This is a genomic window from Aerococcus sp. NPDC058936 (genome assembly GCF_042741995.1).
Classification (GTDB): domain Bacteria; phylum Bacillota; class Bacilli; order Lactobacillales; family Aerococcaceae; genus Aerococcus.
In genome coordinates, this window is sequence record NZ_JBHYKZ010000004.1 from 57,672 (window position 1) to 115,342 (window position 57,671).

A 57,671-nucleotide genomic window follows, 5' to 3' on the forward strand; every position below is an offset into this window, starting at 1 on the left:
TTGTTGTCGCCCCTGCTTCAGCTGTTAACTCAAAAGGTGATAAGGTGAAGGTTTGTAGGTGTTGTAATTCTACTACCTGGTCTTTTGGTACAGCTTGGGAAACAACCAATTCTTTTGATTGTAATTGGGCGAATTCTGTCAAAACAGCATTAAAGTCGTCAAGCGTGGTCACTTTTAATTCCCCAGTACCCACATCTGAAAAGGCTAAAACGTATTGGCCGTTAACGTAATCTAGGGCAGAAAGGTAATTGTTTTCAACTATGCCAATACTGTCATTCATATAGGTCCCTGGTGTCAAGACTTTCACAACACCACGTTTGACCATCCCCTTGGTTAATTTGGGGTCTTCCAATTGTTCAGCAATCGCTACCTTATGGCCTTGGCTGACCAAGGTCTTAATATATTCGCTGGCTGAATGGTAAGGAATCCCACACATAGGGATTGGATCTTCCGCATTTTTATTGCGCGAGGTTAAGGTAATTTCTAAAATTTGAGCCGCTTTTAAGGCATCATCATTAAACATTTCATAAAAGTCACCTAGACGAAAAAACAGGAAGGCATCCGGATATTGGCCCTTCATTTCATTATATTGTTCCATCATAGGCGTTTGTTTGGTTTTTTGAGGCATCTTAGATTCACTCACTTCATCTTTTTTACATTTTCTTTTTTCATCTATTTTATGTATAAGGGCATGACAAAAAGGTCTCCCCTTCACTTTTCCTAATCTCTGTCATTTTACCACAAATCTAATGTCTTGTACGAGTCTGGCCTTTGTCTATATAGGCCAAGAAAGTTTAGCTAACCAAGTCATCACCGAACCATTTGTGGCTTTCTTATGTATTTGTTTTAGGTTTCCCTTATTTTTATATTTACCTTTACCTTTTATAGGCGTATACTCTATTTGCAAAAGAAATTTCCAAAGGAGACGGTAGCCCATGACAGAAGAATCGAGTATAGAGCATAAAAGAAAAATTAGCGATCTTTCATTAAGTGAAATAAATGGAACAGTTGAAGTCCCAACCGGTAAAGGATTTTGGCGAACACTATTAGCCTATTCCGGACCAGGTGCTTTAGTTGCCGTCGGTTATATGGATCCAGGTAACTGGTCAACTTCCATTACTGGCGGGCAAAATTTCCAATACAAGCTGATGCCTGTGATTTTAGCATCATCGCTTGTGGCCATGCTACTCCAATATATGGCAGCCAAACTAGGGATTGTCACCCAAGAAGATTTGGCCCAAGCCATCCGCTTACGGACCGGTAAGAAACTAGCTTTTATCTTATGGATCATTACTGAATTGGCGATTATGGCAACTGATATTGCAGAAGTTATTGGGGCTGCCATTGCCTTGTACCTCCTATTCAATATACCTTTACTCATTGCTGTTCTGATTACGGTCTTCGATGTTCTGCTCCTATTATTACTCGCTCGTATCGGATTTCGGAAGATTGAAGCCATTGTCGTTTGTTTAATTTTTGTTATCCTATTCGTATTTGTCTACCAAGTGGCCTTATCAAATCCCACTTGGTCAGCCATTATCGCATCCTTTGTACCAACCAGCGATGTCCTCCAAACCAGTCCAGCAGTGAACGGGATGACTCCCTTAGCCGGTTCACTAGGCATTATTGGTGCGACAGTCATGCCCCACAACTTGTACCTGCATTCCGCTATCTCACAAAGTCGGAAAATAGACCACGCTAACCAAGACCAAGTGGCGGCTGCAGTACGTTTTACCATGTGGGACTCTAACATTCAATTAGGGCTCGCCTTTGTCGTTAATGCCTTATTACTTGTCATGGGGGCTGCTGTGTTCAAAACTGGCGTCGTTCAAGACCCGTCATTTTTTGGTTTATATGAAGCCTTGTCTAATCCAAACTTTATGGCCAATTCTGTCTTAGCAGATTTAGCATCAAAAGGCGTATTAGCCACATTATTTGCCGTCGCCCTACTTGCTTCTGGTCAAAATTCAACCATTACTGGCACCCTAACCGGCCAAGTGATTATGGAAGGTTTTATTGAAATGAAATTGCCACTTTGGGCCCGTCGGTTAATGACTCGTTTAATCGCCATTATCCCAGTCGTCCTAAGTGTCATCTATACCAGCCAAAAAGGGACTGTCGAAGAGCATATCGCCTTGAATAACTTGATGAACAATTCCCAAGTCTTCTTAGCCCTTGCCCTACCATTTTCAATCATTCCTTTACTCATGATTACCGACTCTGAAAAAGATATGGGTCACCGCTTTAAAAATACCCTTATTGTCAAAGTTTTGGGTTGGCTATCTGTCATTGTTTTAACTGTTTTAAACATGCTTGGTTTACCGGATGAAATCTTGTCCTTCTTCGGTGACAACCCGACAGCTGGGCAAATTTCCCTAGCCCATGTCCTAGTTATTTTAACTATGATCTTTATCCTATCCTTACTCGTTTGGACTATCATTACTTTATATAAAGGCAATAAGTCCTTTGCAAAATAAACACTTATATAAATAAAATCGCGGCCAGTCTTGAATGATGCTGGTCGCGATTTTGCTTACAGTTCTGTATATTTACTGTTGTTGTCACGGCTTTTTTCAACCGGGTATTTCTCATTGTTTTTAATCAGCTTTCGTTCGATAATGTCATCGATATCCAAATTTAAATTATCGGCCAACATATAAGCATAAATCAGCACATCCGCTAACTCGTCTTTAATAGCGTCCAAATCCTCAACACCCTCGGCTGCCGTTTTCCACTGGAAGATTTCCAGTAATTCCGACGCTTCCAAGGTGATTGAAAGGGCTAAATCCTTCTCATTGTGAAATTGTCGCCAGTTCCGGTCATCCCGGAATTGATTGACCTTATCCATACTAGATGCCATTCTTCATTGCCTCCACTCTCATGTCCTGTAATTTCCGCTTCAAATTGTCATTAACCGCATAGATGGCTAAGCCGTATATTCCCCGCTTCATCAGGACGTTGATTGAATTCAAGATGATTTGCTCTTTAGCAGCCATTGCCTCCTTGTGACTGGCAAAACGATTCGCACCGCTGTAACCACCCGTATCTTGATACTTGCTTGGATCGATGGTTAATCTTTCGGTCTCAAAATCGTAATCAATCGACGGTCCAAGGACAATCCCCACATAGTTTAAATCAAAGCCCTGGACAGTGTAAATGGATCCGACTTCATTGATGGTTTCTGGCCGCTCTGACCAGGTCACCTTACTATCGGTAGTATTCCAGGGTAGGTTGATGCCGGCTTCGTCCACTAGGTAGACGTCGCCATTCTTCTTATGGGCGAAATCAAAGGTGGACACAATTCGTGACAGTCCCTTATCCGCATTCTTTTGATAGATATAATCTTTGAAGGCAGTTGGATCGTTGAAGACCTTGAATTCAAAGTGGTCGTCAGAAGGCGGAAGTGGCGTCACTTTTTGCCCAACAAAATCATTCACCCAATTCATGATTGCTGGTGAGGCGTTCATACGGAATTGGTCGGTCAGATGGAATTCGTCGGCGTCGTATTTCTTCAAAATCGTCTTTAAATCTTCCGATTGCCACTTACTCTTGACCTTCAAATATTGCTTTTCATCAAAAATTAGCACTGCAATCTTGGCCTTGTCCATGATGGCATCTAATTGGTTTTCCCCGCGAAAATTGTTATAGGCATCTGGCTGGCTCAACAACAAATGACCTTCATCAATCAAGACAATATCCGCTTGCTTGATTTTTTGATTATTGATAAAGGGCGTCGGTTTATCGAAATCCTTCTTCTTTAGATAAGGCAGTGATTTCGAGATTTGCTGGTAAGTTTTCAACATTTCCGAATGGTTAACCAATAAGAAGTTTTTAGTCCCCGCCAATACGGAATGACTTTGCCGAGCCTCTTCTTGCAAGGTATTGAATAGGGATGACAAAATGACACTCTTACCCGTTCCAGCTTCACCGTGAATAACATAGACCTTCTTTTTGACGGCTTTTTCTTGGTGAATAGCTTGCATCACCCGCTTGCAATAATCGAGGATATTCTCTTTTAAAGCACGCTGTGGTTCAGACAAGGTTTTAAAGGGTGATAATTTATAGATATCTCGATTTTTAAGGTTATCAGTTGTCTCCTTAGCCAAACCCTCACGTCGTAAAGATTCCCAGATATCTTCAAATAGGTCATCGTCATATAAGGACTTTTGAAAATAGTTATGCATAGACAAGTTGGCTGTCTGACTCACATTTTGCAAGGAAAATTGGTTGTCCGCAATAAAATAGTTAATTAAATTAGTTTCAATATTAAAGGTCGCCGACTGGTTAAAGGCCTGGTGGCCAATAAACAGAGCGTCTGTTAAGTCTTTTCGTGCCTTATTTTTTAAATGGTCCCGCATCCGGTTGTGGACATGAACTGTTTGGCCGATATAGGCTTTAGGCCGAGAATTCGTCTCTTTATTTTCATGCAGGATATAGACAATTGGGTAATCTTCAATATATAAGGTATGCATCTCCCGGATGTCATCGAGATCAAACTTTTGACGCTCGAAAACAATCGGTTTTAAGCTGTCTTGCTTCTCCATCTGCTTCCCCTCACTCATCATATTCTTACCTCCATCATGCGCCAAGGTAAATTGAAATGCAACCCAAAATAATAGACAGAAAAGCTGACAAAGTGCACATCCAATTTGACATGACTTAGTCAGCTTTTATCTTCGTTAGCATTTTTTAAACGAGTATTCATGCAAATTCCGCTATTAATGCTTCTTGCTGGTTTTTTAATCCTGGTATATCTTGGCCGATTAATTTATCCCACATGGATATTTGGCTACCCGTGCGGCTGATCATGGATTCTTTAGCTGTATTGGCTAAGTCAGCCCGTTTGATGGTTTCGTATTTTGCCCAAGCATTAGCGAGAAATTGGTCATCCTTGTCACTTGAAATGCCTGTTTCCATTCTAAAATGGTTGCCCTTTTGCAAGAGGTTTAACTGGTTCATCTGACTTGGAAACATGTCTAAATAGCCATTGGCTACAATATAAGCGGCGATTTCTTCGTCAATTTGTTTGAAATTAAATTGAAAGGGAATATTCAGTTGTTTAAAGGTGGCATAGGGAATATCTTTTACCATTGGGGCGTAGTCACCCATTTGCGCCTTTACCAAGGCTTTCTTGATTTTGATGGTATCCATTTGAACCTCCTAGATATGGTCACTGTCTTGGTAACTGATTGGGGCGTTATTATGGTGATGCAAGATATGTCGGTTATATCGCTCGTCCGCTTTCAGATATAAAACTTTTCCGCCACCATCTGTAGAAAGAGGCGAGGGATCGCCCACTTCTGTTTCAGTCAGTACCCAATACATATTGGTAAAACCATAACGTTCAAAGTCGTCGTCTCCATAGCCGTCTGTGAAATAAGCAGCTACCGTATTTTCATCGGTGAATCCTTGTTCATGTAGCCACTGGTAGGCCGGTGCGAAAGAAGTCCCCCCGCGACCCGCAAATGCCATATCTTTCAAAGACTGGAAGGATAAGGGTTTCGCGTATTGGACTGTCGTATCCACATGAACAACCCACACTTCTGCATGCAAGGTCTTTTGAATATTGGCCAATTCACCTAAGGAATAAGCTAAAGCCTCCTCATTTTGTGAGGCTGAGGTATCAAAGAAGGCCACCAAGCGGCTGGCTGTATCTAAAATACGGCCTGGTAAATCTATCCGGTGCGGTTGCCGGCGGTTCATCCGGTTTTTAGACATTTTATAAGGCACTAATGACGTCCCCATGCCTCGTTTAATCACATCCCGCCAGTTTAAGGCCCGCTGTTTGGTGATTTGATCAATGTGGACCTTGACTTCACTGGATAATTTTAACCTTAATTCTTCAGTCATCTGACTATAAGAATCTTTGATCAGCCCATTCATCAATTTCCGGTATAGATCCGCGTGCTGGCTGTTTGGGGTTATCGGTTGCATGGTCCGGTTGTTTTTCATTTCCTCTTTCAATTGTTTGGCCGAGTCAATCCGCAATTCTTCCGCCTTATTAGGATCGAAATTGCCGGCTAATTGGCTGTATAATTCGTCCATTTGCCCAGACCCAAGCATCTTATTGAAGGTCGATTCTGTCTGGTTGTGCCCCTGTTTTTTCGGGTCGTTTTTGACCGCTTTTAACTCATTATAATAGTACAAGGTCCCTGCTTTAGGCAAAATGTGTCTATTTTCTGTGATATGCTTGACCCATTTCAAAGTTACTACCGTATCAGGTAGGTTATCCACATACTGGTTGACCTCAGCTTCCATAGCAACAGTCATGACTTTAGCTGATTCCTCATCTTTAAAAGCCCAATCATACTCAACGATATGGCCAAATAAAACGTGGTAACACATCTGTCTAATGGCCGCTAGCATCCCCTCAGGCGTTTCATAATAAAGGTAGAATAGGATTGGATTAATGGTCATGACCAAGTCTAAGCCCCGGAAACCAATGGTAATGGGCTTTGCTAGTGATCCATTCATCTCCCGGTCGGTATGGAAGAGAATCCCCGCAAAAAGTATATCTCTTGCCCCCTTTTGAGAGTCTTGGTTGTTCATAAGGGTGGCCGTCAAAATCCCCAACAGTTGATTTTGGGCGTCAGCAAATTTCTCATAGTCCTCGTATTGACCATGGTTTAGAAAGGTTATATAAGCGATAGTCATTTTGCGAAAGGTCGACTCGATATTTTCAAATTCAAAGGTGGAAAATAACGCCTGCTCACTCACTTAGGCACCCCCTTTCTTCCTGATTATTGGCTATTGGTTGGCGTTCACAGCCATAGTGATGTCAAACGTTTTCTCCACAAAGTCAGGATTTTGGTTCAAAGCTTTGAAGAAGTTCGCAATAGCCGAATCATCCGGCCCTTCATGCATTCGTTTGATTAAAATATAAATTTCATCCGGTTCAGAAGCGACGAAAATATCTGTATAACGGCTGATTAGATGCTTGTCTTCAATTAAATTCGGTTGGTTAACGATATAATCCGTTAAATCTTCAATTACCCGTTTACGACGCACGATTGGCATCGCTTGGTAGCGGTCAAGGATGGCTTGGTCTAAGTCCGGGCCTTGCGTTTGGATGATCTCTGTTGGTTTAATAAAATCTGTTTGTTGCTGTCTCAAGAAAGTCACAAAAACTTGACCCGCTTCGTCCCCAATATTCCCCTCGATTCCTTCAATCAAGAATTCAAGGTAGTCATCCGTTAGGTGATAAATATCATGACCCGCATCTTCAAAAGCGTACAGGAGGTTAGATAATCGTTCATAGGCACGTGGCGTTGGGTTTTTATCCCTTGTTTCATCAATGACAATGAAATATTGACGGCCATCAGCCTGCAAGAATTCAGTGATCAAGGGATGAATCATGGTCCGACTTGGATTACTTGTGCGTGTCTTTTGGGCAAAAGAGGTAAGCCAATCTTCTAAGTTGGCACCCATTCGAATCCGCATGGTCCGGTCGTTAATAGCCATGTCACGGGCGTTTGTAGCATATGAAGTGTTCTCAAAACCTTCCACATCACTAGACGGGTTTTCTGCGGTAATAATCACCACATTGTCCGGTAAGGCATGGCCCATCAAGTTACGTTGTAAGACCAGGTTCATCAATTCCCCTTGCACCATGGCGATTGGCCGGTTAAATTCATCCAAAAAAAGAATGACTTTGCGGTCAGGATTAGCTTCTGCTTCTGTAATGGCTCCTTGAATTTGGGGATTTAAATAGTACTGGATATGGTCTTCTTTAGGAACTGGCATGGTCATATCACCTGGTTGCAGTAATGAACAGGTAATTTCAAAGTAACCAAAACCGTTATGTTTGGCTAAGTCACGCACCATTTGGGACTTCCCAATTCCACCGTGGCCGACAATGTTTGGCACAATATCCGTATCTTGCTGCAGGATTAAATTTAGCCCCTTATATACAGCAGTATAAGGTAAACCAGCAACTCTATCTGTCATAATCTGTTCACACCTTCTGTATTCATCGTTTCTTTTCATTATACGAGATTCCGCTGGTAAATCTACCTATTTCCAAATATTTTTATCTATTGTAATCTTTATAAATACATGATTGTATTCAAAAAAACTGTATTATAGTCCTTTTCAAAGAATCTTATTTTATTGTCAGAAACTGTTAAAAGATAATTTTTCTAGTAGATTTATCCTTAATATACTTAGTTTTATTGGCCATTACCGAAAAAAATTGACCAACTAAAAAGGAGCATTTGCATGCTCCTTTGATAAACTATTTTGCGTAATCAACCGCTCTTTTTTCGCGTATCACGATTACTTTAATTTGTCCTGGGTAATCCAGTTCATTTTCAATGCGTTTTGAAATGTCATGTGCTAATTCAATTGCTTTTAAATCATCTACTTCATCTGGTTTAACCATTACACGGATTTCTCGTCCGGCTTGAATTGCGTAGGCATTATGAACGCCGTCATAATCTTTGGCAATAGCTTCAAGGCTACGTAATCGTTGGATGTAGTTTTCTAATGATTCACTGCGTGCACCTGGCCGAGCTGACGAAAGGGCATCGGCAATGGCAACTAAGCTAGCGATAACACTTGTTGCTTCAACGTCACCATGATGGCTAGCAATGGCGTTAATAACAGTTTCAGGTTCTTGGTATTTGATAGCAAATTCCGTACCAATTTGTACGTGAGACCCTTCTACTTCATGATCAACGGCTTTACCGATATCATGCATTAGACCGGCGCGTTTAGCTAACTGTACGTCTTCTCCAAGTTCTGCTGCCATCACACCAGCTAATTTAGCAACTTCAATGCTGTGATTCAAAACATTTTGGCCGTAACTTGTTCGGTAGTATAAGCGACCCAAAGTTTTCACTAAGTCAGGGTGAAGAGAATGAATACCTAAATCAAAAATCGTTTCTTCACCGATTTCTCTTATTTTACTATCCATTTGTTTACGAGCTTTTTCAACTGCCTCTTCAATTTTGGCTGGATGGATTCGTCCATCTCCAATCAATTTATCTAAAGCGATTTTTGCAATTTCACGACGTATTGGATCAAATCCACTTAATACTACAGCTTCAGGTGTATCATCCACAATCAAGTCAATTCCGGTTAAGGATTCTAATGTCTTGATGTTTCGTCCTTCTTTACCAATGATACGTCCTTTCATATCATCATTTGGTAAGTGAACAACTGTAACTGTAGATTCTGTAACTGTATCCGCTCCAGAGCGTTCAATAGCTTGAAGTACAATTTGTTTTGCAACTCGATCTGCCGTGTCATTAGCTTCTTGCTCTGCCTTCTTGATTAATAAGGCTTTCTCATGGGCTAATGTATCTTCCATCTCTTTTAGTAATAAATTTTTGGCATCTTCACGAGACATAGCTGCCACACTAACTAAAACTTCATTTCGTTTTTCAATTAATGCGTCTGCTGCTTTTTCAGTCTCCGCAACCTTTTTCTTACGGTCACGTAAAGACTGTTCTTCATTACTTAATTTATTTTCTTTGTCAGAAATAGATGCATCACGTCTATCCAATTTTTCTTCTTTTTGGTTTAAACGGTCTTCTTGTTTCTTAACTTCACTACGGCGATCTCTAACTTCACTATCTACTTCATTTCTATACCGCTGCAATTCTTCTTTTGCGTTTAAGATAATTTCTTTCCGCTCAGATTCTGCGCTACGTTTAGCATTTTCAATGATTCCTTGTGCGGTTATGTGTGCTTCATCTTTTTCACGTTCTTGTTCTTGTAATAAAGACTTCTTACCTACATAAACGCCACCCAATAGACCAACAATTAAAGCAATGATAGCGAAGGCAATTTCAGTAAATCCCATAGTTTCACCTCCGTATCTATTTAATTGTGTTCTTTTTTCGTAAATATTAAGATATTATAAAACATGCATTACATGCACATAAGTTCATTTTATATTTAAGTGGAATGAATGTCAATCAAGTCGGCAATCAAAAGCATGATAGCCTTTTCAAAAAAGATGGCAAAAAATGCCTTTCCCATAGTGGTTCAATGGGAAAGGCATGGTGGTTATCTATTTAAAAATAAATTTTATTCTGTTGCTTCTTCCAACAATTCCCCTTGCGCTTCATCATTTGCTTCTAAGGCCGCTAGTTCTTCTTCGCTTAATTTACCATTTTGGCCAAAACCAAAGTGTTGACGAACCTGTCCATCGATCGTTTCACGAATTTCTGGGTTTTCGCGTAAGAATTGTTTTGCATTCTCACGACCTTGACCGATACGGTCTTCACCATATGAATACCAAGAACCGGACTTGTTAATAATGTCTAATTCAGCTGCCAGGTCAACTAGTTCACCCTCTTGAGAAATTCCTTCCCCATACATGATGTCAACTTCTGCCACTTTGAATGGTGGTGCTACCTTATTTTTAACAATCTTAATTTTAGTACGGTTACCGATTGCGCTACCGCTCTCTTTAATTTGTTCACCACGACGTACTTCTAAACGTACAGTAGAGTAGAATTTTAAGGCTCTACCACCTGGTGTTGTTTCAGGACTACCAAACATTACCCCAACTTTTTCACGAATTTGGTTGATAAAGATAGCGATTGTTTTCGTTTTGTTGATGGTACCTGATAATTTACGTAATGCTTGAGACATTAACCGGGCTTGAAGACCGATATGAGAGTCACCCATTTCACCTTCAATTTCGGCACGTGGTACTAAGGCTGCAACTGAATCGACAACAATGATATCAATGGCACCTGAAGATACTAAAGCGTCAGCGATCTCCAAACCTTGTTCACCAGTGTCTGGTTGAGAAAGGAGTAACTCATCAACGTTTACACCTAATTTAGCTGCATATTCAGGATCTAGCGCATTCTCAGCATCGATAAAGGCTGCAATACCACCGCGTTTTTGTACTTCTGCAATTGCATGTAATGAAACAGTCGTTTTACCGGATGATTCTGGTCCGTATACTTCAATAATACGACCACGTGGGTAGCCACCAACTCCTAAAGAAATATCCAATGTTAATGAACCTGTTGGAACAGTAGAGATTCTAGCGTCTCCGCGTTCACCCATTTTCATGATTGAGCCTTTACCAAAGTTACGCTCAATTTTTTTCATTGCATCGTCTAGTGCTTTTTGACGGTTGCTATCGTTTTTATCCATAGTCATGCGTAAATCCTCCTAAATGTTCTCTTGCGTTTCTTTTATTTTATAATTCTTTTGACGAATAAGCAAGAGAAAAGCGAACGAATGTTCTATTATTTTTTAATGATATCAAAGTAAGCTGAATAGACTGAACGATATTGAATATTTTGACGGCTGCCCCTTAATGCCGGTGTTAAAACCTTAGTTTCTTGGCCAGCTTGGGCGATACCAATATAGACAGTCCCCACTTCTTTCCCTTCCATGGCGTCTGGTCCAGCGACACCTGTAAAGGATATCCCAAAGTCAGATTGATATAGATCTCGGACATTTTCTGCCATTTCAGTGGCTGTTTCTGCACTCACCATACCGTAAGTTTGCAGTGTGTCCTCTTTCACATTCAAGACATTGGCTTTGGCTGTTTCTGTATAAGTAACGGCTGACCCTTGTAAGACTTTTGAAGCCCCTGGGACATCGACAACTTTCTTAGCTGCTAGTCCCCCAGTGAAACTTTCAGCAAAGGCAATCGTTTGGTCGCGCTCAGTCAATTTCTCTACCAACACTTCATTGATACCTAAGTTTTCTCCTTCGCCTACATAATAGTCAGCTAACCGATCATTGATAGCTGTAGCCAGGTTTTCTAATAAAGGCTTGGTTTCTGCTTCATTTTTGCCCGCTGCAGTCAGTCTGACGGTTACCATGAAATTACCAAAGTAAATGGCAACAGTTGGATTTTCTTGACTCATAATCAAGTCATCAATAGTGTCAGCTAATTGCGATTCACCGATCCCAAAATAGTGCAGATATTTAGATGTTAGTACGATGTCATTTTGGTATTGGTCTAGCAAATAATCAACTACATAATGGTTGAACATATGCTTCATTTCAGATGGTGGTCCTGGCAGTAGAATATAGGTATGGTTATCATGTTCAATCGCTGTACCAAGCGCTTGCCCTACATCATTGGGGAAAGTATGTCCTGCTTCAAAAGTCAGTCCCATAGCCAGATTGTTTTCAGTCATAACTCTGCTTTTAAAGGCTGCTTTGATGGTTTTCATCCCCTCTTCATCGTGAATGAGTGGTTGATTTAAGTATGCTGAAATAGTTTGTTTAGTTAAATCATCCCGGGTAGGGCCTAAACCACCTGTATAAATGATGATATCCGACCTTTGTTCAGCCTGAGCAGTCACTTTCTTTAACCGTTCAGGGTTATCGCCAATGACCGTTTGTATGTAATGGTCAAAGCCTAATTCATTCAATTTTCGTGCAATAAATTGTGCATTTGTATTCGCGATTTGTCCCATTAACAATTCAGTTCCAACAGCTATAATTTCTACTTTCATTCTTTTCCCACCTATTAGTATATACGTTTTATTTATGCGTTTGCGCATAGTGATACCTGTATATTATAGAACAAAAAAGAGCCCGGTAAAAACCGAAGCCCTTAAAAATTGTGCTTATAGTCCGTCTGAAAATACGGAAATATTTTTAACGAAGTAGTCTACACCTGAATAGATGGTGAAGATTAATGCTAGATATAGTAGAATTTGTCCGATTGAAAACGGCAAGAATCCTAAGGGGAAATCCCCGATTAACAAGAAGGTAATGGATAGCATCTGGGTGAACGTTTTCAATTTCCCAGCACTCCCAGCTGCCATGACTGTCCCTTTTTCCACTAGTAATAGACGGAGTCCGGTGACAGCTAATTCGCGCATGATAATGATTGAGACTAACCATGCTGGGGCTAAATCGATACCAACTAAGGCGATAAAGGCAGTTGCAACGAGCATCTTGTCGGCTAATGGATCGGCAAATTTACCGAAATTAGTGACAAGGTTGTCGCGACGTGCGATGTAACCGTCTAGCCAGTCGGTGAGTGATGCGACTGCGAAAATGATAGCTGCCACCACGTATTGCCAGTACCACTGACTGCCGAGTACTTGTGTACCATCTCCACTGGCTGGAATAGATACGAAAATCATGAAGATTGGAATCATGATAATCCGAATGATGGTTAATTTATTTGGTAAATTCAAATAATCCCTCCTAGTTGACTGTCTGCCATGTTAAATATAGTATAACATTTTTTGACTTGGCAAATGTATGTATCGGCCTATTACATAACCTATTCGGTTGGTTCATCGCCGTTTTCTTGGAAGATGTTGACCGTACGAGGTTTAGACCCTTCTTGTGGCCCGACAATTCCGCGTTGTTCCATATCATCTACTAGACGGGCGGCCCGGTTGTAACCGACTCTAAATTGACGTTGTAACATAGAAATTGAGACGGTTTCACGAGTTTTAACAAATTCTAGGACAGTATCCCACATTTCATCTAAATCTTCGCCTGGGGCTGATTCTTTGGTCTCAGTTGGCATCATAGATTCAACATAATTTGGTTCTTGTTGGTCTTTTACAAAAGAAACCACACGTTCCACTTCGTCATCTGTGATAAAGGCCCCTTGAACACGAATTGATTTCGACTCACCCATAGGTAGGTAGAGCATATCTCCTCGACCCAATAATTTCTCAGCGCCATTTTGGTCGATGATGGTTCTTGAGTCAGTTCCTGAAGATACCGCAAAGGCAATTCTTGATGGTACGTTAGCCTTGATGATCCCTGTAATAACGTCAACAGATGGTCTTTGTGTCGCCAGAATCATATGTATACCAGCTGCACGCGCCATTTGCGCTAGCCGGGTAATTGCGGCCTCTACTTCTTTAGAAGCGACCATCATCAAGTCGGCTAACTCATCTACAATCACAACGATGTAAGGTAGAGTTGGATGCGCAGTACCTTCATTAAGGTTTTCTTCATGAACGAAGTCATTGTAACCGTCAATATTCCGTTGGCCCGAAGCAGCAAACAATTCATAACGACGTTCCATCTCTTGAACGACTTTTTGTAAGGCTTGAGCCGCTTTTCTTGGATTGGTTACAACTGGTGTTAACAAGTGTGGAATACCGTTATAAATCGATAGTTCCACTTTTTTAGGGTCGATCATCATCAATTTTACTTCATTAGGCTTGGCCTTCATCAAAATGGATACGATAATCCCGTTGATAGCGACTGATTTACCAGATCCGGTAGACCCAGCAACCAGTAAATGAGGCATCTTGGTCAGGTCTGCTGAACGAATATTGCCTGAAATATCTTTTCCTAATGGGACTTCCAAGACTTTACCCGATTGCAGTTGATGCTCGAAAGAATCACGGAAGGAAACTAAGGATACATCTTGATTGGGCACTTCAATCCCAATAAATGATTTACCTGGTATTGGCGCCTCAATCCGGATATCTTTAGCAGCTAGTGATAAGGCGATATCGTCGGCTAAACCAACAATCTTACTTACTTTTACCCCAATCGCTGGCTGAATTTCATATTTTGTTACAGCTGGTCCCAAGTTAGCCTTAGTGACTTTAGCATCCACATTAAAGCTCTTGAAAGTCGCTTCGAGTTTACGGACATTTTCTTTAATAACAGCGTATTCGCCACTTTGGTCTGTCGCTTTAATTGGCGTCAACAAGTGGGCTGGTGGTAATTTATACTCTGGATTATCTGGCTCTGCAGCCATATCCATGACAATGTCTTTACCGTCATCTGGTTCAGTATCAACATCTTGGTCGTCAGTCTCTGGACTAGCTTGCGCATTTGCTTGTTCAGCCTTGCGGAATTCATCAGCCTGCGTGCCAATTTCAAGAGAAGTTTGTTGGATTTCGGCTGTTTGGTTGCTATTACTTGCACTAGCGCTTGGCCCGACAATGACTAAATCTTCGTCGTCTATATCCTCTTGTTTTGGTTTAATGCGGTTGTTGTTTTCCGAACTCTCTTGGTTTTCATTAGACAGCTTGCCTTTTTTAGCAGCTTTACTTCGGCTAGCTTTTTGTTTAGATTGGTCTGCCTTATATTTTTCCCGGTCCTCACGGTAACTTGAGAATTGTTGTTTCGTTGTGTCCCAGAATTCACCTAACCAATTAAAGACCACACTGGTAATGGACTGAATCCCTTCGACTAGATCTAACCAGGTAATACTGAACAAGTAGCACAATAGGATCATTAAAGCGATGCCCACGAAAATATAGGTCCCCAATTGACTTACTGTGTAGAAGGTAAAGGTGTATAATAAACCACCTAAAAGCCCACCACCCAAGGGTTGACCGGCACCTTCAGCGGTAAAATTGGCGATAGCCCGTTGCCATGTCACCTCTAATACAGATGTATCACTGGATAAGGCAATGGCTAAATAATCCCAAGCATGCATTAATATAGCTAGGATAGGTACTGCCCAAATCACCGTGTTCATGATTCTACCTAAAACTAATGGGCCATGCCCCGTCACAAGAATCCAGCCTGTGAAGATAATTTCAATAATAAATACAGGAATGGCTAGTCCCCCAACAAAAAATTCCATCAGATGCATGAATAATCGACCCAATGCACCAAGCTCTAACACACCAATAATGGCGAAAAATAATGAAATCCCTGAAAATAATTGCATGCGGAATAGTTCTTGTTGTTTTTTAGTCCGTCTTTTCTTTTTTCTTGCCACGCTAACCCTCCTCTTTTAAATGATTTTTACCGCTCGAACGGTGATTGATATTGTCTAAAATACTGGTTAATTCTTTGACACGTGTTTCACTTAAAGCTTGTTGGTTCTCATAAAGGACTAGACTATGGTAGACTTGTTCATCATTTGCACAAGGTTCACACCAATCCGTTTCACCCGGTTGCCAGAAAGCGCGCATACCTTCTACTCGACTACGCGTCTTCGGGAACAAGCCCTGCAATTTTAATAATTCACTTTCAAAAATAAGTGCTGCATCTTCTAAGCTGTCAGCCGTTTGAACAGAGACGACATGCTCATGCCAGTCATCTTCAAACCACCATGGCTCGTCAAATCCATCTATTTGATATACTTGGAAACTCATCTTCTTCACTCTCCAATCAACACCCTATTATACCAAACTTATGGTCGATTTTCATCTTGGTGACGTTTTGACATCACGTAAACAGAGGACTTCATTTTAATAAAAAATCTATCCAAAATCAGTACTTAGGCTGATGTTAATCGTCATCATATCTAGTATAATTAAATAATCATAATGAAAGAAGGGATATTCATGAAAACAAGTCGAATTGTTGTAACCGGACGTGTGCAAGGTGTAGGCTTTCGTTATTTTACCGAAAGAATCGCCAAGAGGATGAAAGTTGCAGGAACCGTTGAGAATAAGAACGATGGATCAGTAGAAATTCTTGCCCAAGCAGATGATGCCACCTTGCGTGCTTTTGTTGAAGAAGTCAAAGAAATGCCGGAAAACCCATCTGCCCATGTCGACAATATCCAAGTGGTTGAAACCTTCAATAGTGAGGAAATGGTGAAATTTCGCACGGTTTATTGAAATAGCCCCCTAAATTAGCTACAATAGTAACGTTAGTCAAGACACTAAAACAAGAATAAAATATCTATATAAATTAAAGGACGTGAAGTATTGTCAAGCCGTTTAAAAAATAAACGCCTATCGCTAATGTTGTTAGTGATGTCACTCGTGGTATTTTTGGGTGGATGCGCCAATCCAAATAATCCAGATGGTCTTATGTATCGCTTAACAGTAGAACCGATTGGTCAACTTATCGCATGGATTGCTGATCAGTTTGCTGGTAACTACGGCATTGCTATTATCATTATTACCATTGCCATTCGTATTATTCTATTGCCACTTACCCTGAACCAGCTGAAAAGCTCAACGCGTCAACAAATTAAGATGGCTGCTTTCCAACCATACTTAAAAGAAATTCAAGAACGTCAAAAAAATGCCACAACGCAAGAAGAAAAAATGGCATTAGCGACTGAACAACAAGAATTCATGCGCGAAAATAATGTTTCTATGTTTGGTGGTATGGGTTGTTTACCATTATTACTACAATTACCCATCATCTCCGGTTTATATACTGCTATTCGCGTGAGTGAACCAATTGCTAGCTCCGAATTCTTCGGTATCTCGCTTGGAGAATCTCATATGGTATTAGCCATTATCACCATTGTAATGTACTTGATTCAATCATTCATTACCTTGCAAGGTGTGCCAGAAGAGCAAAAAGCGCAAATGCGTTCTACCCTATTCATGACACCAATTATGATGGGATTCATCGTATTTACAACACCCGCCGGATTAACACTTTACTTCTTAGCAGGTGCCATTTGGTCCATTCTTCAATCATTATTTACAACTTTCTACTTCAAGCCAAGAATCCAGGCAGAAGTAGATAAAGAGATGGCTGAGAATCCAATCAAAGTGAAGAAACCTTCTAGCGGCCGTAAAGATGTGACTGATTCTGTCAAGAAAGAATCTACAAACAAACGCTTAACAAATAATGACAGCAAAACAAACCGTAATGCTGGCAAACAACGTAAATAACAACTGATTGCACAGTAAAAGCCCTCTGACTTGTCGTTCAATACGCTAGCCAGAGGGCTTTTCTTACGCTATTAAAAATATATAAAAGGGTTTGTGGAAACTCTGCCACAAACCCTTTTTAGCTCTTTTATTCTCCGTAGAAGTGTTTAGAAGCGATTGCTGCACCTTCTACAAGGGCTTCTAATTTAGCCCAAGCGATTTGCTCGTGTAAACGTCCACCTAAACCACAATCAGTTGAAGCAACGACGTTTTCTGGCCCAACGATTTCACCGAAACGGATTAAGCGTTCTGCGATTAATTCTGGATGTTCAATTGCATTTGTTGAATGTGATACTAAGCCAGGAATGATGTATTGGCCTTCTTTTAAGCGGCCTGCTTTTTCCCATACTTTCCATTCATGGGCATGACGTGGACTTGATGCTTCAAAAGTAAATCCTGCTGCATTAACTTCTAAACATTGGTCAACGATGTACTCTAATGGAATATCGGTTGTATGTGGTCCATGCCATGAACCCCAGCAAATATGTAAGCGAACTAAAGCTGGATCGATACCTTTTAAGGCACGGTTAATGGCGTCAATACGTAATTGTAACCATCTTTGGAAGTCTTCAATTGATGGCTCTGGGTTAATTTGGTCCCAAGCTTCAGCCAAGTCTGGCGCATCAATTTGAACGATGAATCCAGCATCTGTGATCGCTTTATATTCTTCATGTAATGCGTCTGCCAAATCATTTAATAAGGCTTCTTCATCCCCATTGTAGTAGTTATCTTGTAGCCGAGCTGCTGAACCTGGAGATACAGCTGCGATAAAACCTTTATCTAAGTTGTTTTTAGCTAGTGAAGCTTTTAAGAAATCTACGTCACGTTGCACTTGGTCTTGACCAACGTAAGTCACTTTATCAGCGAAAACTGGGTTTCCAACAGCTTTACGTTTACCTAAAACACCAGAATCTGGATCTTCATAGGCTGCTGAGAAAATTGCACGGTCACGACGGTCAGGGAATGATGTTAATTTAATATTTCCTGGTGTTGAACGAATCTTTTCAGGGTTTGCCCAACGGTCTTGGTCAGTCATTTCTAAACCACCTAAACGGTAGAATGAGTAGTTCCACCAGGCACCAAAGTCTACTGGACCAGATGTAATATGACCATATTCACCGTCATTTACAATGTCGATACCAATTTCTTTTTGTTTTGCAACAACTTGATCCACTGAATCTTGGATGATTTTATTATATTCTTCGTCTGAAATTTCATTTTTTGCACGTCGATCATTTGCCTCTAATAATGCTTTTGGACGTGGTAATGAACCTACATGTGTGGTTAAAATTTTCTTGTTTGTCATAGCTAAAACCTCCATCTTGTTTAGCTAAATTGTAACACATCTACAAAACTATTATGTCTTGATTAAAGTATAGAAAAACTATCAAGCTTGATTAGTATATCTTGAATACGGTGGTTGATCATTTGGTCGAAATAACTATTTTTTGCAAGAATTCTATATAAGCAAAAACAGGCTGGGAAAAGCCCCAACCTGTTCTTATCTCGTCTGAATATTATAAATCTAGGTTACTAATCTAAGGTTATCAAATGATTATTTGATGTATTTAGATTCTAAGCCTTCAGCTTCTAAGTACTCTCTGAATGGTACTAAGTTAGCAGCTTCGTAACGTTCTTTGTAAGCTTTGATTTCGTCTTCGCTGTATAGTTTTGAATCTAATTTCAATGTTTCTACAGGGATTGGACGGTCTTGAGTAATCTTACAGTCGATAACTACAGTATTACCTTCTTTGTAAGCTGCAACAGCTTCAGCCATTACACGGTCCATATCTTCGATACGGCTTACAGTAAATCCTTTAGCACCTTGTGCTTCAGCGATTTTAGCGTAGTCAACATCTGTAAAGTCTACACCGAATAAGTTTTTGTTAGTGTCTTCATATTTATTTTTGATGAAGGCATATTCAGTGTTAGAGAATACAACGTTGATTACAGGCATGTTGTAACGTACGTTAGTTACTACATCTGGGTAAGTCATAGAGAAGGCACCATCACCGATGATGTTCCAAACTTGACGATCTGGGTAAGTGTTTTTAGCACCTAAACCACCAGGGATAGCGATACCCATTGTCGCGAATAATGGAGAAGTTCTCCACATGTTTTTAGGTGTCATATGTAAATGACGGATAGAAGTTTGAGTTGAGTTACCAACATCAATAGAGTAGATTGCATCTTCGTCAGCGTGGTTGTTGATTGCATTGTACACTTGGTAGAATTGCAAGTCGCCTTCTTCTTTAGTTTCTAACATGTTGATGTATTCACGCCAGTTAGCGATGTTTTTCAAGTTAGCTGTCCACCATGCTGATTCTTCAACAGCATCTACTTTATTTAAGATTTCGTCGATTGCTAAACCAGCATCACCTAAGATAGCAACATCAGCGTGGTGACGTTTACCTAACATAGCTGGGTCGATATCGATTTGGATGAAGTTATCCACGTTGCGGAAAGTACCTTCAACCTCTGAGAATGGGAAGTTTGAACCAGCAAATAATACTGTGTCAGCTTCTAAGATTGTTTCGTTAGCTGGTTTCCAACCTACACGGTAAGTAGAACCTGTTAACGCTTCGAAGTCCCACTCGAAAGTTTCAAAGTTTTTACCAGTAGTGATAACTGGCGCTTTGATTTTACGAGCTAATTCTTGAACTGCAGGACCGTGGCCCATAGTACCAATACCAGCGTAGATTACTGGACGTTTAGAGTTGTTTAATAATTCAACTGCTGCGTCGATATCTTGTGCTGCTGGAGCGATTGGTGCATATTTGCGTAAGCTGTTTGCAGATGAGTACCATTGGTCGTTGTCGATTTCAACTTTAGCGAAATCACCAGGTACTTCTAGAACTGCTACACCACGTTTAGCGATAGCCATACGAGCTGCTTCGTCAACTAATTTTGGTAATTGCTCAGCATAAGCTACACGACGGTTGTAAACTGCAATGTGGTCGTACATTGGGTTTTGGTTTAATTCTTGGAAAGCGTCCATGTTTAATTCGCGTTGAGGACGAGAACCTAAGATCGCAACTACTGGAATGTTGTCCATTGCTGCATCGTATAAACCGTTGATCAAGTGAGATGCACCTGGACCACCAGAACCAACAGTAACACCTAAGTTACCGCCGAATTTGCTTTGCATTACAGCAGCCATAGCACCTACTTCTTCGTGTTTCACTTGTAGGAATTTGACGTTGTTTTCTTCTTCACCCATAGCATCCATTAATGAACTTAAAGTACCTGAAGGAATACCATAAATAGTATCTGCTCCCCAAGACTCTAAAATTTTCATAACTGCTAAACCGATGTTAATTTTGTTATCTGACATTTAGATTACCCTCCATTTGATTTAAAAATATCACAATTGAAATAATAGCACTTAAAACAGTTCAATCCAATGAATTGCCACAAATATCCTTTGTGATGGCCATAATTAGCCAAAAATACCCCATTTCCAGTACAATGTTGTATTTTTTCAAGAAGAGTGGTACAAGAGGCGAAATTGTACTAGTACAGTAAAAAGGCTAGAAACCCTTATAAATCAAGAACTTTTAAAAAGTAACTACTTATAACACTACTACACAAGTTTACTGTTGCAAAATTAAAGAAATTTCCTACTTATTCTCACCATTAAAGTCCATAAACTTTATACATTAGAAAGTTAGTGAAGAATATCTTAAATATAATCGAACGGTATAAACAACTACTGATGGCTATTGTAAGAAGTTATACAACATCATTTGGAATTTCTTTTAACAATTTGGCAGGTACCCCACCAACTAATGAATTATCAGCTACATCCTTAGTCACAACCGCACCAGCCGCCACAACAACATTGTTACCAATCGTCACACCAGGTAAAATAGTTACATTTCCACCAAGCCATACATCATTCCCAATTGTTACTGAGCTTGCCAGAGCTAGATGGTCTCGTCGTCCTTGAGGTGTTATGGGATGATTTACCGTAGAAATCAATGTATTTGGCCCTATCATCACATCATTCCCGATTTTCACTTTAGCAATATCCAAAATTGTTACATTATAATTTGCTAGAAAATTATCTCCGACCTCAATATTTTCTCCACTATCACAATTAAAGACCGGTGCTACAAAGGGATTTTTGCCAACTTTTCCAAATAAATTTCTTATTGCCGCTTCCAATGCTACATTATCTGAAGTATCTACACTGTTTAATTTTTTACAACCGGAGATTGCTTGAAGTTTTTGACTATTTACTTCTTTATCTCGCATAGAGTATGGTAATCCTGCTTGCAGTTTTTCCATTTCAGTCATATTTTGAATGTTTTCTGTCATCATAAACTCCTCTCTTATTCAGGTTATCTTTCTTCTATATATTAAAATAAGAACCTTACGCTTACTAGCATAAGGCCCTGTTATAGTTTATTTAATTAAATTATTATCATCATCATTTGCTGCTTCTTCCAACAACTGATCAATTCTTTCACGGTCAGCTGCTGAAATTTCATCTAAGGTATTCAAGATTGGGAAACGAACATGGAAAATCGACCCATTGCCCAGCTCACTCTCTACAAAGATAGAACCCTTGTACCCTTTGATTAATTCTTTAGCGATAGATAAACCTAGACCATTTCCCCCACGTTCGCGCGACCGCGCTTTATCCACCCGATAGAAGCGGTTGAAGATACGGTTTTGGTCTTCTTGAGACATCCCCTCACCAAAGTCTTGGATGGCAATTTCAATATAATCAACGGCATTGGTCGCAACAGAAATATGGATTTCTTGGCGGTCAGTTGAATATTTAACAGCATTATCCAATAAAATAATTAGGATTTGTTCAAGATGGTTACGGTAAATCTGAATCTCATAATTACGACGCAAGTCATTTTCCAAGAAGAATTGGAAGTCTGGGTAAAGGACCTTGAAGTTTTGGAAAACTTGATTGATCACTTCATTGATTAACGTCGTCTTGTCAAAATATTGCGTATCCACTTGCCCCGCTCGAGATAAATCTAACATCTCTTGCACGAGGACCTTCATCCGTTCTAACTCATTTACAGAGGCTGATAGGGACTCTTCAAGAATTTCTGGATCATCCTTACCCCATCGGTTTAACATGTTTAAATGCCCTTCGATGATGGCTACGGGTGTTCGTAACTCATGAGAAACATCTTCCACAAAGTGAATTTGTTGGTCAATATACTCACTCGTTTGATCTAGCATCTGGTTGATACTTTCAGAAATTTCAGTAATTTCACCTCGGTATTCTGATACGTTCAAACGACGGTCAGCAATATTATCCGCAGTGATGTTCTTTAAGAACCGTTTCATCTTTTGAATCGGTTGAATAAAGAAATAAGCTACACCAAGTCCAGCGATAACGGCGATAATTAAATTAACGCCCGCTATGATGATTAATTCAGTTCGTTTTTCAGATAGCTGATCGGCGACTGATTGGTAATCGAACGTCGCAAAATAATACCCAATTTGTTCAGAACCATCATATAGTAATTGATAAGTCAGGAAGTCACCAGTTTCGTTGGATCTAGTTCGACCTGTCGTTCTACTAGTTGAGTAACTATCTACAGTTGTCCCTGAATTATAAACCAGGTTACCATTTGCATTATAAACTTGGATTTTCACGTTATGTTCATTCAAGTAATCTTCTAATGAAATATTCTCAATGGCAATCCGTGATTGGAATCCTTCACGCACTTCAGAAGCTGGGCGCGATGCTAAGGAATTTAGATAGGTTTGTAAATACGTGTCAATTTGTGTAACCTCAGCCACATAGTCTTCTTCTAGCGCTTGTTGTTCTTGAATATTTGAAATGATGGGGCTCACACTCAAGGCCAACCAAAACATGCTAGATAAAACTAAGCCCCACTTCCAAATTAATGAAAATGGGTGCTGCAGTTTTGTTTTAAAATCATTTAAAACGCTATTAAACATTATTCTGGGGTCCTCATTACATAGCCCGTACCACGGACAGTTTGAATGTAACCTGGTTGACCATCCACGTCGATTTTATTTCGTAAGTAACGAATATAAACATCTACAACGTTGGTTTCAACTTCAGTTGTATAGCCCCATACTTTATTTAATAATTCTGTACGAGGTAATACAACATTAACGTTCTCCATTAACATCACCAATAACTCGTACTCACGTTTTGTTAAATCGATAATCTCTTCGCCACGGCGAACGATACGATTTTCTTTTTCAACAGAAAGGTCACGGAAAGTTACTTTCGTTTGTTTTCTGTGTTGTTGTTCTTCTTCGATATCAATGCGACGAAGTAATGCACGAATACGTGCCAATAATTCTTCAATCGCAAACGGCTTAACGATATAGTCATCGGCACCGTGGTCAAAACCTGATACACGGTCAATAACTGAATCTCTAGCCGTCATGATGATAATCGGCACATCTGAAGTTGGTCGTAAACGACGACACACTTCAATCCCGTTAATTTCTGGCAACATTAAATCTAACAAGATTAAGTCCCAGTTGCCTTCTTGGGCTTTTTCAAGCCCAATACGACCATCCTTAGCAAGTTCTGTTTCGTAACCCTCATGTTTAAGTTCTAATTCAACAAAGCGCGCTAAGTTTTTTTCATCTTCAACGATTAAGATGCGTTTTGCTTTTTCTTCACTCATAATTTCACCCTATTTCCTGCACAAATTCATGGGCAAACCCAAAATTAAGCATCGATTTGTTCTTCTTTATCCCATAATAAGTGGTAAGAACCTTCAGCATCAACACGTTCATAAGTATGCGCACCAAAGTAGTCACGTTGAGCTTGAATGATGTTCGCTGGTAAAGTTTCTGAACGGTAGCTATCGTAGTATGACAAGGCAGATGTGAAACCAGGTACTGGAATACCAGATTTAATTGCTTCTGCTGCTACTTCACGAGTTGCTTGTTGATATTCTTTAGCAATATCCATAAAGTATTCATCCAATAAGATGTTTTCTAAGTCAGCATTGTTTTCGTAAGCGTCCATGATTTTTTCTAGGAAGCCTGCACGGATGATACATCCAGCACGGAAAATAGCTGCGATTTCTTTATAGTTCAAGTTCCAATCATATTCTTCTGACGCTGTACGGTATTGGTAGAAACCTTGCGCATAAGACATGATTTTAGAGAAATATAAAGCTTTACGGATTTTTTCAACGAAGTCGTTTTTGTCGCCTTCGAATGCTGTATCTTCTGGTCCAGCTAACACTTTAGAAGCGCGAACACGTTGGTCTTTCAATGCTGAAATGTAACGTGCATAAACTGATTCAGTAATTGTTTGTAATGGTACACCAACATCTAATGCTGATTGAGAAGTCCATTTACCAGTACCTTTGTTACCTGCACGGTCCAAGATCACGTCAACCATTGGTTTACCTGTTTCTGGATCATGTTTTGTCAAGATATCAGCAGTAATTTCGATTAGGAAACTGTCTAATTCACCAGTGTTCCAATCTGCAAAATGATCAGCGATTTCTGTTACAGGTAAGTCTAAATGACGACGTAATAAATCGTATGTTTCAGCGATTAATTGCATGTCACCGTATTCGATACCGTTGTGAACCATTTTAACGTAGTGACCAGCACCGTTAGGGCCGATGTAAGTTACACATGGTTCGCCATCGCTAGGCGCTTTAGCTGCGATTTGTTTTAAGATTGGTTCAACAATATCGTAAGCTTCTTTAGGACCACCTGGCATCAAGCTAGGGCCTTTAAGTGCACCTTCTTCACCACCAGAAACACCCATACCAATGAAGTGGATACCAGAACCGTCAATTTCGTTAGAACGACGAATTGTATCTTGGAAGAATGTGTTTCCGCCATCAATAATGACATCGTCTTTATCTAATAATGGCATTAATTGACTGATTGTTGCATCTGTTGCTTTACCTGCTTGTACCATTAATAAGATACGGCGAGGTTTTTCTAATGAATTCACAAACTCTTCCATAGTCTCAGTGAAAACTAAGTTTTTATCTGAATTTTCATCTACAACAGCTTTTGCTTTGCTGGTAGTACGGTTAAATACAGCCACCGTGTATCCACGGCTTTCGATATTCAACGCTAAGTTCTTGCCCATTACGGCCATTCCGACAACACCAATATGTGCTTCAGTCATTTATTTTCCTCCTTAAGGTAACAACTTGATGATAAAACCTTTTCATATAGTATCAAATAATCTCATAATTTAAAAGTATCTCATCATAATCATAGTAAATTTAACGCTTATTTTTAGCGCTTATTCATAATTCACTTCTTATTATACCACTATCTTGAAAAATTTCATTTAGAAGATACCGAAAGAAAGCAATATCCTTTTGTGTTATAATGGTCGAGAATTAAAAATGAGGAGTATTGATATGCGCAAAAATCCAAAAAAACATACACCAGAAAAACGTGGCTTCGATAAAATGTACAATAAAAAAGACAAGAAAACCGGTAAAATCTTTACTTGGATCATGTTAGTCTTGATGCTATCATCAGTAGTCTTGTCCTTAGGATTTGCCTTGTATAGCTATTTTGGTATGTAATATAATTTGAATTTAATAGTAAAGGAGGTGTGACAAAAGCGTCACACCTCCTTTTTTACTATCTATTTTTTCTTACGCTAGTGAGTCAACTACTTGAATAGCACTTTCGTAATCTGGTTCGTTTGTTACTTCATTAACAATTTCTTTGTAAACAACATTACCTTCAGTATCGATAACGAACATCGCACGTGCTAATTTACCTAGTTCTGGTAAGAAGATACCGTAGTCTTTACCGAATGCTGCTGCATCGTTTAACATACGCATATCTGAATCATTTTCAGCTTTCCAGTTAGATAAAGATTCGTCAGTATTCATAGATACTGTTGCAACTTCTACGCCCTCACCAGCTTGTTTAGCATAGTCGCTGATACGGTTTGATTGGATAGAACATACAGATGTATCAATATCTGGTACAACGGATAATAAAAGTACCTTACCAGCAAAGTCCGCTTTACTTACTTTGCCACCATCTACTTCATTCACATCAAAATCAGGTGCCGCTTGGTTTACTTCCACCGGAGTACCTTCTAATTCTACAGCTTCGCCTTTAAATGTAACAGTTGCCATAATGTTAATTCCTCCTTTGATTGATTAACTTAAGTCTATCAACAGTATAACAATAACTTTGAGGAGAACTCAATTCAAAAGGGTTAGCTCTTACATTATAATAAGTCGCTGAAGGCGTCGGAATCTTCCTCGCTGCGCGATCCAGGCATAATTTTCTCGCTCATTGCACCTTCAACAGCCCGTTGTACCAAACCTTCAATATCTAATCTTGCCTCGTAGTAGGCAAGATCATCCAATTTGGGCTTAGTTTTTGGTGATGGTGGCGCAAAGACGGTACAGCAGTCTTCAAATGGTTGAATAGATAAATCAAACGTATCAATTTTTTGCGAAATATCGATAATTTCCAATTTATCCATAGCAACAACTGGACGAATAATCGGCGTTGAAGTCACTTCATTAATGGCAAACATTGATTCTAATGTTTGTGACGCCACTTGGCCAATCGATTCCCCGTTTATAATCGCTAAGTCATTGTATTGTTTTCGCAATTCATCTGAAATACGCATCATCATCCGGCGGGTAATGGTCATCAAGTAAGCTGGGTTTACATGCTCTTTAATGGCTTCCTGAGTTTCCGTAAATGGTACTTCCACAAAGTTAATCCAGCCACCAAATTTCGTCAGTTTTTCCGTCAAGTCCTTGGCTTTATTTAAGGCTTGTGGACTGGTGTATGGTGGTGAGGCAAAATGGACAGCCGTGATCCGTATCCCACGTTTCATGGCTAAATATCCGGCTACCGGTGAATCGATCCCACCTGATAACATCAATACTGCATTCGCAGATGTCCCTACTGGTAATCCGCCAGCCCCGTTAATCCATTCTGACGACACTAAGAAATCTTGTTCGCGCACTTTGACACGTATAGTTAAATCTGGTTTCTTCATTTGAACTTTTAATTCAGGGAATTCTTCCGCCAAAAAGCCACCCAAGGCTTGGTTAACATCGTTTGTATCCATTGAATAGTTGTGGTCTGAACGCGATGTTGCCACTTTGAAAGTTTGCACGCCATTCTTCGCGATTTCTGCCTTGACTAGTTTTACGGCCGCTTCTTTTAGTAAGTCGAAATCGCGTTCTAATTCGATTGCTGGTGAGAAACTTTGGATACCAAATACTTTTTCCAAACTACCAAGGACCTCATCTTGAGGGGCCCCGTTTAATTCCATGAACATAAAGTCATATTGTTGGTTGATTTTAATTTCTGGGTATTCACTCAAGGCTTCACGGATATTGCGCGCTAAAGTCGCCACAAATTTACGCTTGTTCTTCCCCTTCGTTGATAATTCACCGTAGCGAATCATAATTATTTCTTTCATATTACCTCCCGGATTATTGAATACGTTCAAATTTCTTCATTAGTTTCGTATATATCTCGATAAATTGGTCTACTTCAGCCATGGTGTTTTCCTTACCAAAACTTAAACGAATAGCTTGTTTAGCCCAAACTGGATCCACCTTCATCGCCCCAAGTGTAGACGAGCTATTGTTGACCGCACGACTTGAGCAGGCACTAGTGGTAGACACAATAATATCCTCATCTTCCAATGCATGGACCATCACTTCACCGCGAACGCCTTTTAAAGCGAAACATAGGACATGTGGCGCTGCATCTTCAGGACTAAAGACTTGGACAAGGTCTGTATGTTCAGCGAAAAAAGCGCGTAATCTTTCTTGCATAGCTACTTCTTTGGCTTTCATATCCTTGGCTTCAGCTAGGGCCATTCGAAGGGCTTTGGCAGTCGCTGCAATCCCTGCTAAGTTTTCAGTTGTTGACCGTTGGCCCATTTCTTGGCCACCACCATCAAGCAACTGACTAATTACACGATTTTGTTTCTTATATAAAATACCGATACCACGTGGGCCATTAAACTTGTGGGCTGAAAAGCTCATCAAGTCAACACGGTCATGGATTAATGGTTTTTCAAAAGTCCCGATACTTTGCACGCCATCAACATGGTAATGGATAGTCGGATAACTTTCTAACAAATCACCAATTTCAGCAATCGGTTGAATAGCACCAATCTCATTATTGACTGCCATGACAGATACCAAAATCGTCGTTTCCTTGATTGCCGCAGCCACATCTTCAACATGGACTTTCCCTGATTTATCAGCCGGCAGATAGGTAATCTCAAAGCCTTTTTGCCTCAAGGTCTCCATGGTATTGCGGACAGATGGGTGTTCTACACTTGAAACGATAATGTGGTTACCGTGGTATTTCACCTTTTCCATCGCGGTTCCTTTGATGGCCCAGTTATTCGACTCCGTACCACCTGAGGTGAAGAAGATTTCCGGTGATTGCGCACCTAGCAAGTCGGCAACTTGTTTACGCGCTGAATTTAACAGTTTCGCTGATTCAGTCCCCAACTTATGCAAACTAGACGGGTTACCGTAATATGTTTGCATAACTTGTGTCATTGTTTGTAGTGCTTCCGGCGCAATTTTCGTCGTTGCACTGTTATCAAAATAGATCATTTCTGACATGGTTGTTCCTTCCTTTTCCCTTTTCAACTCTTAACATATTATAGCCATGAATCACAAATTGCAAGTAGCTGGTCCCAATGTAACCATCCTTAATTTGACAGCCTCTATCTGAAAAATAAATACCCGCTCATTATCCTGGATTCATCCCTTTTCCAAGTTAGATCTTATAGTTGACAAATGGCTACTGCTGAGCAAAAAAGCAAAAGACCGAGCACATGTCTCGGTCCTTTCTAAAATTAGCTTACTTGATTTTCTTGGTCATACTGCTGAATGATTTCTTGTCTTGCCCCTGGTTGAATTTGGTCAACCGCTCGGGCAATATTTTCAAAGGCGTCTTCATATAAGAATTCTTTATCGAATAAATAATATGTCCGTTCTATTACCGCGTTCAACTCTGGATGTTGCGGACGGTAACGGTTCGCGTATTGAATCGCTGACTCGGTTAATTGGGCAGCCCGGACCTGTTTTTCAGTTTCCTCATCCAAGTATTCAATCGCCTTGGCAATTTGATCGGTTAGATTTTCAATTTCCACCATGTCTAATTTCACGCGGTTTAATGATTCTGACAATTGATCAATGCGATCGCTTGTATCGAAGAAATAATCTAAGTACTCATTAGGCAAGCCTGGTAGATGATGAATTTCTACTGAACGCTTGATGTTACGTAAATCAAGTTCGAACATGTATAAGTCATCGCGCGCATCGCGCTCTCTTTGGCGTAAGTTAGCCAAAGCCACAACAATCGCCGATTGACCTTTGTCAATTTCAGCTAACTGATCATAAATTTCGCGGTAACGTGTTTCCATATCTGAATAAGCAATTTGGTGTTCTGCTAATTGATCATCTGTTGTTTTCAACACGTCTTTTTGGCGTTCAATTTGATCGGCGTATTCTTGCATTTTACCCATTTCATTGTCATACAATAGGTAATTTTGCGCTACACGGTCAATTTCTAATGCTCCATAGCGGTTGCTTTGTGTTACTTGTTCCAACCGGCGTTGAACAGTACCTTGGTTTTTCCCAATATACTCTCTTGAAGCAATTTCTTTCTCCATCAAAGTATACGTATGGTCAATTTGTACCCCAGCAGCTTCCATTAGTTCAGAAGCTTGGGTCAAGTCTGCATCTGACACAGCCTTTTTAGCTTCGGCCACTTTCTTTTCAGAGGCAGAAATTTCTTTTGGAATATCAACATCAATTGGGAATTGGAATTTTTCCTCTTCCATATGTGCAAAACCTTGTTGCATATCGGCCACTTGTTCAACATATTCTTCGTTTAACTTGGTATACAAATTCGGAATTTTTTCCATCATTTGCTCTAATTCGTTCAAGTCAGCATCGATTTGTACCAGTGCTTCTTGAGCGCCTAAGAAATCACCATCATTCATTTGTTGGTGATATTTAGTGAAATCAAGTTCGATATAAGCTAAATGGTGCTCTAAGGTTTCAAGGGCATCGCCAAATTTATAGCCGTGTGCCAGCAGTTGTTTACGTAAGGCTGCATAGCGGTCATAAGTTTCTTCGTGCTTGTCTTCAGACGCTTTTTCACTGGCTAATATTTCAGTTAATCGGTCGTTGATGCCATTCACTTCATCCTTCGTTTCTTCCAGGATAGTTTCTACTTCGTCTGCAACACTTCTTGCTTTAACGATGTTGTATTTATCCGTGTAATCTTGGGCAGAAACTAATGCTGCCTCGATTTCTGGTAAACGAAAACGAGTGATGGTTTGCCACTTTGCTTGTTCACTCTCGTATACTCTACGCGTTGCTCCCGAAACATTCTTGTTGCGCAGAGTATATAGTTTGTCCGCCACCGGAGTAGACATAATCTCTTGTTTTTGTTCATCTAATTCAATATTGGCTTGAGTTTGTTTACGTCCTAGATAATAAATTAGGCCGTAACCAAGTAATACCAATATAATTAAGATTAGCAATGCTATTAAAAACGGCACACGCACGCCTCCTTCTATCCGTTGATATTTTATAAAAATTTTTAAAGGTTATTTAACCCCTATATTATCATAATATAAACAAAAAAAATATGCGTTATATTAAAATTGCATTTCAAATCAATCCATTGAACAGTTTACTGCTGAAACCCTTTTCCCAAAATATAGTTTTGCTAGCAATATGACCACATTCGTCTCTACAGTAAATAAAAAGGCCGGAACTAAGTCCGACCTTTTCAATAACAAATCATCTAAAATTAGATTAATTTGTTGTAGTATTCAACGACTAGAGATTCGTCGATTTCTTGGTTCATTTCGTCACGTTGTGGTAAACGAATTAAAGAACCTTCTAATTTTTCAGCGTCGAATTGTACGTAAGGTACGTGACCGTATAAGCCTTCAACCGCTTCTTTAATTACTTTAACGTCTTTAGATTTTTCACGTACAGAGATTACTTGACCTGGTTGAACGCGGAATGATGGGATATCAACACGTTTACCGTCTACAGTAATGTGACCGTGGTTTACTAATTGACGAGCTTGACGACGAGTAGTCGCTAAACCTAAACGGTAAACTACGTTATCTAAACGTTGTTCTAGTAAGATCATGAAGTTAACACCGTGTTTACCTTCTTTGATTTTACCAGCTTGAACGAATAAGTTAGCAAATTGCTTTTCGTTCATGCCGTAGATGAAACGTAATTTTTGTTTTTCTTGTAATTGTAAGCCGTATTCAGATAATTTAGCACGACGACCGTTACCATGTTCACCTGGTGCGTATGGACGACGAGCGATTTCTTTACCAGTACCTGAGATTGAGATACCTAAACGACGAGAAACTTTCCAGTTAGATCCTGTAAAACGAGACATTATATATTCCTCCATAAAAATAAAATTTTGGAGTAAAATAACCTTTTAAATTGACCGCATTCGTGCATTTCACCTTAGCGCTTTCGTCTTCTGCAGCCGCAGACTACTTGGCTTACTGACGGTTGTCAGTGGTTGAAATGTTGACGAGCTTGCTTCAATTTTGCTGCATTATTTTACACGCAGTCCATCATACCATTATTATTGAGCTTCGTCAATGATAACTTAATTTAAATGTTTTAAATAGTTCAGCGTCACTTTAGCGGCATTTTGCCCTGCCGTCACAACAAATTCATCGAAAACCACATTAGCGTCTTGTTGAGCGGTATCAGAAATCGCTCGAATAACAATACAATCAATTCCAAACTGGTTGGCTACTTGTGCAACTGCAGCCCCTTCCATCTCAGCACATTGGGCTCCTCTGAAGATTTGGTACAAGTCATTAACCTTGTTTGTATCGGCGATAAATTGGTCACCCGTTAGAATTAATCCTCTCGTAGCTGTTAAATCTGTCTCATGATAAGCATTTAAAAAGTCTTGGATCAAGTTTTCTGGTGCCTTGTAACGGGCTGGCATTGTAGGAACTTGGCCTAATTCATATCCAAACGCACGGGCATCCGCGTCATGGTACATGGTGGCTTCCCCAATGACAATATCCCCAATTTGACGGTCTGGTGCTAGGGCCCCCGCTGACCCGGTATTGATGATTAAATCTGGATTCGTTTGGGCAACTAAAGTCGTCGCGATTGCAGCATTCACTTTCCCAATCCCGCAACGGGCTACAACAATCTCGTGCCCTTCGTAGGATGTTGTCCATACTTCTGTTGACCCAACAATTTCACTAGCACTTAGGCCCAGGTGTTCTTTATAATAACCAATTTCTTCTTCCATTGGGCAAATAATTGCAACTTTCATCTATAATATACTCTCCTCTATTTGAATTGATTTAACTTAATTAAACATAAAAGGCGATGACGGTCAAAATGATAATCCCTAGGGTTAACAGGATAATCGCGATATTTAAGAAACGGTCAATTTTAGTTGGCCCGAAGAATGACTTCCCTTTGCTAGCCTCTTTACCATCCGCATCTACTTGACCTGTATGTTGACCAAACTGATTTGCCTTTTCCGGATTTGCTTCAGCATAACTTGTACCAACAAAAGCTGGTTGTGATTGGCCAATTCCTTCATTATCATTTACTAATATGTCGTCATCTCTTTCAGCTTCTAATACTTCCTCTGAAGGACCAAAAAGGCGTTGTCTAAATGACAGCCGTTTTTTATTTTCTTTAGTAGTCTCTGCTACTAAGGGCTCTTCCGCAAGTGGCGTCGACGTTCTAGCAGCCGTCACCACATGGTCGTCTTGGTTGGTCCAATCGCCCTGACCAGCATAATTGCGGTCATTTGGTCCTTGGTTTGCCGCAGAAGAATTTGGATTTAATCTATTGGAATTTGGTCGTTCAGGTCTAGATGCCTGGTCAGCTGAGCTGGATTTTCCCCGACTACCTTTTGCCTCCTGACGCTTCTTTTCATATAAAGCCTGGTTAAGCATATCCGCAGAAAATTTCCTTGGCGCATCAAAGTCTTCCTCCCGCTTAAAAACTTGGGTATTACCCGACGTTGCATCGTGGTTAAAGGCTGCTGATTTTTTGTGACGTGCATCACGAGATGTATCATATGTCGTTGATTCACCTGGTCGCTTATTTTCTTGTATTTCGTCTGCAATTTCACTACCCGTTTTGCTGACGTGGTCAATTTTATTTTTCAAGGCTCGGTACTGTGCACGTGTTAATTGTGGTTCTTCATCTGGCGTCATATATGTCACCTACTATCCTTGTAATGTTAACATTTGCCAATATTGAATGGCGTAAATGGTCTTCATATCTGAAATTTCTCCTGAGGCAATGGCTGCTTTCGCTTGGTCAAAGTCCAGGTATACGAGTTCGATATTTTCATCGTCGTCTTGTGCGGGCGGTTCTGGTAAGTCAGTAACATTTTGGCAGGCATACATTTGAATGAATTCATCATTATAACCTGGCGTCACATAGAACCCGTCTAGTTGCTGCCAATTTTCACCAGCCATACCCGTTTCTTCCGCAAATTCTCGTTTAGCGGCCACCAATAAATCTTCATTAGGATCTACTAAGCCAGCTGGTACCTCTAAACTAACTGCTTCAATCCCTTTTCTATACTGACGAACTAATACAATTTTATCGTCCTTTAGGGCGAAGATACCAACTGCCGGTCCGTGGAAAATGAGTTCACGATCTGCAAGTTCACCATTTTGCAAACGGACTTGATGTTTCTCTAAGTTTAGAATTTTTCCTTTATATAAGGTTTCTTTCTTAATTGTTTTTTCACCAAATGTCATCATGATCAACCTTTCTTAAACATTATATTTGTACTTTACTGTTATATGTATATTTACTGTATTTTAGCTTGTGATTTTGATGGCTACTCCACTTCATTTTAGCATTTTTATCTAAAATATGGGTTAGAAGGCGAAATTTTAGGGATTTATTTACCTTTTCAACTTGCTCCTATTCTATAGGAATAGACTAGTATTTTTAAATAAGACTAGAGGCCGATGTTGATTGATAACCTGTCCGATATAATGGAATTAAATCAATCAAAGGAGTGACTAAACATGAATCGCCCACTTCAATACATCGCAAAAATTGGTCAATATCCCTTTTACTGGCCGATGAACGTGACAATCATTTTTCTATTGTTTGTATTTGGTGCCCCCTATTATCAAATTACCTTCTGGGTGTTGGCACTATCTTTCTTAGTCTTTGTGATCAATAATATTTATACGGCAAATATCGCTACCCACCTAAGCAACCGTGAAAAATATAAACTAGGACGGGTGCCCAAATCAAGAAAAGCCATCTATGGGGAAGCTGACTTAACTGACCAAGAGATTCATTTTTTCCGGTCCGAAATGGCTGAAGCCTTGGATAATATCGAAACCATCTTGGGGTATGAAAACTACAATACCCATTTAAATATGGTATTCAAACGGTATGATACAAGCAAAGTATTGAAAAGTTTTTTCCAAGCCATTACAAAAGCGCCAGATCGTTTAAGCCATGCGACCGATTTCCTATATCATGTGCTCCCAAATTTAAAGGGCGCACTTGAACAATATATGGCGATTAATCAATCAATGGATAAATCGCCACGAAAAATTCAAAAGTTAACCAGTTTACGTGAGGAAATCGCAGACTTGGCCCAGCAAGCGCAAAGTTTATTCGATAGCTTCAGTAATGAACCTGAGTAAAGGAGAACCAAGATGACAGAAGACAAAAACCAACCATTAAACAAACAATCGGATAATATTTCTAAATCAGTAGATGATTTAATCGCCAACCCCTTCCAAGATGCGACTTTAGCCAATTCGCCCTTAGAAAACTTGGCGAATACCGATGAAGAAACGGGTATGGAACAGACGATTTACCAACAATTATCTAAAGACCGCCAAGACCAAGCTCAGGCATTATCTGAAAAAATTGATGCTAGCGACAGCCAATCAATCGTTTCGTATGGTGCCATGGCCCAAAAACAAATCGGTGATTTCTCGCACCAAATCATCGCTCAAGTACAAAACCAGGACTTAGACGTTGTTGGCGAACAGTTGCGTGAATTATTAGCCCGCTTGAATGATACTGACCCAAGCCAATTGACCAACCAAAAGCAGAACCGCATTCAACGTTGGTTTAAGAAACAAAAGGCCTCTTTATATGAAATGAATGCCAAATATCAAAAAGTTGGCTACCAAATTGATGAAATCGCTGGGCACCTAACCCGTCAAAAGAATGGTTTATTAAATGACAACCTACAACTGGATAGTTTATACCAACAAAACTTGGATTTCTTCGAAGCCTTAAATGTCTATATCGCTGCTGCTCAAATCAAAGCAGAACAACTACGCCAAGAAGAGCTCCCAGCCTTAAAGAGTCAGGTAACGAGTGAACATGACCAAATGACCATCCAAAAAATTGCCGACTTAGAGCAATTTATTAACCGACTTGAAAAACGAATCTACGACTTGGAGTTAACACGTGAAATTACCATCCAACAAGCACCTCAAATTCGTTTAATTCAAAATGCCAACCAAAACTTGGCTGAGAAAATCCAATCGTCTATTTATACAGCCATTCCTTTATGGAAAAACCAAATTGCTATCCAATTATCCCTTTACCGTCAAAAAGATGCTTTGGATGCACAAATCGCTGTTACAGATACCACTAACCAATTGTTAACAGAGAACTCTGAATTGTTGAAACAATCATCACTTGAAACAGCAAGACAGTCTGAACGTGGTGTTGTAGATATTGAAACCTTGAAACATTCACAACAAAACCTGATCGATACCATTACTGAAACCATGCAAATTCAAGAAGAAGGTCGGGCTAAACGTCTGCAAGCTGAACGCGAAATGGTACAAATGGAAAATGAATTAAAACAACATTTACTTAATGGCGGTCAAAAAAAATAAAATGACTATTTTAGAGTGTTATCATTTCATCTGATTTAATCCATATGTTAAAATGTATATATGGACAACAGGTCCAATACAAAATGAAATGGAGGAATTATCATGGGCTGGTTATGGTCTTTAATCGTCGGTGGACTTATTGGTTGGGGTGCAGGTGCAATCCTAGGTAAAGATGTTCCAGGGGGCGTTATCGGTAACATTATTTGTGGTATGTTAGGTTCTTGGGTAGGATCTACTTTCTTACAAGACTTTGGTCCTGTAATTGGTGGATATGCAGTTATCCCTTCCCTAATCGGATCTATCGTATTAATCTTAGTATTAAACTTTGTCTTAAAACGTTTAAACTAGTTTAATTATACAATCAATAAAGGGCGTTGAATCAATTGGTTCGGCGCCCTTTTTGAATCCCCGCTATTTCATTCATCTGACACATTTGACGTGGAAGCGAAAAAAGTGAAAAAGCGGTAGCGACTAAGACCTAATGTCTAATCGCTACCGCTTTATCTATGTTATTTACTTAGCTATCACTAGCCTAGTTCAATGTTCACTGCTTGAGGACCACGTTTTCCTTGGGCAATTTCAAACTGCACCTTTTGACCCACTTCTAATGAAGTCTGGTCTAAGTGCCGTAAAGCTGAAAAATGCACGAAGATATCATCTTCTTCTGGAAAATCTGGTAACTCGATAAATCCAAAGCCTTCTTTTTCATTAAAAGTCTTTACAATGCCGTAATAGGTCATCTTAATTCTCCTCTTCAACTAAAGCTTCAGGATAGTGGTTGATGACGATGTCTGCACAACGTGCACATAAGTGCGGTGCTGCTTCAATTGTACCAACTTCTTCGTAAACCCCGCGACAACGGTCACATGTTTCACCATGTGCATGTTCAATCGCTAGACTGTAACCGTCGTAGGCTGTAGCATCTGCGCTGGCTTCTGCAATGTCATGGATTTCTAATTGCGATACCATCAAGTACGTCGCTAATTCTTCGCCGACACTATCAAGTAATGCTTTAGTTTCTCCATTGGCATAAATATGTAATTTCGCTTGTAATGATTTACCAATTACTTTTTCTTCACGAGCCGTTTCTAATGATTTATTGACATCAGAGCGTAAGGCCATAAAAGCAGACCATTTTTCTTCTAAGGCCTCTGCATTGTCATAAGTTACCACTTCAGGGAAGTCAGCTAATTGCGCGTATGCTTCTTCTTCTTGTAGGTATGTCCAGATTTCTTCAGTTGTATGTGGAATAACTGGTGTCAGTAAAGTCGTTACAGCTTTAGCCACTGCATACATAACTGTTTGCATGTTACGACGTTTTGCTGATTCTGGTAATTCAATGTAAACAACGTCTTTAGCGTAGTCTAAGTAGAAGTTAGACATATCTAAAGTTAGGAAGTTAGTGATTTCATGGTTGACTGTCATAAAGTCGAAAGTATCGTATGCATGTCGTACATTGCGCACCATTTCGTTTAGACGGTTCATCATGTATTGGTCAATTGATGCTAGATCTTCATAGGCTACTGCATCTTTTTTCACATCAAAGTCATACAAGTTTCCTAGTAAGAAACGTGCAGTATTACGGATACGACGGTAGTTTTCAGCAACTTGTCCTAAGATATCGTCAGAAATTCGGACATCATAGTAAGTATCTACTGAAGATACCCATAAACGTAAAATATCTGCACCACGTTGTTTGATGACGTCGTTTGGTGACACCGTGTTCCCAATTGATTTAGACATCTTGCGGCCTTCACCATCGTTAACAAAACCTTGTGAAAGAACTGAACGGTATGGTGCTTCATTGTTCACTGCAACTGATGTTAATAGTGAGGAATGGAACCAACCACGGTATTGGTCAGAACCTTCTAAGTACATGTCAGCTGGGAATGTAAGGTCTTCACGTGTGCGTAATACGCCATGGTGAGATGAACCTGAGTCAAACCATACATCCATGATGTCCATCTCTTTAGTGAATTCACCGTTTGGCGATGCTGGATGCGTAAAGCCTTCTGGTAACAAGTCTTTCGCTTCGCGCTCGAACCAGACATTTGAACCGAATTCGTCAAATAGGTTGGCTACATGTTCGATTGTTTCTGGTGTACATACAGGTTCGCCATTTTCTGCGTAGAAGATTGGCAATGGTACACCCCATACACGTTGACGTGAAATTACCCAGTCTTTACGGTCACGGATCATATTGTAGATACGTGTTTGACCAGATGGATGCCACCATTTTACTTCATTATCGATGACGTCTAAAGTCCGTTCACGGATTTTTTCTACGGAACAGAACCATTGTGGTGTTGCACGGTAGATAACCGGTTTTTTCGTACGCCAGTCATGTGGGTAAGAGTGAGAGAAGTAATCTAGTTTTAGTAAACGATTATTTTCTTTCATTTTTTCGATTGAAATCTCGTTACCTTTTTCGTAGAAGACACCTTCAAAACCAGGTGCTTCATCCGTGAAGTGACCTTGGTCATCTAATGGTGATAGAACGTCTAACTTATAGTTCAATGACGCAAAGTAGTCATCTTCCCCGTGCCCAGGCGCCGTGTGGACTAAACCAGTACCTGATTCAGTTGTTACATGGTCACCTAAGATTAGTAATGAGTCACGGTCGTAGTATGGATGCTCAGCAACCATATACTCCAAGTCAGTCCCTTTAACTGGTTCGCCTTCAACTGTGTAATCTACCCATTCTAATTCTGTTGCTAGGCTATTCACTAAGTCAGTTGCAACCACAAATTTACGGTCAGCAACAGCGACTACAGAGTATTCAAAGTTTGGATTTACAGCGATAGCCATGTTAGATGGAATAGTCCAAGGTGTTGTTGTCCAGATAATGAATTCTGTATTCTCTGGTAATTTGCCTTTTGTATCACGTGCTTTAAAGGCTACGTAGATTGAAGGTGATTCAACGTCTTGATATTCAATTTCAGCTTCAGCCAAAGTAGATTCTGAAGATGGTGACCAATAAACTGGTTTAGCCCCTTTATAGATCAAGCCTTTTTCATACATGTCACCGAATAAACGGATTTGTTGCGCTTCAAATTCTGGTGCTAATGTTAAGTATGGGTTCTCCCAGTCACCCGCAACACCTAAACGTTTGAAGTCATCACGTTGGCCGTTAATTTGTTTCCAAGCGTACTCTTCACATAATTTACGGAATTCAGCAACTGTCATTGACTTACGGTCAACACCTGAATTGGTTAAGGCTTGCTCGATTGGTAAACCGTGCGTATCCCAGCCTGGTACGTAAGGTGAACGGAAGCCAGACATAGATTTTGAACGGATAATAATATCTTTAGAGATTTTATTCATGGCATGTCCAATATGAATGTTCCCGTTTGCATATGGAGGACCATCATGTAGGACCCAAGGTGTTTTATCTTTGTTTTTTTCCTGACGTTGTGCGTATACGTCTTCTTCGTTCCACTCAGCTTGGCGCTCTACCTCTTTAACAGGTAGATTACCGCGCATTGGGAATTTTGTTTTTCCTAAATTTAATGTTTCTTTCATTTTCATCGCGTAATGCCCCCTAATCGATTTCCTAGAAATAAAAAAAGCCCCGTCCGCAAAAGGGACGAAGCTACCGTGGTACCACCCAGATTTTGTCTATCACAAATAATGCGATATACACTCAATGACTTTATCGCGGTCAACGGTTTACCTACTTGGGCAATGATGCATTACCTGTTCAACAAACTACTCCTGGATGATAATAAATAACTTTTCTCGCTCTAATTCGCAGCTAACATAGATTCTCTTTCGATCAATTACATTATTTATTGTGTTCCACTCTACGTGTTCTATTTCCATACGTCATAATATTACTATAAAAGTATTGTAAAAACAACTTTTGTCGCGGAAAATCTCCTGATTATTCTTCAGATTTATCTGATGAATTGGTCAAATCAGTTTCTGTTGACTCAGATTGTACCAGTTCGTCTGCCACATCTTGGGCATCAGTTGCTGGTTGGTTTGTAGCAGTGTGATCAGTAGTTTCAGATGCTACCGCCTGTGTTTCTTCAGACGGATCAAGTGTATTCTCTAAACCAGTGGTTTCTGATGAAGCAATTTCTACAGATTCGCTAGCATTTTCTCCTGCAGCACTTGTTTCTGCTTTCTCTACTACAGGCTCACTGTCTTTGAAACTACTAAAAACTGGCGCGATGGCTGGAATATCATTGTTAAAGAACTCTTCTTTACGTTGCTCTTTTTCAGCTTTGTCAGCCGCTGCATCAAAGATTGCTTCGCCTTTATTTGACCGTACTGGCAGATCATAAGCTTTCACCACTTCATCTAATTGTGGGGTTGGCACTTCACCAACTGGTTTTTCAAAGAATAAGTTCTCCCAACGTGGGTCTTCGTACATGTCTTTGGCCTGTAAAATCATACCAAAAGATTGGTGCAAGTAAGTACGAGCTGCTTCTTGTAAATTATCTGTTTCCGTATTGATTACAGCCGCTTTTTCAGCCGCTTCAGCAAGTAAGCGACGCGCTTCCTCTTCAGCTCTTTCTACAATTAAAGAAGCTTCATTTAACGCTTCTTCACGCAAACGGTCAGCTGCTTCTTGGGCCACAAAAATCGAACGGTTAACTGTCGCTTCCTTACGGTGGGCAGCATCCACTTCTTTATTCGCTTCGTTTAATTGGTCTTGTAATGATTTATTTTGTTCCTCTAACTTCTCCATTGAGACACGGACTTTATTCAAATAGTCATCTACCTCAGCTTTACCGTAACCTGAGATTTTCTGTTTAAATTTCATATTTTTAATTTCTGATGCGCGCATAAAATGGGCCTCCTATTTGTTTTTAATGATCTCAATCGCTACTCTAATCTTACCCTTTTTGGTTTCCATTTGGGTAGCCACATACTTCAATCGGCCATAGCCTCGTACTGAAGCAATGTCCCCTGGATTTAACTGCCTTTTCGCGTCTTGCACTTGTGCCCAATTGAGTTTAGCAGCGCCACCCTCAATCAGTGACTTGGCCTTCGCTCTTGGAATTCTAAATCCATCTGAAATTATCGTATCAAATCTTAATGAAGAAAGTGTGATTTCCATGGGTTGCCAGTCAGATTTTGGTTGAATAATTTGGTCAAAATGATCTATTTTTACTAACTTGACTTTCGAGCCACCTATCTTATCCATTTCAAAGCTAAGAAAATCGGCGATTTTTTCATCGACAAAGAATTGCCATTTCTCCCCAGCCTGGATAATATCTCCGATACGGTTACGTTCAACCCCTTGTCCTAGAATTGTGCCAAGAATTTGCCGGTGCTCAATCGTATTGAACTTGCTGGCATAATGAATATTAAAGGGGGTAATTTCAAAATCAGCCGGTTGAATTTCGTAATAAGTCGGCGCTAGTACACACCGTTGATTCTCCGCATTCGGATAGCCACCAAAAAATTCATAATGAATTTCATCGTCTTGGCCAATGATCATTGATACAATGGCCACTTCTCTTGGATTCAAGAACGGGGTTACTACCGGTGCATATTGGTCTAAGACCAGATTCATCCAGTCTGTCACTTTTTCAACAAAGGCATGTTCGTCTGGTTGAAAGTGTTGTAAAACTTCATAGTTTGCCAAGAGTTGTCCATCCCTTTCTATCAATTACTTAGTTCTATTATACAAAAAAATCGGGTAGATACCTAGACCTACCCGTTTGATTGAAAAGTTATTGTTGTTAAGTTAACGTAAAATATTTAAGCCATTAGAAGCTAATTGTAAGACAATTACACCCACAATCACTGAAAATGAAATACCTCCTAAACTAGGCAAGATATTATCAAAGAATGATAAATATGGGTATGCTAGTCGGTCAATGATTTGACCAAATTTAGAATCTCTAGCTCCTGGGAACCAAGATAATAAAGCATATATCACTAACACTAGTGTATAGACATAGATTAAATCTTGAAGAATGTTCACTAAATTATTCACGACTTTCCCCCTCTCGATCCCAAATATTACCACGGTCGCGAGAAGCCTTGCCATGTGTATTTGTGTATTCTTCATACAAACCTTCAATTTGTACGGTTTCTGGAACGGCAATAAATACGTCAGTGGCTACACGTTGTAAGTCGCCATTAATGGCATATACAACACCTGTCATATAATCGACAAATCGACGTGCATCTTCATCTGACATTTGTGCCAAGTTTAAAACCACTGATTTACCACCCAAAAGTGATTGACTGATTCGCTCAGCTTCAGCAAAAATGCGAGGTTTAAAAATTTCTACAGTTGCCACGTTTTTACGAGACTCACTTAAATTCACTACATTATTTCGCGTTGCATCGTTTGCCATCGTTTTGTTTTGCTCCTTAGTTGGTTGTTCAAATGTAAAGTTTGTTCGACTGGTCTGAGCAGCTTTAGATGGATTTTCAGCAACTGGCGCTTCAAACTGCTTTGAATCACTAGTATCAACCGACTCTTGCTCATAGTAGTCTTCTTCAAAATCATCCTCATTGTCAAAGAAATTTGCAAAAAAGTCCTTAAAACCCATATTGGACACCTCCGTTTACTCGGTTTCTGTGTTAAATATAGCTGAACCTACTCTGACAAAATCAGCGCCCTCAGCTACTGCAATCGGGTAATCACCTGACATCCCCATGCTCAAATGTTGACACGGTGCATAGTCTTTATCCAAAGCTTGCACTTGGTCGCGCAATTGACGTAAGTTGGCAAAATAGCCATGAATTTCTTCCTCGCTAGCATCAATCGGCGCCATCGTCATCAAGCCCACAATCTCTACTTTAGGAAACTCTGCCACTGCTTCGATAAAGGCAGCAATCTCAGTTGGTGCAATACCGTGCTTAGATTCCTCGCCAGAAACATTGACCTGTAGGAAACATTTAATAACCTTGTCCGCCCGCTTGTCAATTTCCTTGGCCAGTTTAATCCGGTCAAGAGCATGGAAATAGTCGATGTCATTAATGACATCTTTAACCTTACGGGTTTGTAAGGTGCCAATTAAATGCCATACAATATCGTCTGCCATAGCAGCAGATTTTTCCTGGAAGCCTTCTGGACGATTTTCTGCAAAATGTCTCACACCTGCATCATATACTGTGTTTGCTTCATCTATTGAATGGTACTTAGAAACACAAATCAGCGTCACATCATTTGATGATAACGCTGATGATTGTTGTGCATTTGCAATAATGTCTTCAATAGACTGCAAGTTATTGCGAATTGTCATATTAACGACGACGCTTTCTGAAGAATGGTGGTGTATCTAATTCATCATCATCTGAGTTGTTTGATGCGTAATCATTTTCTACAGGTGCAGATGGTGCGTCATCAAAAGTTCTGCGCGAACGGTTTGAATCTTCATAACGGCTGCTGTCGAAATCACTGAATACGTCCCGGTTTTCTTCTTGACGACGTTCAGTCACTTGTTTTTCTTTAAAGTTGTCTGGTTGGTTAGCGAAGTCGCGACCTGAACTTTGTTGGAAAGCTGAGTGGCCACCAGAGCGTTTAGCGCGTTTTTCATCGCGACGTTTTTCTGTATCAATACCAGTTGCGATCACCGTTACGATAACTTCGTCTTCTAAGTTTTCAGCAATTGTAGTACCAAAGATGATATTTACTTCTGAAGAAGAAGCTGCTGCCACGATATCCGCTGCATCTTGTGCTTCGAATAATGTTAAGTCGTCGCCACCTTTAATGTTTAATAGGATTTGCTCAGCACCATCAATAGACACTTCTAATAATGGAGATGAGATAGCCTTCTTAGTTGCTTCAGCTGTACGGTTCTCACCAGTAGAAGCACCAATCCCCATTAAAGCAGTACCTTGGTCAGCCATTACTGTACGAACGTCAGCAAAGTCTAAGTTTACGTAACCAGGTGCCGTAATCAAGTCAGAGATACCTTGAACACCTTGACGTAATACGTTGTCAGCTTCACCAAATGCTTCACGCATAGGTGTTTTCTTGTCAACGATTTCTAATAGACGGTTGTTTGAAATAGTTACTAAAGTATCCACATGTTGTTTCATTTCTGCGATACCTTGAGCAGCAGAGCGACCACGTTTTGGTCCTTCAAAAGTGAACGGACGAGTTACAACACCAACAGTTAAAGCGCCGATTTCCTCTTTAGCGATACGGGCTACGATTGGCGCTGCACCAGTACCAGTACCACCACCCATTCCGGCAGTGATGAAGATTAAGTCAGCACCCTGTAATGCTTCGCGGATTTGGTCTTCTGATTCTTCAGCAGCTTTAGCCCCAACTTCTGGTTGAGCACCAGCACCTAAACCACGAGTCGATTTAGGTCCAAGTTGGATTTTAATATCAGCTCTTGAGTTTTTCAAAGCTTGTGTATCAGTGTTTGCTACGATAAATTCAACGCCACGTACGTTCTCTTCGATCATACGGTTAACCGCGTTGTTACCACCACCACCGACACCGACTACCTTGATTGATGCGTTATTCATATCCATGTTTTCGTATTCGAATTCCATATCCATTTTATATCCTCCTGGTAATTAAATTAAACAAAAAAGTCTTTGAAGAAATTTTTAATTTTATCAACTGGGCTTTCTTCTTCGCCCGTTTCAGTTTCGTCATTTAATTCATCGTATTGGCTAGCTGGTCTTTCTTCATAATAAGTTTGTTCAGTATTAGAAGGCGATACGCTAGGTTTATCGTTTTCACTATCATCATTTACTTGCTTGTAATTGTCAACTGATTCTGTTTGCTTTGTGCTAGCAACTGGTTCACTACGAGCAGGTGCTGGTTGACTAGTCCGAGTAGTTGGAGCGACTTTTACTTGTTGCCCGTTATCTTGTGCTAAATGATGGATATCATCCAATTGTGCCACATATTGAATTAAACCAACAGCTGTGGTAAAGATTGGGTTACGCAAACCAACATATTCTGGGATGTAATAACGCACTTCATGTCCAAACACTTCTTCAGCTAAATCTAATACACCAGGTAATGATGCTGCCCCACCGGTCACAATAATACCACCTGGTAAAGCAAAGGCTTCGATTTTATCTAGAGGTTTTTTCAATGTTTCGAATATTTGACGTTCCCGAGCTTCAATAATTTCAGCTAAGTAATGCTCACTCACACGTTCTGGATTCACCTTACCAATCGTTTCAACTGGGAAGAATTCTGAATCGTTCGTATCTTTAGGTAGGGCATAGCCATATTCTAATTTTATTTGTTCAGCGTTTTCAATTGAGGTATTCAATATAGTTGAGATATCTTTTGTAACAAGTTCCCCACCTTCGTGGTCAACTGTCGCAAATTTCAATTGATCATCGTGGAATACAGACACACTTGTTTGTCCGCCACCCATGTCAATTAAGATTGTCCCAAATTCACGTTCACTCTTGCTCATCGCAGCGTATGCATTTGCATAAGATTGAACAACTAGGTCACGAATATTCAAACCTGCCATCGCCACGCAACGACGAATGTTGTGAACGAGTGTTTTTGGACCAGTAACTAAGCTAGCGTATAACTCTAGTCTGACACCAATCATACCACGTGGGTCTTTAATGTTGTCAAAGCCATCAACAATGAATTCCTCCGGCATCACTGAAATAATTTCTCTTTCAGCTGGTACTGAACGAACTTTTGCTGCCGCTAAGACATTTTTGACGTCCTTATCTGTAATCTCTCTGTTATCATTTGACACGGCGATCATACCGTAACAAGGTTCGATATTCACTTGATTACTTGGGACAGCTACAATGACATCGTTAATCGTATAATTAGCTTTTTGTTCGGCTTTTTTAATCGCGCGCTTGATAGACTCAACAGTCTTATCAATATCTACAATCACACCTCTACTGAGTCCTTGTGAGCGCTCGTGACCTACTCCAATAACATTAATTTGTTGGTTTACATATTCTGCAACTACTACTTTTATTGAAGTGGTTCCAATATCTAAACTTGCAAAAATTTCTGGCTGAACCATGTTTATTGAAACCTCCTAGAAAATTTAATATTTAATCGTATCGTTACTATTTTAACATAGACGGTACTAATTACCAACGGAATTACCGCGACTTTCTCATAGAAATTGTTGGCATAGTCACGGTCTATCAATGGTGATGACGTTTTCCTACACGCAAATGCTTTTAATTGCCCTCACATGATTTCGCCACTTTATTCACTCCCTGAATCAACAACTGAATTGCCACTTGTTGCATCCGTTTCGGCATTAGAAGATGCTGCTTGTGCATCAGTACTTTCAACCTGACTAGCCTCACCAGATGATGCTGATTCATCATCTGATGCACTAGTTGATCCATTGCTAGAACGATCTGTTGACTCACTAGCTGAATCTGATGATGAATCATCTAATTCGCTAGCTTCACTTTCACTCGCTGCACGCTCACTAGCCGCACTAGATTCAGCAGCTACAGATTCATCATAGGCCTTCTTATCTTCTTCTGAAGCATAAGGATTATTCCCGTCATTCAGTTCTGTAAAGTAAATAGCCACTTCCATATCAATCAGTCCCGTTTGCCCGTCTAATTGACTAGCAATACCATTATAATAACTCATCCGATTACCAATTGAGCTAATAAAGCCTCTCACCACATTCCCGTCAACCATTTGTAAGGCAATCCGGTCAGTATTACTTTCATCACCTGTATAAGTCACAAAGGAAATTTTTTGAATGATGTCATCTGACAGGCTTGATAGGGCCTTAACCGTTTCTGTTAGCTTGGCTCTTTGATCTTCATTGGCAATATCATAACCTTCAAATAAGGGTAACTCTTTTTCAAGTGATGGTAGTGGTGTATCGATGATTTCATTATTTTCTAGTAGGGGGTAGAAAAAGTCCGCAATCTGGATATAGCCTAATTGGCGGTAGGCTGACACGTTCACAGCTACCTTATTCCAATCCGATACGTTCACAGTTGCTGACTTGACCGAAGGATTTTGGTTTACAATAGCTTGTTCCACCTCACCCTTAGAATTTTTCAAATCCGTCACTGACATCCCTTCATTTAGGGGATATAAATTCACGCTTTCTGTATCCTCCACACCTTCAACAGTGATTGAATCCACATGATTAAGGGGTGAAGCATAGTAACCGGCCACAATTAATATAATTACAAATGGTAACAATAATAGCACCATTCTTTTCCAATTAGTCGGTCCACTTTTTTTTATCTTCTTAACTGGAGGCATCCCCTGATTACTTGTCACCAGTTGCTTTTGTTTCTTCGAATTCGCTTTGCCTTTTATGTTGAATTTAGACAATCCCCACTTGGGTTTTTGTTTTGCTTTTTTCATCACAGGTTTTTGCTTGCTACTTTTTTGCTTATTTATATTTGACGCTACTTGTTTCTTTTCAAGCATAGCTTGGTCCTGATCTTCGTATTGATGACTGCTATTCACGCCATTTTGCAGGTCATCTTGGTTTGACTTGGTCCCACTTTTATCTTGCCTTCTGTCTACGTCTGTTCGACCATTTTTAGCTAATTTATCATGTAAACGGCGTCTTCTCTCGCGTTTCTCTTGGCGAATGCGCTCTTCTTCTTCCCAGTCCATCATCATGCCCCCTTTCTATCTATTTATTTGGAAAAAGGACTTCCTATTTCACAAGCGTTTCAATAATCTTGATTAAACGGTCACCCGCATCTGGCACCCCTTGGTTCAGGGCATTCGTCGCAATTCGGTCTCGTTCATTTTTGTCAGCCATTAAGCCATCAATTTCAGCTAGAAACCCCTTAACATTTAAGTCGTTTTCTAAAATCATGCGGGCCCCATCGTGTTTCACTAAAGAGCGCGCATTCATTTCCTGATGGTTGGCTGTTACATTAGGGCTTGGAATCAAAATAGACGGTGTCCCCAAAGCGGTTAATTCAGTCATTGTTGTTGCACCTGAACGACACACAACTAGGTCAATGGTGTTGAACAAGGCTGGCATGTTATTGATGTAAGAAACAATTTGGACATTGTCCCACTCGTTAAAGTCCGTAAATGCTTCTTGGAATTCTTCGTAATAAGTATCCCCTGAAGCGATCAGTACTTGATAATCTTTTTCGATAAAGGCCGGAATAGCTTCTTTAACAGTTTCGTTGATCCGTAAAGCGCCACGACTACCACCGAAAATCAATACTGTTGGCTTGCCGTTTTCTAGACCATAAGTAGTTAAATCTGCCTTGTCTGAAATTGACGCTACCTCTTGGGCACGCGGATTACCTGTGAAAACTACTTTGTTAGCGTATCGTTTAAAATCTTTCGCTACATCCTCAAAGCAAATAGCTATTTTTGCCATAAAAGGCGCTAAAAACTTATTGGTCATCCCGGCAACGGAATTTTGTTCATGGATAATACTTGGCACACCTGTACGTGCAGCTGCATATAAAACCGGCGCACAGACATAACCACCTGTGCCAATTGCTACATCCGGATTAAAATCGCGGACGATTTGCTTTGCCTTACGTATACTGTCAAACATGTAATAAACTGTTCTGGCATTATCTAAAGAGAATGACCGTTTGATTCCTTGAATTTGGATAGTTTTGAAATCGACGCCTTCATTAGGGACGATTCTTGATTCCAATCCGCCTTCAGTCCCCACATACAGAAATTCTGCATCCGGATATTGCGCTAAAATTTGTTTTCTTAGGGCCAAGGCTGGGTAGATATGCCCCCCAGTCCCACCACCGGAAAGTAAAATTCGCATAATAAACTCCTTTTTCTCGCTAATTAATTTATTTGCCCAAGTCTTCAATCGCTTTGATATAACGATCACCACGGACTTCAAAATTTGGATATTGGTCCCAAGAAGCTGAAGCTGGTGACAATAGAATCGTGTCACCAGGTGCTGACATGTCATAGGCAGCTTTAACAGCTTCTTCAATCCATTCTACTTGTTGAATCGCTGTTAAACCTTGATTTTGCCCCAGGTCAGCAAATTTATCTGCTGCTTGGCCGAAAACAACCATGCCTTTCACCCGGTCCATGTGATCTGCTAATTCAGTCACTTCATTCCCGCGGTCTAAACCACCCGCTAACCAAATGACATTGTCTTGTTTTTGGCTGAATGAATCAAGGGCTGTAATAGAGGCATCGTTATTTGTCGCTTTTGAATCATTGTAGAAACGGCGACCATCGATTTCAGCAACAAACTGTAGACGGTGTTTCACGCCGTGGAAGGTAGATACGCCGTTTTTGATTTCTTCATTTGAAATTCCTAGTAATTTACCAATAGCAAGGGCTACTAGCATATTTTCTAAGTTGTGGTGTCCTGGTAGGAAGAAGTCTTTTCTGTTCAAGACAATTTCATCATGCCAGATAAAGTTTTGGCTATCTTGGTCGAACCAAGCACCGTCAGGTTGAATAGTGGTCGCTGAAAAAGGCACTACCGTTGCTTTTGTCGTCCGGTCGCCAAATACGTCCATTTGGTCGGCATTTAAAATCAAAAAGTCATCTGTTGTTTGGTTGGCAGTGATTTGCCATTTTGCAGAGATATAGCCGTCCATTGAACCATGGTAATCTAAATGGGCTGCATAAATATTGGTGATGGCTGCGATATGCGGTTGGAATGCATCTGTCCCCATTAATTGGAAGGAAGACAGTTCTAAAATCAACCGGTCATCTGCTTTAGCTTTAGAAGCGATGTCTAATGACGGGATACCAATGTTCCCCCCAACGTAGCTTTCACCTGCAAGTGAAGCTGCTTTCCCTAGCATTTCGCCAACTAGGCTAGTAGTTGTTGTTTTACCGTTAGAACCAGTGATACCAATAATTGTTGCATCGGTCATCTTATCTGCAAGTTCGATGTCCGTATAGACGGGTAGGCCAATTTCTTGCGCACGAACGACCATTGGGTTGCTATAAGGAATTCCTGGGTTTTTAACCATAAAAGCGAAATCTTCGTCTAATAGTGATACGGGATGACCGCCAGCAACAACACGGGCGTTATTTTCCTCAATTAGGGCTTGGGCATCTTTATTTTCTTCAAGTGGTTTGAAGTCGTTGACAGTGACAATTGCCCCTAATGCTTGTAGATGCTGCACGACTGAAACACCAGTCTTTGCAAGTCCGAGTACTAATATTTTTTTATTGCGAACTGATTCGCGCCATTTTGATGCTTCCATAATGATTTCCCCTTTAGTATGAATTTATATTAAAAGAATAATAAGCCGATGATTGCTGTCACTAAACCGACTGCCCAAAAGATAATATCTACCTTCCACTCACTCCATCCAATCATTTCAAAGTGGTGGTGGATTGGCGACATTTTAAAGACACGTTTCCCAGTCAATTTGAAGGAAGTGACTTGGATGATAACTGAAGCTGTTTCAACTACGTATACGAATCCAATCAATAGTAATGACCACGGATTGCCTAACATTACTGAAATAACAGCTAGTAAGGCACCTAGAGCTAGTGACCCGGCATCTCCCATGAAGATACGAGCTGGTTTGCGGTTAAAGAATAAGAATCCTAATAAACCGGCAACGATAGCGATACAGAATGCCCCTATTCCGCGTTCACCCATTCTAAATGCGATAAGCGCATAAGTTGAGAATGAGATCACACCAAGACCTGATGATAGGCCGTCAAGTCCATCCGTTAAATTGAAGGCATTTGAAAAGCCTGTGATCCATAGTAATAGGAAGACGAAGACGAATAAGACATTTGTAATGCCTGTTGTAAATGGAAATGGAATCGATACATGGAAGGTAATTACACGCATTAATAATACAATCAGGGCTGAACCCACAATTTGTAAAATCAATTTTTGTAGTGAAGTTAAGCCTTCATTTTGTTTCTTGAAAATCTTTAAGAAGTCATCGGCAAATCCGATGCCACCAAAGAAAATCATTGTCCCAACTAACAACCAAACTTCACCGTGCCATTGACCGGTAAGTATAGACCAAACTAATAAACCTACTAGGGCTGCGGATAGAAAGACTACCCCACCCATTGCTGGGGTACCAGATTTGGCTTTATGCCAAGCTGGCCCCTCATCTCTTGTAACTTGTCCGAACTGTTTTTCACGCATAAATTGAATGAAGAACGGCATGCCGACTAATGTTAACACTAATGTCGTGATAAAAAGTAATACCATAATTTTCCCTTTCTCTTCCCTTGTTTAAATAGGTTAATGTGGATTTATTTTCCTTGTTTTTAGGTGTTTAAGACTCCGCTAATTGTAACACAATCGTCTTGTTGTTATTGATTTGTTCGCCTGTCGCAATCGACTGACCAACAACAACCCCTTCACCTTCAAGTTCAACTTCAATACCCAGTAACGAAGCTAAGGCTTGGCTTGCTGAAGCGTTCAATCCAGTAAAGTCTGGCATGGTTGGATTTGCATCGTCAGACATCAAGAAGATTGGTTGGGTAACAGACACTTCCTCATTTGCTGCAGGTGTTTGACTGAGGATGTTTGCCCCATCACCAATCACTTCTACATTGACGAAGCTAGCATCTGATAGGGTCTGTTGCGCCTCACTAATGGTTATTCCTGACACATCCGGGACGGTTGCCGTCACAACTGATTCACTATCGCTTAAGGCATTATATTCTAGCGCTCTTGTTAATAATGGTGTATAAATTTCTGTCATCATATCGCTAGCAGTCGTATCCAAGTTTTTCGGTTGCTCCGCTGTGATATATAGGACATATTGCGGATCTTCACTTGGGACAAAACCGACTACAGAGTACAAGTATTTAGTTAAACCTGCTTCATAGGTATTGGTTTCAAGATTGAAGACCTCTGCAGTACCTGTTTTAGCGGATACTGTATAACCATCTAAGTCATAAGCGGCCCCGGTACCTGTGTCTGCATAAACAACAGATTGTAAGTATTCAAGGGTCTTATTAGCAGTTTCTTTTGAAATTGGTGATGAGACTACTTCTGGCTCAACAACTTGCATCGTCCCGTCTTCTTCATAACGGTTAACCAATTGTAATTTCATCATATTTCCGTCATTAGCAATTGCGGTGAAGGCTTGCATCATTTGATAAGGGGTCACATAAATCCCTTGCCCAAAACCAGTCGTTACTTTATCTGCTTCATAATCATAGTTCATTGACCCACTTGCTTCGTTGGCAAATCCTGAACCCGTTTCTTGCAGTAGACCGAACTCACGGATATAAGATTCCCAAACGTCATAACCCATCTCTTTTACTAAATGGATCATCAGGGTATTTGATGATTGTGATAACCCCTCTAGTTCGGTAATCACACCCCACCCACTTCCGTTATAATTGGCAATCGTTGAATCGCCCATAGTTACGGGACTTGAATCGTAGAATGAATCTGGGTCAAATACCCCTTCTTCAATGGCTGCTGCTACAGTTAATACTTTAATCGTAGATCCTGGTTCATAAGCTTTTTCAACTAGTAAGTTTTGCCACATATCGTCGATACCTTCTTTTGTTTCTAAGTTGAAGGTTGGTCTTTGTGACGCTGCAACAATTTCGCCAGTTTCTGGTTCAACTAGCATAGCTGTCATTGACGTTGGTTCATATTTTTCATAAACCTCTGTCATCAAGGTTTCTAAATAAGTTTGTAGTCGTGAATCTAAGGTTAAGTATACGTCAGACCCATCGGTAGGTTCTTCCTCCACTTGTCCTGTGCCACTTAACTCAACATTGGTCGAACTCGATTGGTAAGATTTACGGCCATTGGTACCTTTTAGGGTTTCATCCATAGACAGTTCCAAGCCCATTTGGCCGGTCAAACGGCTGTCAATTGCAGTGCCAGCTTCCATATACTCAGCATACCCAATTAAATGAGAGGCAAAGACGCCATTTGGATACATTCTAGTTGGCGTTTCATTAAACATAATACCTGGTAGATTTTGGTCGTCAATGGCCTTCATCTCAGCGTATGTCAGGTCTTGCCCTGCCGTACCAAACTCTACTTGAGAAGCGTCTTGAGTGTTCAGTCGCTCTAAGATTTCTTCAGCCGTTAGGTCGATATATTGCGACAAGATTTGAGCAGTATTTTCCTTATCCACTACATATTGCGGGTCCTCTGGTTCAGACCATTCATCCGTTAAAACTGCGTACAATGAATAAGAAGTAGCATCCATTGCCAATGGATTTCCACCTACATCATAGATGGTTCCACGTTGTGCTGACAATATGCTACTTCTATCGTATAGGTTTTGGGCCTGCGCCGATAAATCTTGACCGTTCACAGTCCCAAAAACCATTATTTGCGTTAAACGAATGCCAAATATGAGTAGTAAAAAACCTGCCAAGCCCATCATCGCTCTAATTGTTTTTTTGCGATTCTTTTTGAGTTTTCTACTGTCTTTCATTATTCCACATTCCTTATATTTTCTTCATTCATATTCAACCCTTGTTCTTCAGCGATCTCTACTACTCGTGAGTAGTTTGATAATTCGTGGACTTCTTGGGTTAAATTCTCTTTTTGAACACCTAAATCTTCTGCGTTTTGTTGCACTTCTTGTAACTGTTGTGACGCTGCATTCACGTTAGCACGCATAATGGTCACCCCTAATAGTCCTGCAATCATGACTAGAAAAGCTACTGTCATCAACATTTTTTGCATCAGTGAGAATTTTACTTTTGATTTACTTTTACTGGCTGGTATACTCGCCGGAAGAGCAGCCACATTCCGCTTTGGTTGCGCTTGTTGACTTTCTTCTGGGTAAGCCGGAATATTTGGAATGGCTCTTTCGGCCGGCATAGCACTCATTTTAATATTTACTTGGTCTTGAAGTAGAAATATTGCCATAAATACGGCTCCCTTCTTTTAGTAGGCTTCCTTTTTCTATTGGTCTAAGGTTGATTTAAATGTCTATTTAATACGTTCGATTATACGTAACTTGGCACTTTGTGCGCGTGAGTTATAGGCCAATTCTTCTTCACTGGCATAAATTGGTTTTCTATTGACCAATTTAAAAGGCGCTTCAATATCCGTATTAATCACTGGTAAATTTGCCGGTAATTCTTCGCCTGTTGAAGCATCTTTGAACATTTGCTTCACAATGCGGTCTTCTAATGATTGAAAAGAAATCGCCGATACACGTCCGCCAACATTCAATAAATTCAATGCTTGCTCTAGTGAGTCTTCAATCGCGCCTAATTCATCGTTGACTGCAATACGCACAGCTTGGAAAATCCGTTTAGCCGGATGTCCACCCTTACGGCGTGCCGGTGCAGGAATAGCTTCCTTAACAATGTCCACTAATTCCTCCGTACGCGTAATCCGGTGATCCGCTCTTCTTTGCTCGATTTTACGGGCAATTTGCTTAGAGAATTTTTCTTCTCCGTAGCGATAAAAAATACGTACAAGATCATTGAATTCCCAGTCATTAATAATGGTTTCTGCTGTTAATGCTTGGGTTTGGTCCATACGCATGTCTAATGGTGCATCTTGATGGTATGAAAATCCGCGTTCAATCTCATCTAATTGTGGCGAGCTCACGCCAAGGTCATACAAGATACCGTCTACACCGGTAATACCCATTTTTTCAAGTTCTGACTGGATATGTCTGAAATTATTATGAACAAGGGTCACTTTCCCACTTTCGATTTCCGCTGCCAATACTTTCTCGGCATTGCCAATGGCCACTAGATCCTGATCAAAGGCGATTAAACGACCTTCGTCAGATAGGGCTGCTGCGATTTTAGAACTATGTCCAGCACCACCCAAAGTACAATCAACATAAATACCATTGGGTTTGATTGCCAATCCGTCTACTGATTCGTTTAACAACACTGAGATATGATGGAATTCATTTGCCATTCTTCTGCCATCCTCTTCTTCTATAATTCTTTATCTCTTCAAAATTTATTTCATTATTTTCTAATTTATGAGCTTAATTAAAGGCCGAAATCTAACATGTCTTCCGCAATTTCTTCAAAGCTTTCTTCAATTTCAGAAGAGACACTTTCCCATCTTGCTTTCGACCAAATTTCAATACGGTCAGAAACCCCTAAGACTAGACACTCTTTTTCAAGATTGGCATAATCTACCAAGGTTGATGGGATGTTAATACGTCCTTGCTTATCAATTTCGGCTTCAGCCGCTGCAGAATAGAAAAAACGTGTAAAAGCACGTGCTTCTTTCTTAGCTAGCGGTAATTGTTTCAATTTCTCTTGAATTTTCTCCCAATTGTCTAAAGGATAGCCAAAAACACACCCATCCAAACCACGTGTAATCACGAACTTAGCACCTAAGTCCTCACGTAATTTCGCTGGGATGATGATTCGCCCTTTGGCGTCGATATTATGTTGGAATTCACCCATTAACATCTTTTATCACCTTCTGTGCCTAACCTTAGCCTTTATTGGTTTAAGTCTACCATATCTCCCCACTTTTCACCATATGTCCCCAAAATTTTGCTGTTTTTTTACACAGTTTGTGGAAAAGGCGTAATTTCGGGTTTTTTTCTACAAAAAAAGAAGCTTTGAACCTTTTTTTAACAAGGTCCAAGCTTCTTTTTGAATATTTTAAAGAATTTTAAGTTTCTACCTAATAGAGATTGATGACTAGCTAATGTTTACATTGTCACTACTTGAATAATCCGGCAGATGGTTACCAGCATATAAAGAATGAACGTAAAGGAGAAGGCAATATTTACCAGCATGCGGTAAAATTTTCCAACAATAACTTCTTGATTTCTCACAAAACGCCAAACTAAAATACCAATCGCTAATAAGGAAATCACAACCACTAAGTGGGGAATAATTGAAAATAATAATAAATCCTTGGAAATAAAGTGGAGGCAAACCAAAAGAATGGGAAAAACAACATCAATCGGTGCAAATTTAATCCGCTTATTAAAGTAGAGGTAAGGTTTTCCAACTGTACCCACAAGCAATAAGCTCACGATGGGTAGTAGATAAAACAGTATTTCGCTCCATTTGAAAGCCATGATCGTCAACCTTTCCTTTGTTTTCTGTATCAACCATAAGTTTGTCATCCATTAATACTAGCTAAGATGGCTAAAAATGTCTAGAATGATTTTTTCTTTGAAAAGGAAAACAAAAAAGGCACTAACCAAAAGCGGTTAGTGCCCTTTTAATTATATATAATCAAAGTAAACATTTAAGTTTCCCACATATCAACTATGTGGTAATTCTCAATGAATCTTGCGCTAAATAAAATTATTCAGCTGCTGCGTCAGTCATTACATCTTTACCATCGTAGAAACCGCAGTTTGCACATACATGGTGAGATTTACGTAATTCACCACAGTTAGGGCATGCGTTCATTCCAGGTACTTCTAACTTGTAATGTGTACGGCGCTTGTTTTTTCTTTGTTTAGACGTTTTACGTTTTGGTACTGCCATCATTACACCTCCTAATTAAATATCAATTATGCTTCATCCGACGATTCTGAATCTTTAAACATATCTTGAAGTTTGGCGAATTCAGGATTAATAACTTCCTCTTCATCGCGTTCAGCTTCAAACGCTGTTTGACTTACAACTCGCCAGTCATTCCCTTCAGGAAACGCATCGTCAGCCTCTTCCTCTTCAGTTAAAATCTGAATTGGTAGATTTAGAAGAATGTTGTCCCGAATAGACTCTCGCAAATCTAACGTGTAGCTATCCATAGATAGTTGAACAATGTGTTCTTCATCGACAATATCTGTCTCCCAACCGTCTTCAATAAAACGTTCGGAAACTGGTAATTGTAGATCCAGCACTACCGGCTCTAAAGACCGTGTAGATGGCATCGTCATTTTTAGTGCTAATCGTAATTGTGTCAATACTGTATGTTCTTCATAGAGAACCATACCATCAACTGAAACAGATGACATGTCGATCAACTCAGGTATTACTGCCTTCATTTGCTCTTTCATATCGACTGATTCTTGGATCATCATTGGTTGGGATGCGATTTGACGCAACTCTTGAATAGACCATTTCATTATTGACCACCTAATAAGCAACAAGAAAAATTATACTAAGTCTAAACTTATTTGTCAATGTTTTTTCCTTGACAAGGTCATTAAATTAAACTCATTATCACTTTTTGACTGTCATATTTACAGGATGAAACGCACTTTCCCATACTACTAGGTCTCCATCAAAAAGTAAACTATTTTTCTTCTGCTCCCTTTCCTTTTTTTATTTCGTAAATATTGGCGGATGATTGAAATTTTGTGTATCAACTTGTGGTTTTAGTATTTCATACATCCGGTCAACCTTCAACCACATTGGCCAGTTTTCTTCACTCGTCTGGTCCACACGACTCACCAATTGCCATAGACTGTCGTCCCTACTC

At 40.1% G+C, this 57,671-nt stretch carries 54 protein-coding genes (2 of these 54 cut by a window edge); 7 read left to right on the forward strand and 47 right to left on the reverse strand.

Translation table 11 applies throughout. The annotated features are described in order from the left end of the window. Positions 1 to 628, reverse strand: the 5' portion of a protein-coding gene (gene mutS, locus ACFW0C_RS04295) for a DNA mismatch repair protein MutS (RefSeq protein ID WP_378105690.1). Its footprint begins 1,982 nt before the window's first position; 628 of the gene's 2,610 nt are visible here — the first part of the coding sequence; its start codon is at positions 626 to 628; its stop codon lies beyond the left edge, outside the window. A 307-nt stretch (positions 629 to 935) separates the two neighbouring features. Between mutS and ACFW0C_RS04300 the strand changes: the two genes are divergently transcribed. Further along, positions 936 to 2,477: an Nramp family divalent metal transporter gene (locus ACFW0C_RS04300; RefSeq protein WP_378105691.1), complete on the forward strand. Its 1,542-nt coding sequence runs from the start codon at positions 936 to 938 to the stop codon at positions 2,475 to 2,477. A 56-nt stretch (positions 2,478 to 2,533) separates the two neighbouring features. Here the strand turns inward: ACFW0C_RS04300 and ACFW0C_RS04305 are convergent, their stop codons facing one another. From ACFW0C_RS04305 to ACFW0C_RS04355, 11 genes are all read right to left on the reverse strand, one after another. Then, entirely contained in the window at positions 2,534 to 2,860 is a 327-nt protein-coding gene (locus ACFW0C_RS04305) for a nucleotide pyrophosphohydrolase (RefSeq protein ID WP_378105692.1), read from the reverse strand. Beyond that, complete coding sequence (locus ACFW0C_RS04310; RefSeq protein WP_378105693.1) at positions 2,850 to 4,565, reverse strand: DUF2075 domain-containing protein; 1,716 nt, start codon at positions 4,563 to 4,565, stop codon at positions 2,850 to 2,852. Before ACFW0C_RS04310 ends, ACFW0C_RS04305 begins: the two co-directional genes overlap by 11 nt. 136 nt (positions 4,566 to 4,701) lie before the next feature. After that, a complete protein-coding gene (locus ACFW0C_RS04315; RefSeq protein WP_378105695.1) occupies positions 4,702 to 5,151 on the reverse strand; it encodes a hypothetical protein in 450 nt (149 codons plus the stop codon). 9 nt (positions 5,152 to 5,160) lie between these two features. Further along, complete coding sequence (locus ACFW0C_RS04320; RefSeq protein ID WP_378105696.1) at positions 5,161 to 6,717, reverse strand: VWA-like domain-containing protein; 1,557 nt, start codon at positions 6,715 to 6,717, stop codon at positions 5,161 to 5,163. A 30-nt stretch (positions 6,718 to 6,747) separates the two neighbouring features. Further along, the gene (locus ACFW0C_RS04325; RefSeq protein ID WP_378105698.1) at positions 6,748 to 7,947 is read right to left on the reverse strand and encodes an ATP-binding protein; all 1,200 of its coding nucleotides are present in this window, start codon (positions 7,945 to 7,947) and stop codon (positions 6,748 to 6,750) included. Between the two features lie 286 nt (positions 7,948 to 8,233). Further along, entirely contained in the window at positions 8,234 to 9,805 is a 1,572-nt protein-coding gene (gene rny / locus ACFW0C_RS04330; RefSeq protein ID WP_378105700.1) for a ribonuclease Y, read from the reverse strand. Positions 9,806 to 10,032: 227 nt separating this feature from the next. Next, on the reverse strand, positions 10,033 to 11,124 hold the full coding sequence (recA, locus tag ACFW0C_RS04335; protein ID WP_378105703.1) for a recombinase RecA: 1,092 nt from the start codon (positions 11,122 to 11,124) through the stop codon (positions 10,033 to 10,035). 89 nt (positions 11,125 to 11,213) lie between these two features. Next, on the reverse strand, positions 11,214 to 12,440 hold the full coding sequence (locus ACFW0C_RS04340) for a competence/damage-inducible protein A (protein ID WP_378105704.1): 1,227 nt from the start codon (positions 12,438 to 12,440) through the stop codon (positions 11,214 to 11,216). Positions 12,441 to 12,554: 114 nt separating this feature from the next. Beyond that, positions 12,555 to 13,133 carry a CDP-diacylglycerol--glycerol-3-phosphate 3-phosphatidyltransferase gene (gene pgsA, locus ACFW0C_RS04345; RefSeq protein ID WP_378105706.1) on the reverse strand — a complete coding sequence of 193 codons (579 nt, stop codon included), beginning with the start codon at positions 13,131 to 13,133 and terminating at the stop codon, positions 12,555 to 12,557. A gap of 89 nt (positions 13,134 to 13,222) precedes the next feature. After that, complete coding sequence (locus tag ACFW0C_RS04350; RefSeq protein WP_378105707.1) at positions 13,223 to 15,646, reverse strand: DNA translocase FtsK; 2,424 nt, start codon at positions 15,644 to 15,646, stop codon at positions 13,223 to 13,225. A 1-nt stretch (position 15,647) separates the two neighbouring features. Next, entirely contained in the window at positions 15,648 to 16,025 is a 378-nt protein-coding gene (locus ACFW0C_RS04355; RefSeq protein ID WP_378105709.1) for a DUF1033 family protein, read from the reverse strand. 192 nt (positions 16,026 to 16,217) lie between these two features. Between ACFW0C_RS04355 and ACFW0C_RS04360 the strand changes: the two genes are divergently transcribed. Together ACFW0C_RS04360 and yidC are read left to right on the forward strand one after the other, a co-directional pair. Then, positions 16,218 to 16,496, forward strand: coding sequence for an acylphosphatase (locus ACFW0C_RS04360; RefSeq protein ID WP_378105711.1), 279 nt, complete (start codon positions 16,218 to 16,220; stop codon positions 16,494 to 16,496). Between the two features lie 90 nt (positions 16,497 to 16,586). Then, the gene (yidC, locus tag ACFW0C_RS04365) at positions 16,587 to 17,513 is read left to right on the forward strand and encodes a membrane protein insertase YidC (RefSeq protein WP_378105712.1); all 927 of its coding nucleotides are present in this window, start codon (positions 16,587 to 16,589) and stop codon (positions 17,511 to 17,513) included. 127 nt (positions 17,514 to 17,640) lie between these two features. On the opposite strand, the gene ACFW0C_RS04370 is transcribed toward yidC, so the two are convergent. From ACFW0C_RS04370 to gndA, 6 genes are all read right to left on the reverse strand, one after another. Next, positions 17,641 to 18,858, reverse strand: coding sequence for a cobalamin-independent methionine synthase II family protein (locus tag ACFW0C_RS04370; RefSeq protein WP_378105714.1), 1,218 nt, complete (start codon positions 18,856 to 18,858; stop codon positions 17,641 to 17,643). Between the two features lie 249 nt (positions 18,859 to 19,107). Beyond that, on the reverse strand, positions 19,108 to 20,886 hold the full coding sequence (spxB, locus tag ACFW0C_RS04375) for a pyruvate oxidase (RefSeq protein ID WP_069285272.1): 1,779 nt from the start codon (positions 20,884 to 20,886) through the stop codon (positions 19,108 to 19,110). Positions 20,887 to 21,284: 398 nt separating this feature from the next. Continuing rightward, a complete protein-coding gene (locus ACFW0C_RS04380) occupies positions 21,285 to 21,851 on the reverse strand; it encodes a sugar O-acetyltransferase (protein ID WP_378105886.1) in 567 nt (188 codons plus the stop codon). Between the two features lie 108 nt (positions 21,852 to 21,959). Beyond that, on the reverse strand, positions 21,960 to 23,489 hold the full coding sequence (locus ACFW0C_RS04385; RefSeq protein ID WP_378105716.1) for a sensor histidine kinase: 1,530 nt from the start codon (positions 23,487 to 23,489) through the stop codon (positions 21,960 to 21,962). Then, positions 23,489 to 24,196, reverse strand: a complete 708-nt coding sequence (locus ACFW0C_RS04390; protein WP_003143523.1) for a response regulator transcription factor — start codon at positions 24,194 to 24,196, stop codon at positions 23,489 to 23,491. Before ACFW0C_RS04390 ends, ACFW0C_RS04385 begins: the two co-directional genes overlap by 1 nt. 44 nt (positions 24,197 to 24,240) lie before the next feature. Further along, complete coding sequence (gene gndA / locus ACFW0C_RS04395) at positions 24,241 to 25,674, reverse strand: NADP-dependent phosphogluconate dehydrogenase (protein ID WP_378105720.1); 1,434 nt, start codon at positions 25,672 to 25,674, stop codon at positions 24,241 to 24,243. Positions 25,675 to 25,915: 241 nt separating this feature from the next. Between gndA and ACFW0C_RS04400 the strand changes: the two genes are divergently transcribed. Then, the gene (locus ACFW0C_RS04400) at positions 25,916 to 26,086 is read left to right on the forward strand and encodes a MerR family transcriptional regulator (RefSeq protein WP_378105721.1); all 171 of its coding nucleotides are present in this window, start codon (positions 25,916 to 25,918) and stop codon (positions 26,084 to 26,086) included. Positions 26,087 to 26,158: 72 nt separating this feature from the next. On the opposite strand, the gene ACFW0C_RS04405 is transcribed toward ACFW0C_RS04400, so the two are convergent. From ACFW0C_RS04405 to ACFW0C_RS04440, 8 genes are all read right to left on the reverse strand, one after another. Then, positions 26,159 to 26,653, reverse strand: coding sequence for a peroxiredoxin (locus ACFW0C_RS04405; protein ID WP_378105723.1), 495 nt, complete (start codon positions 26,651 to 26,653; stop codon positions 26,159 to 26,161). 95 nt (positions 26,654 to 26,748) lie between these two features. Further along, entirely contained in the window at positions 26,749 to 27,966 is a 1,218-nt protein-coding gene (thiI, locus tag ACFW0C_RS04410; protein ID WP_378105724.1) for a tRNA uracil 4-sulfurtransferase ThiI, read from the reverse strand. Between the two features lie 13 nt (positions 27,967 to 27,979). Next, positions 27,980 to 29,125, reverse strand: coding sequence for a cysteine desulfurase family protein (locus tag ACFW0C_RS04415; RefSeq protein ID WP_378105887.1), 1,146 nt, complete (start codon positions 29,123 to 29,125; stop codon positions 27,980 to 27,982). Positions 29,126 to 29,370: 245 nt separating this feature from the next. After that, positions 29,371 to 31,086, reverse strand: a complete 1,716-nt coding sequence (locus tag ACFW0C_RS04420) for a septation ring formation regulator EzrA (protein WP_378105726.1) — start codon at positions 31,084 to 31,086, stop codon at positions 29,371 to 29,373. A 254-nt stretch (positions 31,087 to 31,340) separates the two neighbouring features. Then, positions 31,341 to 31,952, reverse strand: a complete 612-nt coding sequence (gene rpsD, locus ACFW0C_RS04425) for a 30S ribosomal protein S4 (RefSeq protein WP_003143535.1) — start codon at positions 31,950 to 31,952, stop codon at positions 31,341 to 31,343. A gap of 222 nt (positions 31,953 to 32,174) precedes the next feature. Continuing rightward, complete coding sequence (locus ACFW0C_RS04430) at positions 32,175 to 32,864, reverse strand: 5'-methylthioadenosine/adenosylhomocysteine nucleosidase (protein ID WP_378105728.1); 690 nt, start codon at positions 32,862 to 32,864, stop codon at positions 32,175 to 32,177. 40 nt (positions 32,865 to 32,904) lie between these two features. Beyond that, on the reverse strand, positions 32,905 to 33,765 hold the full coding sequence (locus ACFW0C_RS04435) for a hypothetical protein (protein ID WP_378105729.1): 861 nt from the start codon (positions 33,763 to 33,765) through the stop codon (positions 32,905 to 32,907). Between the two features lie 12 nt (positions 33,766 to 33,777). Beyond that, on the reverse strand, positions 33,778 to 34,323 hold the full coding sequence (locus tag ACFW0C_RS04440; protein ID WP_378105732.1) for an NUDIX hydrolase: 546 nt from the start codon (positions 34,321 to 34,323) through the stop codon (positions 33,778 to 33,780). 273 nt (positions 34,324 to 34,596) lie between these two features. On the opposite strand from ACFW0C_RS04440, the gene ACFW0C_RS04445 reads away from it, so the two are divergent. The 3 genes from ACFW0C_RS04445 (at position 34,597) to ACFW0C_RS04455 (ending at position 36,798) form a co-directional block, all read left to right on the forward strand. After that, on the forward strand, positions 34,597 to 35,232 hold the full coding sequence (locus ACFW0C_RS04445) for a 5-bromo-4-chloroindolyl phosphate hydrolysis family protein (protein ID WP_378105734.1): 636 nt from the start codon (positions 34,597 to 34,599) through the stop codon (positions 35,230 to 35,232). Between the two features lie 12 nt (positions 35,233 to 35,244). Next, positions 35,245 to 36,450: a toxic anion resistance protein gene (locus ACFW0C_RS04450; RefSeq protein ID WP_378105736.1), complete on the forward strand. Its 1,206-nt coding sequence runs from the start codon at positions 35,245 to 35,247 to the stop codon at positions 36,448 to 36,450. A 102-nt stretch (positions 36,451 to 36,552) separates the two neighbouring features. Next, the gene (locus ACFW0C_RS04455; protein WP_378105737.1) at positions 36,553 to 36,798 is read left to right on the forward strand and encodes a GlsB/YeaQ/YmgE family stress response membrane protein; all 246 of its coding nucleotides are present in this window, start codon (positions 36,553 to 36,555) and stop codon (positions 36,796 to 36,798) included. Between the two features lie 179 nt (positions 36,799 to 36,977). Here ACFW0C_RS04455 and ACFW0C_RS04460 read toward each other — a convergent pair whose 3' ends face one another. The 21 genes from ACFW0C_RS04460 to ACFW0C_RS04560 all read right to left on the reverse strand — a co-directional run. Continuing rightward, positions 36,978 to 37,190, reverse strand: a complete 213-nt coding sequence (locus ACFW0C_RS04460; RefSeq protein ID WP_016897652.1) for a cold-shock protein — start codon at positions 37,188 to 37,190, stop codon at positions 36,978 to 36,980. A 1-nt stretch (position 37,191) separates the two neighbouring features. Next, positions 37,192 to 39,978: an isoleucine--tRNA ligase gene (gene ileS / locus ACFW0C_RS04465; RefSeq protein ID WP_378105739.1), complete on the reverse strand. Its 2,787-nt coding sequence runs from the start codon at positions 39,976 to 39,978 to the stop codon at positions 37,192 to 37,194. Between the two features lie 355 nt (positions 39,979 to 40,333). Next, positions 40,334 to 41,245 (reverse strand): DivIVA domain-containing protein, encoded by a 912-nt coding sequence (locus ACFW0C_RS04470; RefSeq protein WP_378105741.1) that lies wholly within the window; start codon positions 41,243 to 41,245, stop codon positions 40,334 to 40,336. Positions 41,246 to 41,257: 12 nt separating this feature from the next. Further along, positions 41,258 to 42,049 carry an RNA-binding protein gene (locus ACFW0C_RS04475; protein WP_378105742.1) on the reverse strand — a complete coding sequence of 264 codons (792 nt, stop codon included), beginning with the start codon at positions 42,047 to 42,049 and terminating at the stop codon, positions 41,258 to 41,260. Between the two features lie 102 nt (positions 42,050 to 42,151). After that, positions 42,152 to 42,403 carry a YggT family protein gene (locus ACFW0C_RS04480; protein ID WP_378105744.1) on the reverse strand — a complete coding sequence of 84 codons (252 nt, stop codon included), beginning with the start codon at positions 42,401 to 42,403 and terminating at the stop codon, positions 42,152 to 42,154. Further along, entirely contained in the window at positions 42,396 to 42,968 is a 573-nt protein-coding gene (locus ACFW0C_RS04485; RefSeq protein ID WP_378105746.1) for a cell division protein SepF, read from the reverse strand. The genes ACFW0C_RS04480 and ACFW0C_RS04485 overlap by 8 nt, the downstream gene beginning before the upstream one ends. A 15-nt stretch (positions 42,969 to 42,983) precedes the next feature. Then, positions 42,984 to 43,664 carry a YggS family pyridoxal phosphate-dependent enzyme gene (locus ACFW0C_RS04490; RefSeq protein WP_378105749.1) on the reverse strand — a complete coding sequence of 227 codons (681 nt, stop codon included), beginning with the start codon at positions 43,662 to 43,664 and terminating at the stop codon, positions 42,984 to 42,986. A gap of 1 nt (position 43,665) precedes the next feature. Continuing rightward, a complete protein-coding gene (gene ftsZ, locus ACFW0C_RS04495; protein ID WP_290490785.1) occupies positions 43,666 to 44,934 on the reverse strand; it encodes a cell division protein FtsZ in 1,269 nt (422 codons plus the stop codon). A gap of 23 nt (positions 44,935 to 44,957) precedes the next feature. Then, a complete protein-coding gene (gene ftsA, locus ACFW0C_RS04500) occupies positions 44,958 to 46,397 on the reverse strand; it encodes a cell division protein FtsA (protein WP_378105752.1) in 1,440 nt (479 codons plus the stop codon). Between the two features lie 191 nt (positions 46,398 to 46,588). Then, positions 46,589 to 47,992 (reverse strand): cell division protein FtsQ/DivIB, encoded by a 1,404-nt coding sequence (locus tag ACFW0C_RS04505; RefSeq protein ID WP_378105755.1) that lies wholly within the window; start codon positions 47,990 to 47,992, stop codon positions 46,589 to 46,591. A 37-nt stretch (positions 47,993 to 48,029) separates the two neighbouring features. Next, the gene (gene murG, locus ACFW0C_RS04510; RefSeq protein WP_378105756.1) at positions 48,030 to 49,127 is read right to left on the reverse strand and encodes an undecaprenyldiphospho-muramoylpentapeptide beta-N-acetylglucosaminyltransferase; all 1,098 of its coding nucleotides are present in this window, start codon (positions 49,125 to 49,127) and stop codon (positions 48,030 to 48,032) included. A 28-nt stretch (positions 49,128 to 49,155) separates the two neighbouring features. Continuing rightward, positions 49,156 to 50,544: a UDP-N-acetylmuramoyl-L-alanine--D-glutamate ligase gene (gene murD, locus ACFW0C_RS04515; protein ID WP_378105759.1), complete on the reverse strand. Its 1,389-nt coding sequence runs from the start codon at positions 50,542 to 50,544 to the stop codon at positions 49,156 to 49,158. A 29-nt stretch (positions 50,545 to 50,573) separates the two neighbouring features. After that, positions 50,574 to 51,521, reverse strand: coding sequence for a phospho-N-acetylmuramoyl-pentapeptide-transferase (gene mraY, locus ACFW0C_RS04520; RefSeq protein WP_378105762.1), 948 nt, complete (start codon positions 51,519 to 51,521; stop codon positions 50,574 to 50,576). Between the two features lie 67 nt (positions 51,522 to 51,588). Then, entirely contained in the window at positions 51,589 to 53,727 is a 2,139-nt protein-coding gene (locus ACFW0C_RS04525) for a penicillin-binding transpeptidase domain-containing protein (RefSeq protein ID WP_378105764.1), read from the reverse strand. Beyond that, a complete protein-coding gene (gene ftsL / locus ACFW0C_RS04530) occupies positions 53,727 to 54,167 on the reverse strand; it encodes a cell division protein FtsL (RefSeq protein ID WP_290490778.1) in 441 nt (146 codons plus the stop codon). Before ftsL ends, ACFW0C_RS04525 begins: the two co-directional genes overlap by 1 nt. Positions 54,168 to 54,230: 63 nt before the next feature. Further along, positions 54,231 to 55,181, reverse strand: a complete 951-nt coding sequence (gene rsmH, locus ACFW0C_RS04535; RefSeq protein ID WP_290490777.1) for a 16S rRNA (cytosine(1402)-N(4))-methyltransferase RsmH — start codon at positions 55,179 to 55,181, stop codon at positions 54,231 to 54,233. A 77-nt stretch (positions 55,182 to 55,258) separates the two neighbouring features. Further along, positions 55,259 to 55,690, reverse strand: a complete 432-nt coding sequence (gene mraZ / locus ACFW0C_RS04540; protein WP_290490776.1) for a division/cell wall cluster transcriptional repressor MraZ — start codon at positions 55,688 to 55,690, stop codon at positions 55,259 to 55,261. A gap of 248 nt (positions 55,691 to 55,938) precedes the next feature. After that, positions 55,939 to 56,361 carry a DUF3397 family protein gene (locus tag ACFW0C_RS04545; protein ID WP_378105767.1) on the reverse strand — a complete coding sequence of 141 codons (423 nt, stop codon included), beginning with the start codon at positions 56,359 to 56,361 and terminating at the stop codon, positions 55,939 to 55,941. A 184-nt stretch (positions 56,362 to 56,545) separates the two neighbouring features. Then, positions 56,546 to 56,731, reverse strand: a complete 186-nt coding sequence (rpmF, locus tag ACFW0C_RS04550) for a 50S ribosomal protein L32 (RefSeq protein ID WP_016897670.1) — start codon at positions 56,729 to 56,731, stop codon at positions 56,546 to 56,548. 26 nt (positions 56,732 to 56,757) lie between these two features. After that, positions 56,758 to 57,315, reverse strand: a complete 558-nt coding sequence (locus tag ACFW0C_RS04555; protein WP_003143613.1) for a DUF177 domain-containing protein — start codon at positions 57,313 to 57,315, stop codon at positions 56,758 to 56,760. Between the two features lie 199 nt (positions 57,316 to 57,514). Further along, positions 57,515 to 57,671, reverse strand: partial view of a nucleotidyltransferase family protein gene (locus tag ACFW0C_RS04560; protein WP_378105768.1) — the end only. Its footprint extends 1,115 nt past the window's final position; only the last 157 of its 1,272 coding nucleotides appear in the window; its start codon lies off the right edge, out of view; the stop codon is at positions 57,515 to 57,517.

Bases quoted from the DNA above. Each gene is read 5' to 3' on its own strand.
- ileS (WP_378105739.1), bottom strand. From the start codon at position 39,978: ATGAAAATGAAAGAAACATTAAATTTAGGAAAAACAAAATTCCCAATG.
- ACFW0C_RS04390 (WP_003143523.1), bottom strand. From the start codon at position 24,196: ATGAGTGAAGAAAAAGCAAAACGCATCTTAATCGTTGAAGATGAAAAA.
- ACFW0C_RS04370 (WP_378105714.1), bottom strand. From the start codon at position 18,858: ATGACAAACAAGAAAATTTTAACCACACATGTAGGTTCATTACCACGT.
- thiI (WP_378105724.1), bottom strand. From the start codon at position 27,966: ATGAAAGAAATAATTATGATTCGCTACGGTGAATTATCAACGAAGGGG.
- ACFW0C_RS04310 (WP_378105693.1), bottom strand. From the start codon at position 4,565: ATGATGAGTGAGGGGAAGCAGATGGAGAAGCAAGACAGCTTAAAACCG.
- rpsD (WP_003143535.1), bottom strand. From the start codon at position 31,952: ATGTCTCGTTTTACAGGATCTAACTGGAAAGTTTCTCGTCGTTTAGGT.
- mraZ (WP_290490776.1), bottom strand. From the start codon at position 55,690: ATGTTAATGGGTGAATTCCAACATAATATCGACGCCAAAGGGCGAATC.
- recA (WP_378105703.1), bottom strand. From the start codon at position 11,124: ATGACTATGGATAAAAACGATAGCAACCGTCAAAAAGCACTAGACGAT.
- ACFW0C_RS04430 (WP_378105728.1), bottom strand. From the start codon at position 32,864: ATGAAAGTTGCAATTATTTGCCCAATGGAAGAAGAAATTGGTTATTAT.
- ACFW0C_RS04525 (WP_378105764.1), bottom strand. From the start codon at position 53,727: ATGAAAGACAGTAGAAAACTCAAAAAGAATCGCAAAAAAACAATTAGA.
- ACFW0C_RS04380 (WP_378105886.1), bottom strand. From the start codon at position 21,851: ATGACTGAAATGGAAAAACTGCAAGCAGGATTACCATACTCTATGCGA.
- ACFW0C_RS04405 (WP_378105723.1), bottom strand. From the start codon at position 26,653: ATGGCAACTGTTACATTTAAAGGCGAAGCTGTAGAATTAGAAGGTACT.
- ACFW0C_RS04505 (WP_378105755.1), bottom strand. From the start codon at position 47,992: ATGATGATGGACTGGGAAGAAGAAGAGCGCATTCGCCAAGAGAAACGC.
- ACFW0C_RS04445 (WP_378105734.1), top strand. From the start codon at position 34,597: ATGAATCGCCCACTTCAATACATCGCAAAAATTGGTCAATATCCCTTT.
- ACFW0C_RS04545 (WP_378105767.1), bottom strand. From the start codon at position 56,361: ATGACAAACTTATGGTTGATACAGAAAACAAAGGAAAGGTTGACGATC.
- gndA (WP_378105720.1), bottom strand. From the start codon at position 25,674: ATGACTGAAGCACATATTGGTGTTGTCGGAATGGCCGTAATGGGCAAG.
- ACFW0C_RS04435 (WP_378105729.1), bottom strand. From the start codon at position 33,765: ATGACGCCAGATGAAGAACCACAATTAACACGTGCACAGTACCGAGCC.
- ftsZ (WP_290490785.1), bottom strand. From the start codon at position 44,934: ATGGATATGGAATTCGAATACGAAAACATGGATATGAATAACGCATCA.
- rpmF (WP_016897670.1), bottom strand. From the start codon at position 56,731: ATGGCAGTACCAAAACGTAAAACGTCTAAACAAAGAAAAAACAAGCGC.
- ACFW0C_RS04440 (WP_378105732.1), bottom strand. From the start codon at position 34,323: ATGATGACATTTGGTGAAAAAACAATTAAGAAAGAAACCTTATATAAA.
- ftsL (WP_290490778.1), bottom strand. From the start codon at position 54,167: ATGGCAATATTTCTACTTCAAGACCAAGTAAATATTAAAATGAGTGCT.
- murG (WP_378105756.1), bottom strand. From the start codon at position 49,127: ATGCGAATTTTACTTTCCGGTGGTGGGACTGGGGGGCATATCTACCCA.
- ACFW0C_RS04400 (WP_378105721.1), top strand. From the start codon at position 25,916: ATGCGCAAAAATCCAAAAAAACATACACCAGAAAAACGTGGCTTCGAT.
- ACFW0C_RS04360 (WP_378105711.1), top strand. From the start codon at position 16,218: ATGAAAACAAGTCGAATTGTTGTAACCGGACGTGTGCAAGGTGTAGGC.
- ACFW0C_RS04305 (WP_378105692.1), bottom strand. From the start codon at position 2,860: ATGGCATCTAGTATGGATAAGGTCAATCAATTCCGGGATGACCGGAAC.
- ACFW0C_RS04340 (WP_378105704.1), bottom strand. From the start codon at position 12,440: ATGAAAGTAGAAATTATAGCTGTTGGAACTGAATTGTTAATGGGACAA.
- ACFW0C_RS04355 (WP_378105709.1), bottom strand. From the start codon at position 16,025: ATGAGTTTCCAAGTATATCAAATAGATGGATTTGACGAGCCATGGTGG.
- rny (WP_378105700.1), bottom strand. From the start codon at position 9,805: ATGGGATTTACTGAAATTGCCTTCGCTATCATTGCTTTAATTGTTGGT.
- murD (WP_378105759.1), bottom strand. From the start codon at position 50,544: ATGGAAGCATCAAAATGGCGCGAATCAGTTCGCAATAAAAAAATATTA.
- ACFW0C_RS04490 (WP_378105749.1), bottom strand. From the start codon at position 43,664: ATGACAATTCGCAATAACTTGCAGTCTATTGAAGACATTATTGCAAAT.
- ACFW0C_RS04450 (WP_378105736.1), top strand. From the start codon at position 35,245: ATGACAGAAGACAAAAACCAACCATTAAACAAACAATCGGATAATATT.
- ACFW0C_RS04300 (WP_378105691.1), top strand. From the start codon at position 936: ATGACAGAAGAATCGAGTATAGAGCATAAAAGAAAAATTAGCGATCTT.
- mraY (WP_378105762.1), bottom strand. From the start codon at position 51,521: ATGGTATTACTTTTTATCACGACATTAGTGTTAACATTAGTCGGCATG.
- ACFW0C_RS04415 (WP_378105887.1), bottom strand. From the start codon at position 29,125: ATGATCTATTTTGATAACAGTGCAACGACGAAAATTGCGCCGGAAGCA.
- spxB (WP_069285272.1), bottom strand. From the start codon at position 20,886: ATGTCAGATAACAAAATTAACATCGGTTTAGCAGTTATGAAAATTTTA.
- ACFW0C_RS04315 (WP_378105695.1), bottom strand. From the start codon at position 5,151: ATGGATACCATCAAAATCAAGAAAGCCTTGGTAAAGGCGCAAATGGGT.
- ACFW0C_RS04385 (WP_378105716.1), bottom strand. From the start codon at position 23,489: ATGTTTAATAGCGTTTTAAATGATTTTAAAACAAAACTGCAGCACCCA.
- rsmH (WP_290490777.1), bottom strand. From the start codon at position 55,181: ATGGCAAATGAATTCCATCATATCTCAGTGTTGTTAAACGAATCAGTA.
- ACFW0C_RS04455 (WP_378105737.1), top strand. From the start codon at position 36,553: ATGGGCTGGTTATGGTCTTTAATCGTCGGTGGACTTATTGGTTGGGGT.
- ACFW0C_RS04325 (WP_378105698.1), bottom strand. From the start codon at position 7,947: ATGACAGATAGAGTTGCTGGTTTACCTTATACTGCTGTATATAAGGGG.
- ACFW0C_RS04555 (WP_003143613.1), bottom strand. From the start codon at position 57,315: ATGAAATGGTCTATTCAAGAGTTGCGTCAAATCGCATCCCAACCAATG.
- ftsA (WP_378105752.1), bottom strand. From the start codon at position 46,397: ATGGTTCAGCCAGAAATTTTTGCAAGTTTAGATATTGGAACCACTTCA.
- ACFW0C_RS04460 (WP_016897652.1), bottom strand. From the start codon at position 37,190: ATGACCTATTACGGCATTGTAAAGACTTTTAATGAAAAAGAAGGCTTT.
- ACFW0C_RS04470 (WP_378105741.1), bottom strand. From the start codon at position 41,245: ATGCGCGCATCAGAAATTAAAAATATGAAATTTAAACAGAAAATCTCA.
- ACFW0C_RS04485 (WP_378105746.1), bottom strand. From the start codon at position 42,968: ATGGGTTTTAAGGACTTTTTTGCAAATTTCTTTGACAATGAGGATGAT.